Genomic DNA, 57,671 nt, shown 5'->3' with positions numbered 1-57,671 from the left:
AAGCAGATGACGGGAATCACGAACCAGGCCTGGCCCAGCAGCTTTTTCAGGAAACTGAGCTTGATCAGCAGGAACAATTGTCCGCCCAGCCACAGCACCAGCCACAGGCCCAGCACGAACAGCAGGGAAAACAGCAACTGGATGCCCAGCTTCCAGGCGATTTCAAAATAGGTGGGATAGCGGGCGATGCGCCGGCCATCCTGGGCGCTGGCCAGCACCAGGGCGTGGGCGATATACAAGCCCACCACGCAAAAACCGAACAGCTGGGCGGAAATCACGCGCAGCGGCGCGCCCGGCTTGTAATTGCCCCAGATCACATGCTCGGCGCCGCGCGCCACGTCATGCCAGGCCAGTACACCCAGCACGACGGCCGCACCGGCCATCCACAGGGCGATGCGCCGGAGCGACATATGGCCCAGGCTGGAGACCAGCAGGATGGGCAGCAGCAAGCTGATCAGCATCAACGGGCCAAGCAGGTAAGCTTCCGTGGCGGGCCACACCTTGTCTTGCGCCGTGCTGTACAGCCAATACAGCAGCAAGCCTTGCAGCAGGCCCGTCACCAGGCGCGTCACCGCGATGCGCGGCGCCACCACCGGATCGAGCAACGCCATGTTTTTTCCTGCGGCATCCTGCTGCATAGTCATTCCCTTAAAGTCGTTTATTGCTGTAAAGCACGGCCATTATTGCATTTCGTTATCGTCATCTCAACAGCGATTCGCGCGGCTGCCCTGCCGGCGCGCCTTCGTCGGAGCGCAGCGGCAGGCTTTGTGCCAGGCCCCAGGCCAGTTCCGGCACGAGAAACAGCCACAGCAGGGGCTGGCCCGTCACCAGCAGCGCCCACGCCATCCAGGTGGAAAACAGGTAGCGGGCCGCCGCATCATAGCGACCGAAGCGCGGCTGCGGATCGAGCATGCGCAGCACGGACCAGACCATCACCACGCTGCCCAGCAAGCTGCTGATGAGCAGATGAAACGGTCCGAAGTCGGGCAGCGGCACGCCGCCCAGGCCCACATTGAGGGCGCTCAAGTGCTCGCGCATGAGCAAGAACGTCCACGGCGTGGTAAACGGGGCAATCATGAACACATCATAAATGGCGCTGGCGCGCACCACGCGGCGGAAAGCAGAAACGGACAACATGGCAACTCCTGTCTATGGAAAGCGTCCATGATCTAGGTTGGAGTACACTCCATGGTCAAGCATTTTATGAAAGAAAATCCATGCAAATCGGCGAGATGGCGCAGGCGACGGGCTTGAGCCGCGATACCCTGCGCTTCTATGAAAAACGGGGCTTGCTGCGCGCGCGGCGCGGCGCGAACGGCTACCGCGACTACCCGCCCGAGGCAGCCGACTGGCTGCGCTACCTGCGCACGGCGCAGCAGCTGGGTTTTACGCTGGCGGAAATCGAGGCCGACATGCCGCTGCTGGCCAGCGCCGGCGACCCCGCCACGGCGGAATTGCTGCGCGCGGCGCTGGCACGCAAGCTGGGTGACATCGATGCGCGCATCGCGGGGCTAACACAATTGCGCGGTGAACTGGTGAGGCGGCTGGAACCGCAGGCGGCGGCCTGCCCATTGCGCGGGGATGCCGACGCAGCGCGCTAACTTACCGCCGTGGCTGCTGTTGCCGGGCGCGGGCGGCGCGCAAGCCCCCCTGAAAAACAAAAACCGCCTGTGCTGAGCAGCAGGCGGTTTGATCTCGGACAAAACCAGGCTTAATTGGCGGCCTTGCGGCGGCGCAGGAAACCCATCAGGCCCAGGCCAGCCAGCAGCATGGCGTAGGTTTCCGGTTCCGGCACGGCGGCCATCACGGACACGTTGTCGATCACGGCGCCCGAGAAATTGTCGAATGGCGTGCCGGCCTTGGCAGCGCTGGCAAACGACAGGGTCGCCAGGCCAGAGCTGGCAGCCGTGAAACTCAGGGTATTGCTGTACAAGGTGTTCGAAGCGTCGGCCGTCGAGTAGAAATCGCCTGTCACGCCGCCGAAATTGACGCTCACGCCCTGGCCTGCCGGGCCGCCGGAATTGCGCGCCATATCGAAGCTCAGGTTATACGTCTGACCTGCAACCACGCTGAAATTTTGCGACAGGAAACCCGGACCTGGCGTACCCAGCAAATCAATGCTGTAGCCATTGATGGCATTGTAGGCATTGCGGATCAGGTCGACGGAACTGGCGCCCACGGTCCAGCCAGTGATGGCCGACGAACCGCTGCCGACAACTTTGAAACCGCTGTCGATGGTGTAGCCGGAAGCGACCGTTTCAAAATCGCCATTCGTGATCAGGTTGACGGGGCTGGCGCTGGCGGTGCCTGCAGCAAACAGAGCGACAATTGCTGCGATGGTGGCGATTTTCATGAGCTGATTTCCTTGCCTTGTTGATATTAAAGTTACCTTAAGTGAAATCATATCTCAGCCATGATGAAAATCAAAGAACTTTGCAAAAATATATTTAATGTAGACAATTTGCAACGTCATGAGGTGCATTGGCTGTGCCTTTAATCAAGCTCCTGCCGCGCCACCAGGATGCCGTCCGCATCGGCGTAGATCCAGTCGCCCGGATGCACGGTCACGCCACTGAGCTGCACGCGCACGTTGCGCTGGCCCGTGCCCGCCTTGTTGCTCTTGCGCGGATGCGTGGCTAGGGCGCGCACGCCGATCTGGCAGACATTGATTTCCTCGCTGTCGCGGATGCAGCCGTCGACGACGATGCCGGCCCAGCCGTTGCTTTCAGCCAGCACGCCCAGCTGGCCGCCCACCAGCGCGCGGCGCAGACTGCCACCCCCATCGATCACCAGCACATGACCCTGGCCCGGCGTTTCCAGGGTGCTGCGCACCAGGGCATTGTCCTCGAACACTTGCAGGGTGGTGGCGGGGCCGCTGAAGCGCACGTGCTGGCCAAAGGCGCGGTACACGGGCGGCAGCACGGCCAGGGTGCCATCGTCCAGCATGGCTGCATAGTCGTCGCACAAATCGGTGGTGGCAAAGGTCATGGCAACTCCTTTAGTGACAGATAGCAACGATTCTATGCCTTTTGCAGCGCCGCAGCGCGCGTTTTACCGCCCACGCCGACGGCCGTGGCAATGGCTAGCGCCTGGAACACGCCTATGAAGACGAACAGCAGGGCCGGATGGTCGCCATCCATCAGCGCACCAAAGAACAGGGGCCCCACGGCCAGGCCGCTGTCGAGACCCGAATACACGACGCCATACACGCGCCCCGTGGCATTCTTGGGCGCCGCCGCGCGTATCATCAGGTCGCGCGACGGCCCCGCCACGCCGGATGTCAGGCCGATGGCGCCCATCAGCACTACCGCGCCCCAGGCCGGCACGACGGCCATGGACAGCAGCACGGCCAGCAGCGCGGCGGCAGAAAAGGCGATCGCCACGTTGCGGTCCGGCTGCTTGCTGCGCGCGCCCACCACGCCGCCAGCCAGCATGCCCACGGCCGAGGCCAGCATATAGGCCGTGTAGGCGCTGGTGGCCAGCGCCAGGCTCATGCCGTACAGCTTGACCAGTGCCACGCTGGCAAAGCTCTGGATGCCGCCCAGGGCGATGGCGGTAATAAAGAAGAAGGCAAAACACATCCACACGGCCGGCAGGCGCAGGAAATCCAGCGTGCCTTCGCTGGCAGCCTGGCCCGGCGCCGCCTGCTTGACAGGCTCGGGACGAATCGCGTGGCGGTTCAAGAACAGGATCAGCAGCACGCCAAACGGCAGCACGGCCGCGCATTGCAGCGCCACTCGCCAGTCATACTGGGTGGCGACATACGTCATGAACAGGGGCGCCAGCGCCCAGCCGATATTGCCGCTGATGCCATGCACGGAAAAACCGTAAGCCACGCGGGCCGCCGAGACGCGCTGGTTGAGTATGGTGTAGTCGGCCGGATGGAACACGCTGTTGCCCATGCCGGCCAGCATGGCACCCAGCATCAGCGCCGCATAGCTGTGGGCCGTGGACAGCGCCAGCGCCGACACGCCCAGCAGGAAAATGCCGGAAAACAGCACGGCGCGGGCGCCGAAGCGGTCGACGACAAAGCCGGCCAGCGCCTGCCCCACGCCCGAAATGATGAAGAACACCGTCATCAGCAGGCCCAGTTCCGCATACGACAGGTTGAACGCAGGTTTCAGCCAGACGAACAGGGCCGCGAGGATCAGATGGTAGAAGTGCGACACGCCATGCGCCAGACCCACCAGGCCAATGACGCGCGCGTCGCTGCGCAAAGTTGGCGCTGACTGCGGTGGCAAGTCTGTTGCCGAGTTAGTTGTTATCATGTCATACCCTGTCTTATACTGGTGAAGCTCAAGTGTATGCAAAATATCATCGTCTGTTTTCCGACGGAATGACATAATTTATCGAATTAAGGCCAAGCTGATGGGTGTACCTATCCTCCACCATACCCGCATGTGTCCGCCACGGGAAGCGCCCAGCGCGACTATCCCCGTGACGATGATCGCGCGCGACCTGCAATCCGATGAATTCTTGTTACCGCACAGCCATCCTTGGGGCCAGGTGACGATGGCGCTTGAAGGCGTGCTGCGCATCACCGCCAACAACAGCAGCTGGGTGCTGCCGCCCATGCGCGCCATCTGGATCGCGCCCAACGTGGAACATGCCGTCACGATACTGGAAAAAACCCGCTTGCGCCCCCTGTGCGTCCATGCCGCGCGCGCGCCGTTCGCGGGCCGCGACTGCAAGGTACTGGAGGTATCGAACCTGCTGCGCCAGCTGATCATGGCGCTGGAACAGCTGGACCCGGGCCAGGAACCGGCGCGCGAGGCATTGCTGGCCGAACTGATACTCGATGAATTGAAACGCTCGGCCACGCGGCCCATCCGCGTCCCCTTGCCTGGCGACAAGCGCCTGAAAACGCTGTGCGACAGCCTGATCGAAAAACCGGGCTCGAATCAGACCCTGGAACACTGGGCGCAGCAGGTCGGCGCCTCGGAGCGTACCCTGGCGCGGCTGTTCGAACGGGAGTTGGGCATGAGTTTTGGCCAGTGGCGCCAGCAGGTGCGCCTGGCGCATGCGGCGCCCCTGATCGCGCGCGGCGTGCCACTGTCGCAAGTGGCCGAAGAACTGGGCTACGCCAGTCAGTCGGCTTTTTCCGCCATGTTCAAGAAGACCTTCGGCAGTTCGCCATCGGCCTTCTTTGCGCAGGGCGGACGTCCTTAGGCCATGAAGTCGAACAAGGAGTTCTTGCCCGTATAACCGGGAAGGGCCGAGTTCGTTCCCATCTGTTCCTGGGCGGAATAGGCCTTCACCAGCGCCTGCGCCTGGGCCGTCAGCGCCTTGGCCAGCACGGCTTTCTTGTTGGTGAGGGTGGTGATGTCCTTGCCCACCGATTGCACTTCCTTGCGGATGATGCTCGTTTCGCCCGTCAGTTCACCGATCTTGCTGGAAAACTGGTCCGCCACACCCTTGCCATTATTCGTAAACAGCTTGCTCACGGCGTCAGGATCGGCGGCGATGGCGGCCTTCAGTTTTTTATCGTCGAGCACCAGCTCGCCGCTCTTGCCCAGGGTCACGCCAGCGCTGCCCAGTATGGAAGCGGGCACGCCCGTGCTCGCCGTGCGCAGCACTTGCTCCATCTGCGAACGCACCTGGCCCAGGGCTGTGTCAGACTTCAAATCGCCCTGCTGCAGGCTTTGCAGCTTGCTGTTGAGTTCGTTGTAGGCAGTCACGAAGCTGGCCACGTTGCTGGCGATCTGGCTGCTATCCTTGGCGATGACGAGGTCGGTCGTGCCCTTTTTCTTCAATTCGATGGTGGCGCCCTCGACGGCCGTGGTCAAGGTATTCGTGGCGCTCTTGATGTCCTTGCCGTCGACGGTGAGCAGCGCGTCCTGCGCCGCGGCCGTCTGCTGCAAGCCCTTGCTGGACCCTGGAGCGTAGGCCAGCAGGTTGCTGACGGCCGCGTCGCCCGACACGCTGATGCGCATGCTGCTGTCGGCGCCGCTCTTGCCGTTCAGGGCCAGCGAATAGCCATCGGCACCCTTCACCACGCTGGCGTCGATGCCCTGCTGCTTCAGCGCGGCGGCGATGCCGTCGAGGCTATTGTTGCTGCTGTCGATGGTCAACGAAATGATCTTGCCGCTGCCGGGGGTAAATTGCTTGCCGTCGGTCGCGCCCACTTCGATCTTCACCAGAGCCGGCGCGCCTGTACCGATCGCCGCGCTCGATGATTTCTGCGCTCCGCTGAGCAGGGTCTGCCCCTGCGCCAACTGCTTGACGTTCAATTCATGGCTGCCGCTGACAGCCTTGTCGGTGGTGGTGGCGCTCAGCACATCCTTGGTGCTGGACGTGGCCGCTGTGGCCAAACCGCTGCCGGCCATGTTCTTGGCCACGGTCTGGAATTTCGCCAGCGCCGATTGCAACTGGCCCAGGCCAGAGAACTTGGCCTGGTCGCGCGCCAGGCTGGCATTGAGCTTGACGACGCCCGTGTTCTGCGACTGCATCTGGCGCTCCACCTTCGCATACACATCGGCCGAGATATTGCCCTGCGTCGTCTGCTGCGTGTTGTTGGTGTAAGCCCTGCTATTGATGGTCGAATTAAACATGGTCGGCGTTCCCGTCAGGTGTTAGGTCATGGCACACGGTTCAGGTCTTGACCGCGCGCTGGGCTGGAAACGGACATCAAGCGCGCGTGACGCGGCAAGGTCCCTCTTCTGGTTGATAATTATGCAGTATTACCGGAATATCAAAACAGCGAACAGAACAAGTTTTTCCTGACTGCAAACCCTTATGCACCATTTTAGCGCAATTATCTGGCGCCCATCTCCGGGCATGCCTCAGCGCATGAATTTCGAGATTGCACTGCTGACAGCCATGTCCAGCTGCAGGAAAGTGAGTCCCACCTTGAAACCCGCACTGCTGAAAATGCAGTGCGAGACGGACACGCGCGCCTCGATAATGTGTACAGAGCCATCGTAAAACAACTCGAACAGCACCTTGCCCTGTTTGCCTGTCGGCACCGGTTCCGCGATGACGGCCGACATGCCGCCCGGCCCCACATCGAGGGTGCGTGCCGCCACAGGGCCCGCACCATCCATTACCAACATTGCCTTGGCACGCAATATCTTGCGTGCGCCCTGCCTTTGCTCAACTGACACTGTATTCCGCTTCTCTAGCTATGCATTGCCGATGCGAACTCGCTGCGCGAATCCATCGGACAAATATTATAGTTCTAAACGGAAATTCTGTTTGACTTGTCTCAAGCTTGGCATTTAAACCATACCAACTTTTACTCCAGATCGCGCAACTTGTTGAATGCCTCGTCGATACGCTCGACGCCGATGACCTTGAGGCCCTCGATGGCTTGCTTGGGCAAGTTGGACTTGGGCACCACGGCCAGGGTAAAGCCCAGCTTGGCCGCTTCGCGCAAGCGTTCCTGGCCCCGTGGCGCGGGGCGGATTTCGCCGGCCAGCCCCACTTCGCCAAACACCACGAGTCCCCGCGGCAAGGGCTTGTTGCGCATCGACGAGTTAATCGCCAGCAACACGGCCAGGTCGGCCGCCGGCTCCGTGATCTTCACGCCGCCCACTGCGTTAATGAAAACGTCCTGGTCGAAGGCGGCGATGCCCGCGTGGCGGTGCGCCACGGCCAGCAGCATGGCCAGGCGGTTTTGCTCCAGGCCGACGGACAGGCGGCGCGCATTCGGCAGATGGCTGGTATCGACCAGGGCCTGGATTTCCACCAGCAGCGGGCGCGTGCCTTCCTGCGTCACCATCACGCAGGAACCGGGCACCTGGTTGTCGTGCTGCGACAGGAACAGGGCGGACGGGTTCGACACCCCCTTCAGCCCCTTTTCCGTCATGGCGAACACGCCCAGTTCATTCACAGCGCCAAAACGGTTCTTGATGGCGCGCACCAGGCGGAAGCTGGAATGGGCATCTCCCTCGAAATACAGCACCGTATCGACGATGTGTTCAAGCACGCGGGGACCGGCCAGTGCGCCCTCTTTCGTCACATGGCCCACCAAGATGATGGTCACGCCCGTCTGCTTGGCCGCCCGCGTCAGTTGGGCCGCGCACTCGCGCACTTGCGCCACGGAACCGGGCGCCGAGCTGAGCGCGTCCGAATACACGGTCTGGATCGAGTCGATCACCACCACTTCCGGCTTCAGGTCGTTCAAGGTGGACAGGATCTTTTCCAGCTGGATCTCCGCCTGCAATTTCAATTCCTTGGCGTCGATGACGAGGCGCTTGGCGCGCAGGGCGATCTGCGCACCAGATTCCTCGCCACTGACGTACAGCACGCGCTTGTGATGCGACATATTGGCCAGCGCCTGCAGCAGCAAGGTCGACTTGCCGATGCCGGGGTCGCCGCCGATCAGCACGACGCCGCCCGCCACCATGCCGCCGCCCAGCACGCGGTCGAATTCCTCGATGCCGGTGCCGAAGCGGGGCACGTCGATGGCGTCGATATCGTCGAGCGACAGCACGGGCGCCGTCTGCGCCAGCGACATGTGCTGCGGGTTCGAATAGCGGTTGTTGCCGCCCGTTTCGGGCAGGGTTTCCACCATGGTATTCCACTGGTTGCACGAGGTGCACTGCCCCATCCATTTATTGCTGATGGCGCCGCAATCGCTGCAGGTGTAGATGGTCTTGACTTTTGCCATGGTGTACTTTGCCCGGGTAATGTGAAACTGCTGTTTATATATACAGTATATACAAACGGCGGGCCGCCGTCACTGTGTCGCTACGATCACGGGCACGCGCGGCGCCAGTGCGCACATCAGCTCATAGCCGATAGTGCCGGCGGCCAGGGCCACCTCGTCAATCGGCATGCCCTGGCCCCACAGGGTGACGGAACTGCCGACCCGCGCACCGGGCACGCGCGTCAAATCAACCATCAGCATGTCCATCGAGACCCGGCCAATGAGCCCCGTGCGCACGCCGTCGACCAGCACGGGCGTGCCATCGGGCGCATGGCGCGGATAGCCATCCGCATAGCCGCAAGCCACCACGCCCACCTTGATATTGCCAGCCGCTTCGTAGCGGCTGCCATAGCCCACCACCTCGCCGGCGGCGATCTCCTGGATGCCGATGATGCTGCTGCGCAAGGTCATGGTGGGCAGCAAGCCGAACGCTTGCGCCGACGTGCCGCTGGGCGTGCCGCCATACAGCATGATGCCGGGGCGCACCCAGTCGCTGTCCAGATGGTGCAGCAGCAATCCGGCCGAATTGCACAGGCTGCGCGGCAAGGCCGTGCCGATGCTGGCCACCCCGGCCTCGAAGCGCAGCATCTGCTGGGCCAGCGGCAAGCGCGTGGGCGCCGCCGCGTCCGCATTGGCGAAATGCGTCATCAGGGTGATCGTGCCAACGTGCGGCATGGCGCGCAGGCGCGCATACGCGGCGGCGATGGCTTGCGGCGTAAAGCCCAGGCGGTTCATGCCCGTATTCATCTTCAGGTGCACATCGATGGCGCGCGGCAAGCGCGCCGCTGCCAGCATGGCGATCTGCTCTTCGCAATGCACGCTGCCATTCAAGCCATATTGCGCCATGACCGGCAAATCGCTGGCGTCGAAAAAGCCTTCCAGCAGCAAGATGGGCTTGGTCCAGCCCAGTTCGCGCAAGCGCACGGCGTAATCGACCTCGACCAGCGCCAGGCCATCGGCGTCGGCAAAGCCCCGCATAGCTTGCTCCAGGCCATGGCCATAGGCATTCGCCTTGACGACGGCCCACACTTTGGCACCGCGGGCGCAGGCACGCGCGCGCGCCAGATTCTGTTGCATGGCATCGAGATGGATGGTGGCGATGAGGGGCCTGGGCATATGCGTCGTTCACGGCGGGTGGGAAAGCCGTATTTTAACGGATGGACCAGATGCGGGGCGGCAAGCCTGCCAGGCGGACGGGGGCGATGGCCGCCCACGACAGCATGTATAAAATGTTCACATGTGATGTATTTTTCTACGGCAGAAAAATTAAGCTTCCCTTAGGCAAGACTATGCGAGGCAGCCCCGGCCAAACTTGGGGTTTGCCGTTTTTTCGTGGTATAAAGCAAGCCAGATATGATTTCAGGCAATCCAGAATGAATCGTGGTTTTTATACCATCATGGCGGCGCAGTTCTTTTCCTCGCTGGCAGATAACGCCCTCTTTTTTGTCGCCGTCGATTTATTGGTGTCCATGAAATCCCCGGCCTGGATCACGCCGCTACTCAAATTGTCGTTCGTACTGTTTTACGTGCTGTTGGCCGCTTTTGTTGGCGCTTTCGCGGATGCATTGCCGAAAGGCAAGGTCATGTTCATCGCCAACATGGTCAAGATCTTCGGCTGCGCCCTCGTCTTCTTCCACGTGCACCCGCTGCTGGCCTACGCCGTCGTCGGTTTCGGCGCGGCCGTGTATTCGCCCGCCAAGTACGGCATCCTGACGGAACTGCTGCCGCCGGAAAAGCTGGTGGCGGCGAATGGCTGGATCGAAGGCTTGACCGTCACCTCCATCATCCTGGGCACCGTCATGGGCGGCGCGCTCGTCAGCGGCCACGTGTCCGACATGCTGCTTTCCATCGACATCCCCCTGATCGATACGGGCATCAGCAACAAGACGGAAGCGGCCTTGTGCGTGGTAGTCGGCATCTACGTCATGGCGACCCTGGCCAACCTGAAGATTCCCGACACGGGCTGCGTGTATCCGCATCAGGAACGCAATCCTATCAAACTGATCACCGATTTTGCCAATTGCTATTCCATCCTGTGGAAAGACAAGCTGGGCCAGATTACCCTGGCCGTGACGACCCTGTTCTGGGGCGCTGGCGCCACCTTGCAACTGATCGTGCTGGAATGGGCCAAGCAGTCGCTGAACATGCCGTTCGACAAGGCGACCAGCCTGGTGGGCGTGGTCGCCATCGGCGTGGCCGCTGGTGCCGTGCTGTCGGCGCGCTTCATTCCGCTGCGCAAATCGCTGACCGTCATTCCGCTGGGCATCGCCATGGGCGTGATCGTCATGATGATGACGCAAGTGCACTCAGTGTGGATTGCCTACCCGCTGCTGATACTGATCGGCGCCCTGTCCGGCTTTTTCGTCGTGCCCATGAATGCCCTGCTGCAACACCGCGGCCACGTCCTGATGAGCGCAGGCCATTCCATCGCGGTGCAGAACTTCAATGAAAACCTGTCGATTCTCACCATGCTGGCCGTCTATTCGATCATGATCCGTTTGCACCTGCCGCTCAATATCATCATCACCCTGTTCGGCCTGTTCGTCGCCGGCACCATGTACATGATCATGCGCAGGCACAAGCTGAACCAGCTGGAACACGACAATCTGTCCTTGATTGGCGAGCAGAAACATTAATTCGGGGTCAGACGGAGACGCCGAGTCCCGTCGGGGGAATGCATCCCAATGGGATGCATTCTGATCGCGAAGCGACTGACCCCAACATTAGGCTGGCAGCATACCCGCCAGCCGCCGCGCAGCAGCCTGCTCCGTCCAAGTATCGGGCACGACAAAACCACGCGTGCGCTCCACTTCCCAGCCGTCGACATGGTCCACCGTGGCTACCATCACCGCTTGCACCAACCCAAACAACTGCGCGCGCAAGGCATCGACGTCGAGCACTTCCACCTCGCGTCCCTTGAACGGCGCCAGCCATTGCAAGCGCGGCAGCACGATATAGCGCTGCTGCGGCAATTCTGTTGGCGTGCACCAGAAGCCGTGTCCATGTTCCTGGGAAATACCCTCCATGCCGGGCGTGGCGCCTGCCGCATAAAACAGCCAGCCCTTGACCAGCGCCTGCGCCGCCCGCACGGGCTGCGCCAGCAGGCTTTGCGCGGCCGGATGGCGTGACAAGGCCAGTTGCTTGTCGAGGATCTTGCGCATTTTCAATCCCAAGGTGTCGGCCAGGTTGGGACCGATCAAGTGGTTGAAGACACCGGCATCAGGCGCGCCTTCGAGCAGGTAGAACTTGGTGGCGAATTCCCAGTGCAACAACGCCTCACTATCCGCGCCATCACGCAACAGGAAATCGAACTCGCCCACTGTGTCATTGCGGTTCACTTGCACTTGCAAGCCATGTGCTTGCAATACACCATGTTGCTCAAAATAAAAGGCCAGCAGCTTTTCAGCGTACAGGCCCAGGCGGGAATAGAATCGGGGACCGAGCGCCGCATCGAGCGGCGACGGGTCATCCTGCAGCGCCCCCAGCCAGGCGGTCACGGCAGGCGTGACCGGGTCCAGGCTGGCGATGCGCCCGCCCCAGTGGGGGCTGGCCGGGTCCAGCAAGTCGGGCGAATCGAGCAGCCAGGCCAGCGCACGCACACGGGGGTGCGTCAGATGCCCCCAGCGACGTTCGAAGCGGGCCTGAAAAGTGCCGATGGCCGGGTCAGCCGCCTGCATGCGTGCTTTTCGCCAGGCACAGGTCGGCCCAGGCACGCGCCTTGGCCTTGCCCGTCTCGTCCTGCAACAGCATTTCCGGGTGGAAGGTGGCAACAACGGAAGCATTTCCTAGCTGGCGCACCTTGCCACGCACGGGTTTTTCACCGGGATTGATACCGGCTGCGGCCATCGAACCCAGGGTGACGATGGTGCGCGGCTGCAGCAGGGCCAGTTCACGCTCGAAATACGGGCGGCAGGCGGCGGACTCCGATTCGGTGGGCAAGCGCTCCTGGCCCGCCTCGTCAAGCGGACGGCATTTCAGCAAATGGGTGATATACACATCACTGCCCGCATCGACTTCGATGGCTTTCAACATATTGTCGAGCAATTTACCCTGCTCGCCCGGCAAGGCGCGCCCTTCGCGTTCTTCCGCGCGCGACGGGCTGCTGGCCAGCATCAGCCAAGCGCCCTGACGGTCGCCACGCCCCATGACGACGCCCTTGCGCGTCTTGCACAAGTCGCAGCGCGCGCACTTGGCGACGGCGGCCGTCAAGCCATCCCAGTCGAGGGCGGCGATATCGGCATCATTCAGCTGTTTGGCGGGCGGCGGCGGGGGAGCATCGTCGAACCAGGCCGTGTCGTCGGGCATGGCGGCAGGTTCCGGTGTCACGGCAACGGCAACGGGCGCCTCGACCTTCACCTCGGCGACTACCTCGGCGACCACCTCAACCACTGCTTCCGCTTCTGCAGCTGCGGCCACAGGCTCCGCCACGCTGGCTTCCCTAGGCACAGGGGCCTCGACAACGGCCTCAGCGGGCTCGGGCGCGCTCCCCTGGCGCAAGCGCCACAGGGGACCAACGCCCATTTCATCGAGGAAAACGGCGCTGCGGCTCATAAGGTATAACGCATCACGATGGCGTCCTCACGTTGCGAGTTGCTGGCCGGATAGTATCCCTTGCGCCGGCCTATCTGTTCAAATCCATAGCGCTGGTAAATATCGAGCGCGCGCACGTTCGACGGACGCACTTCCAGCAGCATCGATTCCATGCCCAGCTGGCGCGCGCAGGCGCAGGACTGGTTCAGCAGAAAACGGCCCAGGCCCTGGCCCTGTATGGCGCCTTCGACGGCCACATTGAGCAAGTGCGCCTCATCGACGACCAGCATCAATAAAAAGTAGCCGAGCAAGGTGCCGTCCACGTCGCGCAACACCCAGGCCGGATAGCCGCTCTTGAGCGAATCGACGAAGTTACCGTGCGTCCAGGGATGCGGATACACGCGCTGTTCCAGCGCCAGCACTTCGGCCAAGTCCGTCTCGGCCATCGGTTGATAGTCGAGACGCAGCAAGTCCCAGCCTGCCGCGCTGTCCAGAACCTTGCCCGCCACGCTCATTGCACGGACTCCGCAGCGGCCTTGGCGGCCTGCATGTCCAGGCGCTCTGCGCTCGTGTAGGCGATCTTGTTGCGCAAATACAAAGGCTGCGCCTCGGCCGCCGTCACGAACTGACCGGCCGCAAAGGCGATGCGCGCCAGCTGGCCCACCTGCACGGCGTGCGGCATGATGGCGGCATCGGCCGTGGCGGCACATGGCAGCGCGGCCAAGGCGTCGGCATACGCGCCAAAACCGTTGCCACAGCCAACCACATCGCCTTGCGGCGCCACGCCGGCCGGCGCGCTCAGGGCCGGCGGCGACACGGCTTGCAAGCCATCCTGGTAATCGTATTGCGCCCAGTACACTTCGCCCATGCGGGCGTCGAGCACGGTCACGATGCGCTGCGCGCCATGCTGCTGGTGGCAGGCCAGCGCCATGGCGTCGAGTGTCACGACGGGCACGACGGGCAGACTGGCGCCGTAGGCCAGCCCTTGGGCGATGCCGCAGGCCGTGCGCACGCCCGTAAACGAGCCGGGGCCGGAGCCGTAGGCGATGGCATCGACGTCGGCCAGGGTCACGCCCGCTTCGGCCAGCAATTCCTGCACCATCGGCAAGATCGATTGGGAATGCGTGCGCACGCCCGACGAGGCACGGGACAGCACGACATCGCCGCGCAGCAGGGCGCATGAGGCGAGTTCGGACGAAGTTTCAATAGCAAGTAAGGTAGGAAGTAAGATAGGCATGGCGTATTTTACCTTGCCGCGCCATGGCGCGGCACTCCCCGCTACGCCATGCCTGGACCAGCCGGACAGCGATCAGGGCGATGCGGCTTGCACAGCAGGCCCGCGAGGACGGCTATAATGAAAGACGCAGCTTATTAATTGACCGTGACCGGCATCAAGTGTGCCGCGCCAAGCAATCGTTCAGCCATTACTAAGCAACATCGCTAAGCAACATCGTCTTTCCACTCTTGCCCTGGTCCGTTCCGTGAATCCACATCTTGCTAAACTGCAACCATATCCATTTGAAAAGCTGCGCCAGCTGTTTGCCGGCGTGACGGTCAACCCCGAGTATGCGCCCATCAGCCTGGGCATGGGCGAACCCAAGCACCCGACGCCAGCCTTCATCGAGCAGGCATTGGTCGACAATATCCACGGCCTGGCCAGCTATCCGACCACCATCGGTTCGGAAGCCTTGCGTACCGCCATCGCCGGCTGGCTGGAACGCCGCTATGGCATCCCCAAGCTCAATCCTGCCACGCAAATCCTGCCCGTGAACGGTTCGCGCGAAGCGCTGTTTGCGCTGGCGCAAACGGTGATCGATCCGTCGGCCGGTTCGCTGGTGATCAGCCCGAATCCGTTTTACCAGATCTATGAAGGCGCGGCTTACCTGGCCGGCGCCGAACCGTATTTCGTCAATTCCGATCCCACGCGCAATTTCGGCTGCGACTACGACGCTGTGCCGGCATCCGTGTGGGAAAAGGTCAAGCTGCTGTTCCTTTGTTCGCCAGGCAACCCGACGGGCGCCGTGCTCACCCTGACGGACTGGGAACACCTGTTTGCCCTGTCCGAGCGCTACGATTTCGTCATCGCCGCCGACGAGTGCTATTCCGAGATTTACCACGGCGACACGGCCCCGCTGGGGGCGCTGCAGGCGGCGCACATGCTGGGCCTGTCCACGATCGAACGCCCGTATGCTCGCCTGGTGGTGTTTTCCAGCCTGTCGAAGCGTTCGAACGTGCCGGGCATGCGCTCGGGCTTTGTCGCCGGCGACGCGGAAGTGCTGAAAAAATTCCTGCTCTACCGAACCTACCACGGCGGCGCCATGAGCCCCGCCGTGCAGGCGGCCTCCGTCGCGGCCTGGAACGACGAAACCCATGTCGAGGAAAATCGCGCCAAGTATCGTGCCAAGTTCGATGCCATCACGCCGCTGCTGCAATCGGTGATGGACGTGCAATTGCCGGACGCCGGCTTTTACCTGTGGGCCGACGTCAGCCGCACGGGACTGTCCGACACCGAATTCGCGCAACGCCTGTACGCCGAATATAATGTCACGGTACTGCCTGGCAGCTACCTGGCGCGCGACGCGCACGGCATCAATCCGGGCCGCAACCGCATCCGCATGGCCCTGGTGGCCGAAACGGCTGAAGGGCTGGAAGCGGCATTGCGCATAGTAAAATTCTGCCAGCAGCTTTCCGCATCCGCATCAACTCCGCATTAACCAATACATAAGACATCATCATGAGCCAACAACTGCAAAACATCATCGACCAGGCCTGGGAAAACCGTGCCGAGATCAATCCGGGCAACGGCACGGCCGAACTACGCGACGCCGTATCCCACGTCATCAATGGCCTGGACAACGGCAGCATCCGCGTAGCGGAAAAAACCACGGGCGACTGGGTTGTCAACCAGTGGGTCAAGAAAGCCGTGCTGCTGTCGTTCCGCCTGGAAAACAACGTCGTCATGCCATCCGATGGCACGATGCAGTTCTACGACAAGGTGCCGACCAAGTTCGCCAACTACACGCCGGAAGACTTCGCCAAGGGCGGTTTCCGCGTGGTGCCGCCAGCCGTCGCCCGCCGCGGCAGCTTCATCGCCAAGAACGTCGTGCTGATGCCGTCCTACGTCAACATCGGCGCCTACGTCGATGAAGGCGCCATGGTCGACACCTGGGCCACCGTCGGTTCCTGCGCCCAGATCGGCAAGAACGTCCACCTGTCCGGCGGCGTCGGCATCGGCGGCGTGCTGGAACCGATGCAAGCGAACCCGACCATCATCGAAGACAACTGCTTCATCGGCGCCCGCTCGGAAATCGTCGAAGGCGTGATCGTCGAAGAAAACTCGGTCATCTCGATGGGCGTCTACATCGGCCAGTCGACCAAGATCTACGACCGCGCCACGGGCGAAGTGACCTATGGCCGCGTGCCAGCCGGCTCCGTCGTGGTGTCGGGCAACCTGCCATCGGAAGACGGCAAGTACTCGCTGTACTGCGCCGTCATCGTCAAGCGCGTGGATGCAAAAACCCGCGCCAAGACCGGCATCAACGAACTCTTGCGTGGCATTTGATCGTTGCGCTGTGAAGCATAAGTAATACCTGAATGTCCCGCCCCGGCGGGACATTTTCATTTCCGACTAGCAACTTCAATCGTCCCGCAGCCTTACGCCATCCTGTCCTATACTGGATGGCATGAATACTCCTCCCGTATTGATCGTCGGCGCCGGTCCTACCGGCCTCATGCTTGCCCTGCGCCTGGCGCGCCATGGCGTCGATTGCCGCATCATCGATAAAAACAGCGGCCCCGGGCAAGCGTCGCGGGCCATGGCCGTGCATGCGCGCACGCTGGAGTTTTACCAGCAGCTGGGCTTTGCCGACGAGCTGGTCAGCCTGGGCATCAAGATCAATGCCATGCACATCCACGAAGGGGGAGAAGAACTGGTGAAACTGGCGCTGGGCGAGATCGGCGAAGGCCTGAGTCCCTACCCTTTCGTGCTGAGCCTGCCCCAGGACGAGCATGAGCGCTTTCTCATCAGCAAGCTGGCGGCGGCCGGCGTGCATGTGGAATGGAATGTGGCGCTGGACCTGTGGACGCAGGACGATAGCGAAGTGCAAGCCATCCTGCTCAAGGATGGCGAACGCCAATATTGCACGTTTGACTATATTTGCGGCTGCGATGGCGCCCGCAGCGCCGTGCGCGAGATCGCCGGCTTCGACTTTTCCGGCGGTACTTACGACCACCTGTATTACGTGGCCGATGCGCAAGTGGCCGGCAGCAATACGGATTTGCACGCCCACCTGGGCGCGAATTCTTTTGCGCTGATGTTGCCCGTGCGCACGAGCGGCATGCAGCGCCTGATCGGCATCCTGCCTGACCGCCCGGACGGCGCGCCGCCCCCCGTGTTTGACGATGTGCGCGAACAGGTGCAAGCCTTGCTGGGCATCCAAGTCGAACACGTGAACTGGTTTTCCACGTACAAGGTGCATCACCGGGTGGCGGCACAGTTTCGCGAACGGCGCTGCTTCATTCTCGGCGACGCGGCCCATTTGCACAGCCCCGTAGGCGGCCAGGGCATGAACACGGGCCTGGGCGACGCCGTCAACCTGGCCTGGAAACTGGCGCAGAAACTGCACGGACAAAGCAACGACGCCCTGCTCGACACCTATGAAAGCGAACGCATCGTGTTTGCCCGCAAGCTCGTCGCCACCACGGACCGCGCCTTCCAGGCCATCGTCGCGCAAGGCATGGCCGGGCAATTCCTGCGCCGCTGGCTGGTGCCCCATGCGCTGCCCTTCCTCTCGGGCTTCGGGCGGGCGCGCCGCTTGCTGTTCCAGACCGTGTCGCAAATCCAGATCAGCTATGAAGACAGCGCCCTCTCGGCGGGCCACGCGGAATACCTGCGCGGTGGCGACCGCCTGCCATGGTTCTCGGACGGCACGCAAGACAATTTCACGGCCTTGCGCAGCATGGATTGGCAATTGCACATCTATGGCGAAGCGGCGCCCGAATTGCTGGCCGAGGCGCGCGTGCTGAAACTGCCTGTGCATTGCTACACCTATAACGTGGCCGCCAAGCTGGCCGGCCTGGGCCGCGACACCGCTTACCTCGTGCGCCCGGACGGCCACATCGCGCTGGCGCTGCACCAGCAGGAAAGCGGCGGCCTGCGCGCGCTGGCCTTGAGACTGGGCCTGCATTTCGGTCCGGTAGAATCAGGGAAGACGGCGCCACGGCCCGTGTAGGGGAAATCACTGGGGCGTGTTGCACTGCCGCATCGACTGCGCATCGACTGTATAATGGCGGCTACCATCGCATTTTTCCCTGGCGCAAGCGCCGCGATCAAGCGAACCGCATTCATTCCCCTTAGCCCTACCCATGACGACCATTACACTCTACGGTATCCCCAATTGCGATACCGTCAAAAAAGCCCGCACCTGGCTGGCCGCGCAGCAACTCGACTCCACCTTCCACGACTTCAAGAAGCAGGGGCTGGAACGCGCCACCGTGGAAGCATGGCTGCAGCAATTACCCTGGGATGTGCTGGTCAACAAAAAAGGCACGACCTGGCGCGCCCTGTCCGACGAGCGCAAGGCCGCCACCGTCGACGCGGCCAGCGCGTTGACCCTGATGCTGGAAAACCCGTCCATTATCAAGCGCCCCGTACTGGACAAGGATGGCCAGTTCAGCGTGGCGTTTTCCGATGCACAGTACAAAGCCATTTTTTCAGTTTAAACCCGACACCTGCAAGGCTGGGGTCGTACGGGGACGCCGAGTCCCTAGGGTACGACCCCGCTCTACACCATGACCACCTCCAAAACCCTCGCCCTGACCGAAAAACTGATCGCCCTGTCCTCGGTCACGCCCGATGACAAGGGCTGCCAGCAGCACCTGATCGACCTTCTCACGCCGCTGGGCTTTGTCTGCGAAACGATACAGTCGAACGACGTCACCAACCTGTGGGCCCGCCGTGGCACGACCTCCCCCGTGTTCGTGTTTGCCGGCCATACGGACGTGGTGCCCACAGGGCCCGTCGAGCAATGGCGCTCGCAGCCCTTCATCCCCACCCGTCGCGACGGCAAGCTGTACGGCCGTGGGGCGGCCGACATGAAGACCTCGATCGCCGCCATGGTGGTGGCCTGCGAGGAATTCATCGCCGCCACGCCCGGGCATACGGGTTCCATCGCTTTCCTGATCACCAGCGACGAGGAAGGCCCGGCCACGGACGGCACCGTCATCGTCTGCGACAAATTGAAGGAACGGGGCGAGCAGATCGACTATTGCCTGGTGGGCGAGCCAACGTCGAGCGCGCAGCTGGGCGACATGATCAAAAATGGCCGCCGCGGTTCCCTGTCGGGCCGCCTGACGATCAAGGGCGTGCAAGGCCATATCGCCTACCCGCACCTGGCGAAAAACCCGATTCATGAAGCGGCGCAGGCGCTGGCCGACCTGGTCGAAGAGAAATGGGACGCGGGCAACGAGTATTACCTGCCGACGTCGTGGCAAATGTCCAACATCAACGCGGGTACGGGCGCCAATAACGTGATTCCGGGCGACATGGTGATCGATTTCAATTTCCGCTTTTCTACGGCCAGCACGGCGGAAAACCTGCAGGAACGGGTGCACGCCATCCTCGACCAGCATGACTTGCAATACGATTTGCAGTGGACCCTGAGCGGCCTGCCCTTCCTCACGCCGCGCGGCACCTTGAGCGATGCGCTGTCCGCCGCCATCCTGGAAGAAACGGGCATCACGACGGAGCTGTCGACCACGGGCGGCACCTCGGATGGCCGGTTTATCGCGCAAATCTGCCCCCAAGTGATAGAATTCGGGCCGCCCAATGCCAGTATTCACAAGATCGACGAGCACATCGAACTGCGCCACATCGATCCCCTGAAGAATATTTACCGGCGCACGCTGGAGCATTTGCTGCCCGTCTGAACCAGAATACCGAGGCCCGTCACGGCGGGCCAGAACACCGTCTTTTCGAGAATGCCATGACCCCGAACCCGTTTTCCACGCCACGCGACCTGCTGCGCTACGCCGTTACCCGTTTTAATACCGCCAAGCTGTTTTTCGGCCACGGCAGCGCCGAAGCGTTCGACGAAGCGGCCTATCTGATCCTGCACACCTTGAAGTTGCCGCTCGACAAGCTTGAACCGTTCCTGGACGCGAAGCTGCTGCCGTCGGAAATCGCCAGCGTGATGACGGTCATCGACCGCCGCAGCATCGATCGCGTGCCAGCCGCCTACATCACCAAGGAAGGCTGGCTGGGCACGTATAACTTCTACGTGGACGAGCGCGTGATCGTGCCACGCTCCTTCATCGCCGAGCTGATCCCCGAATACTTTTCGCCATGGGTGGCGGAACCGGAAGCGGTGGAAAACATCCTGGAACTGTGCACCGGCTCGGGCTGCCTGTCCATCATGATGGCCGACGCCTTCCCGAACGCCAGCGTGGACGCCGTGGACATTTCCGCCGACGCGCTGGCCGTGGCCAAGCGCAACGTCGACACGTATAAACTGCAAGACCGCGTCAAGCTGATCGAATCGGACCTGTATACCAACGTGCCGGCCAAGAAATACGACTTGATCATCAGCAACCCGCCGTACGTGAATTCCGCGTCGATGGGCGCCCTGCCCCAGGAATACCTGGCCGAACCGCAAATCGCCCTCGACGGCGGCAGCGACGGCATGGACCTGGTGCGCAAGATCATCGCCGGTGCGGCTGAACGCCTGACGGACGATGGCATCCTGATGATTGAAATTGGCAACGAACGCGCCTACGCGGAAGCGGCCTTCGGCGAGCTGGGCCTGACCTGGCTGACGACGAGCGCTGGTGACGACATGGTATTCCTGCTGACGGCCGAGCAGCTGAAGCTGGCCTAATTGACTACCGGGGTCAGACCCGCCGGGTCTGACCCCAGCCTCTACAAAGAAAAAAATGATACGTTTCCTACAAGTAAGCCTGATGCGCGGCATCAAACCGTTGCTCGAACAAGTCGATGTCACGCTCAACCCGGGCGACAAGATCGGCCTGATCGGCGCCAATGGCGCGGGCAAATCGAGCCTGTTCGCCATGATGCGTGGCGAATTGCACCCTGACCAGGGAGAGATCGATTTCCCGGCCAAATGGCGCGTGGCTTACGTGGCGCAGGAAACGCCGCCGCTGGATCGTGCCGCGCTCGACTATGCGATCGATGGCGACATCACCCTGCGCAAACTGGAAGCGGAACTGGCGCGCCTGGAATCGGAGCCGGCCACGTCGGAAAACGGCATCGCCATCGGTGAAATCTACAGCGCCATGGCCGATGCCGACGCCTACACCGTGCAGTCGCGCGGCGAGCAATTGCTGCTGGGCCTGGGCTTTACCCTGGACCAGATGCAGCAACCTGTCGCCAGCTTCTCCGGCGGCTGGCGCATGCGCTTGAACCTGGCGCAAGCGCTGATGTGCCCGTCCGACCTGCTGCTGCTCGATGAACCGACCAATCACTTGGACCTGGACGCCATCATCTGGCTGGAAGACTGGCTGAAACGCTACGCCGGCACCTTGCTGATCATTTCCCATGACCGCGACTTCCTCGACGAAGTGGTCAACGTGGTCGTGCATATCGACGAGCGCAAGCTGAAGCGCTATTCGGGCAACTACTCGAGCTTCGAGCGTCAACGCGCGGCGCAGATGATCCTGGCCGCCGGCGCGCTGGAAAAGCAGCAGCGCAAGCGTGCCCACCTGGAATCGTTCGTCAACCGCTTCAAGGCGCAAGCCTCGAAGGCGCGCCAGGCGCAAAGCCGCATGAAGGCGCTGGCAAAGATGGAAGAGCTGGCGCCATTGCGCGCCGCCGCCGAATTCTCGTTCGAATTCCGCGAGCCGCTGTCGGCCCCGAACCCGCTGCTGGTCATGGAAGACGTCGATGCGGGCTACAAGATCGAAAACGAAGCGACGGGCGAAATCACGCATAAAACCATCGTCAATGGCATCAAGTTTTCGCTGCAGATCGGCCAGCGCATCGGCCTCCTGGGCCAGAACGGCGCCGGCAAGTCGACCCTGATCAAGACCATCGCCGGCGAACTGATGCCGCTGACGGGCGACGCCACCATGGGCAAGGGCTTGAACATCGGCTACTTCGCCCAGCACCAGGTGGAAATGCTGCGCCACGACGAATCGCCGCTGTGGCATCTGGCCAAGATCGCCCCGACCGTGCGCGAGCAGGAACTGCGCAACTTCCTGGGCGGCTTCAACTTCCCCGGCAATATGGTGACCGCGTCGATCGCACCGTTCTCGGGCGGCGAAAAAGCCCGCCTGGCGCTGGCCCTGATCGTCTGGCAGCGTCCGAACTTGCTGCTGCTCGATGAACCGACCAACCATCTGGATCTGGAAACGCGCGAAGCGCTGACGGAAGCCTTGGCCCAGTTCGAAGGCACGCTGGTCGTCGTTTCCCATGATCGCCATTTGCTGCGCGCGACCACCGACGAATTCATCATCGTTGCCGACGGCAAGCTGCAACCGTTCGACGGCGATCTGGACGACTACAAGGACTGGCTGTTCAAGACCAAGCTGGGCAAAGGCACGGATGTGCTGCCGGCCGCCGGCAAGGCCAACAAGACAGACTTCCCTGTGACCTCTTCCGTCCCTTCGCCGGTAGCGGCCGCCCCTGCCGCGCCCGTGCGCGACAAGCGCCAGGAAGCGGAAGACCGCCAGAAGGCTGCTGCCCTGCGCAAGCCGATCGAAAACAAGATCAAGCGCCAGGAAGAGCAAATTGCCAAGCGCAACGCGCAAAAGGCGGAAACGGAAGCCAAGCTGGGCGAGCCGACCATCTATGACGCGGCCAACAAGGCCAAGCTGAAGCAGTTGCTGGCTGACCAGACCTTCTTCACCAAAGACCTGGCGCAACTGGAAGCGGAATGGCTCGATCTGCAGGATCAGCTGGAAAAGCTCGGTTAATCAAGTGACGACAAAAGGCGACCCTCGGGTCGTCTTTTTTTTCAGGCTGCTTGCATGGGGCTGGGGCTGCGGATGGCCATCAGGCGGTCGATATCGACGAGGATCAGCCGGCGTCCCGCCACCATGCCCAGGCCCATCAGGTAATCGGCTCCCACCTCGCCCAGGCCGGGTACGGTGGCGATGTCGGCGGGCGCCAGGCTGACGATATCGGTAACGCCATCGACCACCATGCCCATCACGCCATTGCTCAGCTGCAGGATGATCACGTCGGTGGACGGGTCGGGCGCGCCCCGGGTGCTGCCGAACGCGGCGCGCATGTCGACGATGGGGATGATCACGCCGCGCGAGACGGCCACGCTGTGCAGCACCTCCCCTTCCGAGGAAAAGCGATCGAGTTCCTTCAGCGGGCGCCATTCCCGCACGCAGCGATAATCAAGGCCGTATTCCAGGCCGCCCAGCCGGAAGCTCAAGTACTGCGTCAGGTATTGCTCCGTTGCGGCGCCAGGCGTAGTTGTGGGCTGCATGGTGATCCTTTCATCCGGTAAGCGCTGCCAGAATGCGCAGTGGCGCAACGTTGGCCCCATGCTAACCAGCATCGCCGCTCCCGGCGTTGAGAAACATCAACTTTCCCGGGAGCCATGCTTAGCCTCCGCCCCCAGCCTTGCGCCGCCGCAGCCATCTTCCCTTACAATAGCCACATCGTTTTCCCACAGGCAGGCCATGCAACACCTCGTCAATCCCGCTGAAGTTGAATTCTCCGCCATCCGCGCCCAAGGGCCGGGCGGGCAGAACGTCAACAAGGTTTCCAGCGCCATCCATTTGCGCTTCCCCATCGCCGCCTCGTCGCTGCCGGAAGCGTACAAGGAAAGGCTGCTGGCCCTGCGCGACAGCCGCATCAGCAAGGATGGCGTGCTGGTGCTCAAGGCGCAGCAGTCGCGCAGCCAGGAACAGAACAAGGAAGAAGCCTTGCGGCGCCTGCAGGAAATCATCGACAGCGTGACCTTTCTGCCTGCCGTGCGCCGCGCCACCAAGCCCACGCGCAGCTCGCAACGGCGCCGCCTCGACAGCAAGAGCACGCACAGCGTGCTCAAGCAGTCGCGCGGCAAGGTCACAGACTGATTACGGCGCTGGCTGGTACGTCCAGTCCAGGCTGCCGCTGCTGTCCGCAAACACGGGCTGCGTGGCTGGCGTGGCGCTGCGCAACAGCGCCTTGATCTCCTTCGGCGGCCGGTCGTAGACCTTGGCCGGCCCGGGCGGCACGACCATGGCGCGCACGGCCGTTTCACCGTCCACCAGTCCCAGGGTGCAACGCGACTGGCCCGCCGTCGCTTGCCGCTGCTGGCGCAGCTGCTCCACCAGCGCCAGCATTTGCGCGTGCAGGATTTCCGACTGTTTTACTTCCACGCGCAGGCGCGCCACTTCTTTCAAGACGGGGGCGATGCGCGCCGCCAGCTTGTCGTACTGCGTTTGCTGCGCCGGCTGCAGCTGCAGCTCGCCGCGCCGCAGCTGGCCCGCCAGGGTCAGGTAGTTGCGCACCTCGGGCAATTGCGCGATGGCATCAATTTCCTGCTGGCGCTTGTGCTGCGCCTGCTGATATTGCGCGGCCCGGGCCAGGCTTTCCGCGATCTTTTGCTCCAGGCCACTCAAATCGGGCACCAGCGGGAACAGCAGCATCTCCACCTGCTTGCGGGGACCGGCGCTGCCGATGCGGATGGTGCGTGCCGCCACGGCACAGCCTTCGGCCAGCTCGATGACGACCTCGTCGGCGATGATCTCGCAATTGCTGGCATGGTCGATCACCACGCGCGTGCCGGCGATGACGCAGCTTTCGGCACGCTTCAAATGCACTTCGCCACTGAGCGCCTGCAGCACGGAACCGGAAGCGACGCCCTCGACGCGCACGTCGCCGTGTTCATTAAAAGCCGTGCCGCCCACCAGGTTGCGCTGTAACCATATCAGCCCGCCATGCGAATGCAGATGGCCGTACACGTCGCCATGGATGGTGATGTCGCTGCCGTCGACCTGGCGCTGCTCCTGCACTTCGCCATACTCCTCGTACGCGGCGCGCAGCTTCAAATTGCCCGTGGTGCGGCTGCTGACGCCTTCGCGGCTGACGATCTTGTTTTCGATGGAGAGCTTGCCGTGCGCATCGACATTCACATAGCCATCCTGGGTGGCCACGACGTAATCGCCATCGCTGAAGCGCTCGACCGCCGTGCCCACACCTGCCACCGCCGCCGGGTCCAGCTCCAGCGGCGCGGGCGGCGGCAGCAGCGTGCCGTCCAGGTCGTAGCCGGGCAAGCCGGGCGCACCGGGCAACAGCCGCAGCAGGCGCGCGTGTTTTTTCACTTGCGGAAAGCGGTTCTTGAAACTCAGCAAATCCAGGCGGCCGTCGGAGCGTTCGCGTGGCGCATCGTCGCGGTGGATGCCTTGCGACACTTCGACAAACCGGGCGTCGCGCCCCGGCTGGGGCGGCAGTGCGCGCGCCACCGTGATGCGCTCGGCTTTGCCGCTGCCGAGAATGGCGCGCACGGCAGCGCCATCGATGCCATAGTGCACGCCCTTGCACCACAGGTCGGCCACCAGTTCGTCAAACTCGCGGCGGGCAGGCACCTGGCCCTGCGCGTCAGGCGCCAGCGCTTCAAAGTAAAACTCGGCGCTGTCGCCGCGGATCTTGATTTGCTTGTACAGCGCGCGACGCTGGGGCGGGAATGGCGCCACGCGGGAGGCGATGCGCAGCAAGGCGTCGCTCTTGGGCGCGGCGTGGGGCGCGGGGGCATGGAACAGGGTCAGCAGGAACAAACCGTAGTCGAGACCCGCCAGCAGCTGCCCCGACTGGAACAGCTGGTCGACGGCGGCGCGCAACTGCGCGGGCGACATGGACAAGTCCAGGCACACGCCCTCGTCGCGCTGGACCAGGCCATGCGGCAGGCCGCCTGCGGGGGCCGCATCAGGAACAGGTGCGTCGTCGTCGCTCACCACTTGCCTCCCCCAGCAACACAGTCATAGAATTGCCTCAATGCACTAGAACAATATCACGGGGCGTGGCCGTGTGCATGACTCGGCAAAAATGTGCCGCCAGATGCAAACAGGGCCATGTCTTGCGAGATGGCCCTGTCGGATGGGGTGGGGGATGCCTAAGTAACCCCCAATAAATTATTCTGTTTTCTGACTTCCATAACCGGCGCTGTGCGGTGTTGCCCGCAGCTAGCAGTGCTCGCACTGCGTCGCTGCGGGCGCCTTGCACAGCATCCGGTTCTGTTCGTCATAAATTCACAATAATTTCCCGAGGATTACTTAGCGGCGCGGGGGATTGGAGTAAATATCCTGGCCCACTTCGTTGATCTGGCGGCGCAGGTCGCGGCGCTCGTCGGGCGTCATGCGACCCGTGCGGCGCGAAGCCTCGGCGCCTTCGCTGGCGCGGCGCTGCTCTTCGGCGCGCGTGTCGAAACTGCGTGCATCACGCTGTTCGCGCAGTCGCGTATCATTGCTATTGCTGCGCTGTACCTGTTCATAGCGCTGGGCCTGCACTTGCGGCTGGTCTTCACGGCGTGGTGGCGGCTGGTTTTGTGCCAGCGCCAGGCTAGTGACGAGCACGGAGCAAACGGCAAATGCGGAAAGCACAGTCGTACGTGCGGCAATAGCTGCGCTGGGAGCGGCGTGAATTTTTTTAGTAAAGATATTCATTGAGTTCCTCTTCCGCGATGCCGTATAAACTTAAAGCTGATTTCCACTGTGGCCCCAGTGTATGATGCTTTACACGGTGCAGTAAGAGCAAATGGGTAAAGTTTGTAACACTTTGTAATGGGTCGGCATACCCCCTTGCCGACACCGCGCGAGGCGTTACTATAGCAACTAATATACGATAACACGACACCTTAAATGACCACAACCTCCACTTCCGGCAGCAATACGCCTACGCAATCGATCCACGGCCACCAGGCAAAAATCATGGTGGTCGATGACGATGTGCGCCTGCGCGACCTGCTGCGCCGCTACCTGACTGAACAGGGTTTCAATGTCTTCACGGCAGAGAGCGCGACGGCCATGAACAAATTGTGGCTGCGCGAACGCTACGACTTGCTGGTGCTCGATTTGATGCTGCCCGGCGAAGACGGCCTGTCGATCTGCCGCCGCCTGCGCGGCGCAGGTGACCAGACACCGATCATCATGCTGACGGCCAAGGGCGAAGACGTGGACCGCATCGTGGGTCTGGAAATGGGTGCCGACGACTACCTGCCGAAACCGTTCAACCCGCGCGAACTGGTGGCCCGCATCGGCGCCGTGCTGCGCCGCAAGGGTCCTGATGAAATCCCGGGCGCGCCGTCGGAAACACCGCAAACCTTCGAATTCGGCGACTTCGTGCTGGACCTGGGAACGCGCACATTGAAAAAGAATGGCGAAACGGTGCCACTGACGACGGGCGAGTTTTCCGTGCTGAAAGTGTTTGCCCGCCATGCGCGCCAGCCGCTGTCGCGCGAGAAACTGATGGAACTGGCGCGCGGCCGCGAATACGAAGTGTTCGACCGCAGCCTGGACGTGCAAATCTCCCGCCTGCGCAAACTCATCGAACCAGACCCGTCGAGTCCGCTGTTCATCCAGACCGTGTGGGGTCTGGGCTACGTCTTCATCCCGGACGGACAGCCGCGCTAATCGCAGGCGAGGCATGATGAAGCTTGTTCCCGATATCAGCCTGGCGCGGCTGAAAAGCGGCCTGTTCTGGCGCACCTTTTTGCTGCTCGGCACCTTGACCACGGTCAGCATGATCACCTGGATAGGCATGATTTCCGTCATCCAGCGCGAGCCGCAGGCGCAGCAGATTTCCGCCCAGATCATTTCCGTCGTCACCATCACGCATGCGGCACTGACGCACTCGGCGCCCGAGCTGCGCCGCGAGCTGCTGTTCGACCTCGTCAGCAACGAAGGCATCCGCATCTTCTCGCTGGAAGAGGACGACCGCATCGAGCCGCCGCCCGACAATTACCTGATGCCCGAGATCGAGGCGCAGGTGAAAGCCAAACTGGGCAAGGACACGCGCTTTTCCGCGCGCGTCAACGGCGTGGCCGGCTTCTGGGTCAGCTTCAAGATCGACGACGATGAATACTGGCTGATGCTGGACCGCGAGCGCCTGCGCGGCTTGACGGGCTTCCAGTGGCTGGGCTGGGCCAGCCTGGTGTCTTTGCTGTCCCTGCTGGGCGCGGCCATCATTTCCAGCCTGATCAACTTACCGCTGTCGCGTTTGACAGCGGCAGCGCGCGACATCGCCAAGGGCAAGCAGCCGGCGCCGCTGCCGGAAAAAGGCCCGATCGAAATCATCGAGGCGAACCGCAGCTTCAACCAGATGGTTGATGATTTAAAACAAGTGGAATCGGACCGGGCCGTGATTTTGGCGGGCATTTCGCACGATTTGCGCACGCCGCTGGCGCGCATGCAGCTGGAAGTGGAAATGGCGAATCTGTCGGACGAGGCGCGTATAGGCATACAGTCCGATATCGGGCAAATGGACGCCATCATCGGCCAGTTCCTCGACTACGCCAAGCCGACGGAAGCGTCGAGCTTTACGGACGTGGACCTGAGCGGCTTGCTGGGCGACATGACACGCGAAGCCATGCGCCTGCAGGACGTGACGATCAATGCCACCATCGCCGAAGGCGCACATGCGATGGGCAACCCCACCGACCTGCGCCGCGTAATGAACAACCTGATCGAGAATGCGCGCCGCTATGGCAAGACGCCGGGCAGCGAGATGACGGAAATCGACATCGCATGCCATGTGCGCACCAGCCACGGCGCGAAAAAGGTGATCATCGAGGTGCAAGACCACGGCACGGGCGTGCCGGCGGAAAAGATCGAGCAACTGATGAAACCCTTCACCCGCCTCGACACAGCGCGCGGCCAAGCCAATGGCGCCGGGCTGGGCCTGGCCATCGTCGACCGCGTGCTGCTGCGCCATGGCGCCGAATTGCAGGTGCGCAACCGCGAAGGCGGCGGACTGGCGTTTCAGATCAGCTTGCCAGCGGCGTAACAAATAATCGGGCCTGCTCACTCCGGTGTTTGCGCCAGCGGTGCAGGCGATGCAGGTCGGATTAGCGGGAACCGCGTAATCCGACAAGAACAGCCAACAATGTTGTCGGATTACGGCCTTACGGCCTCATCCGACCTACGCTGCCGACGCCGCTTCTTGCACCAGCAATTTATTCATCAGCAATTCTGTCGCCCCGTAGCCGTACAGGGAATCACTTTCCATGCCCGGCGTATCGAAGGGTATCGATTCCTCGCGGTTCAGCTTGGCAGGGTCGGCGTCCGCATAGCTGGCGCGCCAGGCGCGCTGCAGCGATTCATTGCGGCGGATAAAGGCCGGCATGGGCCAGGCATCGCGCTCCCAGTGCAAGCTGTCGCCCAGCAGGGGCCAGCGCTCGTTGAGCAGGGCCATGTCGCCCGTGCGCAGGCGGCGCACGGCCTGTTCCGGGCGCAAGCCTTCCAGCTCTTCCAGCGCAGGCAGGCTGTCGCGTTTCGGCCCGAACATATACGCCAGCATGATACGCCCGGCTGGCGCCCGGCGCGCCACCACGCCGACGGCATAACCGCCGCCCGGCAAGGGCACGGCAAACCAGCTGCCTTCTCGGTATGGTAATGATCTCATCGTTGCAAACTCTCCCAAAATCGTGTTCGGGGCACAGTCTACGCGAAGAAAGGCGAAAGTGGCGCATGGTACACCACAGCAACAAACCAATAGTTACAATATTTTCTCGTCATAGTGATATTGGGCAACAATCGGTCCCGCCTTGAACAGCGCTTCCTTCATGGCCGTGTCCAGGCGCGCATCGCGGCGGCGCATCCATTCGAGCAGCATGGCCGCTTCCTTGCGGCTGGTATCTCCCGCATGCGCCAGCACGCGGCGCAGTTCCGGGTCCGTGCACGCCTCGAAACGCTGGCTGTTCAAGTCCAGCGCCTGCAGCGCGGCGATGGTGGCGCCGATGGCGCGGTGCATGTCGAGTGCCGTGGCCGGCAAGCCGGATTCTTCCAGTGGGACGGTGGTCATGCGCATTCCTTTTCGCGTGGTGGTGACATCGGCTGCATTCTCCACCGCGCGAGCGAAAAGCTCAAGCGTCCACGACACGTTTCCCCCCGTTCGGCCATAATCATGATTCAGCAATAGCCTAAACCTCAGCGGCAGGAGCCCCATGTTCAATTTCGACTTTTACAATCCGACGCAAATCCTCTTCGGCCAGGGCCAGATCGCCGCCATCGCCAGCCTGATCCCGCCACAGGCACGGGTCCTGATGACCTACGGCGGCGGCAGCATCAAGCAGAACGGCGTCTACGATGAAGTCAGGGCGGCGCTGGCCGGCCACACAGTGCTCGAATTTGCCGGCATCGAACCCAATCCCAGCTATGAAACCCTGATGCAGGCCGTGGCCATGGTAAAAAGCGAGCGCATCGATTTCCTGCTGGCCGTCGGCGGCGGCTCCGTGGTCGATGGCACGAAGTTCATCGCCGCCGCCGCCCTGCATGAAGGCGAGGCCTGGGATATCCTGGCGAAAGGCGGCAAGGTCGTCGAGGCCGCCCTTCCCTTCGGCACGGTCTTGACCTTGCCGGCCACGGGTTCCGAAATGAATGGCTCGGCCGTGATCACGCGCAAGGCCACGCAGGAAAAGCGCTCGTTCATGAGCCGCAAGGTGTATCCTAAATTTTCCGTGCTGGACCCCTCGAAGACGTTTACCTTGCCGCTGCGCCAGGTGGGCAATGGCGTCGTCGATGCGTTTGCGCATGTCATGGAACAGTACCTGACTTACCCTGTGAACGCGTCCGTGCAGGACCGCTTTGCCGAAGGCATCCTGTTGACCCTGATCGAGGAAGGCCCGAAAGCCCTGTCGCACCCGGACGACTACGATGTGCGCGCCAACGTGATGTGGAGCGCCACCCTGGCCTTGAACGGCCTGATCGGCGTGGGCGTGCCGCAGGACTGGTCCACGCACGCCATCGGCCACGAATTGACGGCCCTGTATGAGCTCGACCATGCGCAAACTCTGGCCATCATCCTGCCCAGCATGCTGCGCGTGCGCAAGCAGGCCAAGCGCGCCAAGCTGCTGCAATACGCGGCCCGCGTCTGGGGTCTCGATGGTGGCGACGAGGATGGCCGCATCGAGGCAGCCATTGCGCGCACGGAATTTTTCTTCCGCCACATGGGTGTCAAGACGCGCCTGGCCGACTACGGCCTGAACCACGCCAGCGTCGACGCCGTCGTGTCCGCCCTGGAAGCGCACGGCATGACGGCACTGGGGGAACAGCGCGACATCACGCCTTCCGTCAGTCGCAAGGTGCTGGAATTGAGTCTGTAAAGGCCTGGCCGGCCTACAGTTTGCGCAGGATGTCGATGCCCTTGTTGAGGGTGAGCGCACACAGCAGGCCGGCAAACACCCCGCACACGGGCGGGCGTTCAGCGGTCAGCAAGGCGAGCAGCAGCAGCGGCCCGACGAACACATGGTACTTCTCATTCAGACGCAAGTTGATCCTGCGCATGTAATCTGCCATCGCCGTTTCCACATCGCAATTAGTAAAAACACATTTTTCCAGAAATGTTCGTCCGCGCTTCCCGTTCAGCCCATGTGTTGTAAAACGGTCAGCCAGTGGGACAGCTGGCCGTGCTTCATGCTAAGCTCTCGGTTCGCTAGGGGTCCTGGAGCAGTCATCCGGGTGAGAGATACCCTTCGTACCTGATCTGGATAATGCCAGCGAAGGAAAGCGCAAAGTACCTCCCTCCTTTGATAGCTCCTGCGTTGGCGCCAGCCGAACAAGCAGCCTGCCGTACTTTTTCCAAGAGACGGCTTGAACCACGAGCAATCTATGTCCACACCGAATTTATCCGTTTCTGTTCTGACCCTGGCGATCCTGCACGCGTTTACCGCGCCCGCCCTGGCCGCAAATGACACCGCCGAAGTGCAGGCCGACACGCAAAGCATGGCCGAAGTCGTCGTCACGGCCAGCAAGGCGCCGGCCGCCAAGCGCGCCTCCGTGGGCGGCTTTTCCGACGCGCCCCTGCTGCAGACGCCGGCGTCCGTCACCGTCATTTCGCAAAAAGACATGCAGGACTTGCAAATCCGTAATCTCAGCGATGCCGTCAAGCTCGACACCAGCATCAACGACGCCTACAACGCCGTCGGCTATGCGGAGCAATTTTCCATCCGCGGCTTCAAGCTCGACAACAATTCCAGCTACCGCAAGGATGGCGTGGCGATTCCTGGCGACACGCAAATTCCGCTGGAAAACAAGGAACGCATCGAAGTGCTGAAGGGCCTGGCCGGCTTGCAGGCCGGCGTGGCCGCGCCGGGCGGGGTGATCGACTTCATCGTCAAGCGCCCCACCGCCGCGCCATTACGCACGGTTACCGTGGAAACGCGCGAACGGGGCACCCTGTACGGTGCCGTCGACCTGGGCGGACGACTGGAAGACACGCGCTTCGGCTACCGCGTCAACGTGGCGGCCGAGCGCCTGCGCTCCTACATCAAGGGTGCGGATGGCAACCGCAAGTTCATTTCCGGCGCCTTTGACTGGCAAATCTCGCCGCAAGCGCTGCTGCAAATCGATGCCGACTACCAGGACAAGGCGCAGGCGACGGCGCCCGGCTTCCAGCTGCTGAACAACACCACCTTGCCGACCGGCATCAGCGCCGACGCCATGCTCAACCGCCAGCCGTGGACGCGCCCCGTGGAAACCGTCACCAGCAATATCGGGCTGCGCTTCCAATACGCATTCAGCGACGACTGGCATGCCACCTTGTCGGCCAACCAGCACTCGTTCAAGCGCGATGACTACACGGCCTTCCCGTATGGCTGCAGCGGGCAAGACCTGTACCCTGGCTTCTGCGGCAATGGCGACTTCGATGTGTATGACTACCGCAGCCTGGGCGAAACGAAAAAGCCCCTGAGCGCGCAAGCCATGATTCAGGGCAAGTTCGCCACCGGTGCCCTGCGCCACGAATTCACGGCCGGCGTATCGACCTTCCGCCGCAAGGACCGCGCCGGCCTGTACGTATACGACTGGGTGGGCGTGAGCAATATCTATCAGCCACAAATCGTCGGCACGTCGCCCGGCGTCACGGGTCCTGTGCGCCTGGTACGCAAGGATACGGAAAACTCCGTCTTCGTGCAGGATATCGTCAGCCTGGCGCCCAACTGGAAGCTGCACGGTGGCTTGCGTCATATCAATGTCGATGGCTACCAGTATGTGCTGAAGGCAGCCACGGAAATCCGCGCCAAGCATGACTTCCTGCTGCCCAACGTATCGCTCGTCTACACCCCGCTCGACAATGTCTCCGTGTATGCAGCCTACTCACAGGGCATGGAACATGGCGGCACGGCCGACCGCAAGGCGATGAATGCCAACGAAGAGCTGACGCCCAGCCGCTCGAAGCAGATCGAATTCGGCGTGAAGATGGATGTGACGCCCGACTTCATGGTGGCGGCCAGCCTGTTCCAGATCCGCAAGGGCCTGGAATTCCAGAACGCCGCCGGCTACTTCGTGCGTGAAGGCCAGGCGCAGCACCGTGGCCTGGAATTTTCCGCCCAAGGCAAGCCGACCCGCGACCTGAACCTGGGCGTCTCGCTCACGGCCCTGAACAGCCAGCAATCGAACACGGGCGAAGCGTCGCTCGACGGCAAGCGCGTGCCCAACGTGCCCGCCTTCAAGACCGCCGTGCATGCAGACTACGCCGTGCAACAGGTGGCGGGCTTGAGCGTCAATGGCAGCTGGGAATATGCGGGCAAGAAAGCGTTTGAGTACAACAACACCACTTTCGTGCCGTCGTACCACGTGTTCAACCTGGGCGCCGCCTACGCCACGCGCATCGCCGGCAAGACAGCCGTACTGCGCGCCGCCGTCAACAACGTGGCCGACAAGTTCTACTGGCGCGACGTGACGCCGGAATCGGACGGCTACCTGTACCCGGGCGCCAGCCGCACGTTCAAGCTCTCGGCGCAGTTCGACTTTTAATTGAGGGAAATGGCAGGCGCTGCAGCGAGCGCCTGTTGCAACAGGGGCGCCGCCTGTTCCAGGCGCGCCTCCAGGCTGTCGTGCAATACGTGATAGACGATACCACGCGCGTCGAGCGCGTCGAGCAGGTAGCGGTAGATCAGCTGGCGCACGGCTTCCGACTCGCGCTGCAAACCGTCGGCCACCCACGGGCTGTCGGGCGCCGTCACCAAGGTCACATCGTACTGCGTGGCATCGGCCAGCGCCGCCAGGGGCGCGTCCGCGCCATTAAAATAATGGCGGCTGTAGACCAGCGTCATCAAGGGCGTCGTGTCGCAAAACAGGAAGTGACGGGCTTGCGCGGCGGCTGCCGCTTCGCGTTCGACTTGTGTCAACGCAATGCCATACTGGTCGGCCGCGACGGGCACCCTGCCCTGGGTTTCGACGAATTCGCGCAGGTATTCAGGCACCCAGACGGTGCCGTAGCGCTCGGCCAGGGCGGCCGCCAGGGTCGACTTGCCCGACGATTCCGCGCCCAGGATCGCGACGCGCACGCAACGCTCCATCACTTGAGGACCATCGCATCAGGCGCGGCCGGCGCCGACTTTCTCCACGCCAGCAAGCCGATGATGGCCATCACCACGAAGAAGGCATACAGCACGGCCGTCAGGGTCAGGCCCTTGTGCAGATACAGCCAGACATACAGCACGTCGACGACGATCCAGGCGATCCAGTTTTCCAGCTTCTTGCGCGACAGCAGGAATTGCCCCACCAGGCTGCCTGCGGTGAGGAAACCGTCCGCATGGGGCACGTCCGTATCCGTCGTCGTCAGCAGCCAGGCAATGAGCAGGAAACCGATCAGCCAGCCCACGGCGCAGGCCAGCCAGCCGCGTCCATTCAGACGCGTGACGGGCAGGGTCTTGCCGCCGCTGGCCGGATGCAGCCACTGGTACCAGCCCCAGAACGAGACGCTGATGAACAGCAGTTGCAAGGCCATGTCGCCATACAGGCGCGACTCGAAAAACACGAAACCGTAGGCTGCCGAGGAAATGATGGCGAACAGCCACGCCCAGTGATTCTGGCGGATGTTCAGCGCAACGGTTGTCAGTGCCAGGACAAAGGAAATCAGTTCAAGCGGCGTGGTGGCAAAACCCAGCAGGAGAAGCGTATCGTTCATGGGAATCGTGATGAGGCTGGTGGCGCAGTATGCAATACCGGCCATGAATAAGCAAGATTGCCCGCGCCGTCACGCCCCCTCCCCCCTCAGGCAAAGCCCCCTTTGACGGCGCGCGCCAGCGAGCGCTGCACAATCAGCTTGTGAAAAGGCCGGATCAGCAGGATGTAGGCACGGCCCACCCTGTTGTGGCAATGCACGACGCTGGACACGGTGACGCTGCCATGCCGGCCCGCGCCACGGTTGCGCAGCACCGACAGGCGGAAATCGAGGTGACTGTCATCCTCGCCCAGGATGATTTCATCGTCGCTGACGGCAAAGATGCGGAAGATGCCAATGCGCTTGCCTGGCCTGGCTTCCATCTGCTTTGCCGTCCGGATGCCGAAGCGCGCCACGATGGCGTCGCGCAGCACCATCAACTTGCGCGCCCAGCCCGGCTGATTGCCCAGCAGCTGGCGCGCCAGGCTTTCCATGTCCAGTTCGCGCGCGCCCGCGTTCGGCAGGTCGACGGCATACGCATCGGCCAGGTTGCTGCCCGGGTACAAGGGGGCGATGCTGGCGCCGGGCGGCAAGGCCACGGCGCGGACGGCGATGTTCATCTCTTGCATGTGTGCTCTCCATGTGTTCAGTGATAACATGACCATCATACACGACAATGTGAACAGCGATAACATAGAATGACGACAACGAGTACCTATCATCACGGCAACTTGCGCGACACCCTGGTCGCCACCGCCATCGCGCAACTGGCGCAGCAGCACGACGCGGCCCTCTCGCTGCGCGAACTGGCGCGCACGGTGGGCGTATCGATCGCCGCCGTGTACCGCCACTTCCCCAGCAAGGAAGCCTTGCTGGCCGATGTGGCGGCGGCCGGTTTCGCCAGCCTGATCGCCAAATGGGAGGCAGAACTGCCACCGCCGGGCAGCCTGCCCGCGGAGCAGCGTTTTCAGCTGCTGGGCCAGCAATACATCGAATTCGCCCTGGCCGCGCCTGCCCATTACCGGCTGATGTTCGAACACCAGGACGTGCGCCAGTTCCCCGCCCTGCAGGAAGCGGCGCAGGCGTGCTTCCAGTACGTGCTGCAGACGGCCGGCGCGGCCGTGCGCGAAGCGGGCCTGGATCCCCGCTGGGACAAGGCCGCCGCCAGCGCCGGCTGGTCGCTGGGCCACGGCTACGTGATGCTGCTGCTGAGCGGGCGCCTGGCCATGGCGGACGGTGGCGACGATTTGTCGCCGGCCATGGTGCCGAGGTTTTTTCAATTGCCGGTGGAGGCGCTGCGGCTGGCCAGGGATACAGCGGGACAACCGCAATAAGATCAAATTGGCGCAGTGTTATCGGCAGGCGCCGACTTCAGGAGCTGATGATTCATGAATAACATATCGATAGATACGCTTTCCGTGATCGCCAGGCAATGCATTGCGGTCACGTGCCTGCAACGCTTTTGCCAGCGGCATGCCCTTCACCATCGGGCGCTGTCCGCGTTCGCCGGCCACGTGTGGGAGGTGGCGCAGGTCGAGCCCGGGGATTTTGCGGCCTGGGTGCGGGGCTTTGCGTCCTTGCCTGTGACGGGCATGGGAGACCCCTGGCCGGACGATCTCCGCATGGCCATGCCCGGGTACCTGCTCGGTGCGCTGGAGCAACTTGTCGGGCATGTGCTGGAAACGAGCGCCTGTACCTGGTATGGCGATGACCTGCCGGCAAGCCGGCGGCAGCTGGAAGCCGTCCTTGACATCTGTGTCCGGCATGAGGTGGCTGTACCGCAGCTTGAACACTATGTGCAGCACGATGCGGCGCTGCGTGGCGGCTGGGGGCCATTGCTGACGGACGGGGAAGTCCGGGCATGGCAAGCCCTGATATAGCATTCAGCCCGCAGTTGCCCCGTCTTGCATGGCTTTGCCCCCGGCCAGCCGCAACTGGTCGAGCAGACGTTCCTCTTCATCGGTATCGGCATCGACTTGCGTGACCACGGTCCAGAATCGCGCGCACGTCTTGATCTGGTCGAAAGCATGGCTCGTTTCAAGCCGCACCATCGTTTTCCTGAGACTGTGCAGATAGCCTTCTTCAATGGCGCCCAGCTGCTCGTCATCGGCGGCCTCGATCAGCTCGCGCAGCGCACCTTCGATCCTTCCGTGGCCGTCCTCCCACAGTTGGCCAATTTCCGGTACATCGTCTTCCATGCACTCGTTCGACCAGTCCGGAGGATAGTCATCGCGCTCCCGGTTATCGGGATCGGTGTCAAAGCTCAAGGAAATGGATGGAAACGATACGGCATTGAAGGCAAAGGCTGAAAATGCCTGATCCTTGAAAGCGGACGCGCCAAGCAGCGCCAGCGAGGCGCTGGCCAGCCTGAACCAGGTTGCTTCAACGTCATAGGCCGTTTCAAACGCGTGCCAATCCGGCGGCAAATCGGGAGTCTGGGGCATGGGGGCCTGTCAAAAAAGAATAGCGGTGGGTAGTGGAGGAATTATACGTGGCACAGCCAATGCTGCAGACGGTGGCGCGTGAACAGTGCGGGCGATGCCGGGACCGCAATCCGGCCGATTGCCAGTATGCGGAAAATGGCGCGGCCGGCGCGTCGCTGTGCAAGCCGGTGGGACGCAGCGCATAGTCGGCGGCCAGCAAATATGGTTCTTGTAACAGCGAGGCGGTGCTTGGCTGCGGGATGGCGGGCGGCGGGCGGACGCCCATGGCGGCGTCGAGCAAGCTCTTTCGTTGACCATCCCACGGCGGCAGATCGGCCGGTGGCAATGGCAGGATTTTATCGAGGTTGGGAAAGCGGCGATTGGGGTTGAAACCGAGGGCGTTACTAAGCATACGATATCGCTCTCCACGAGCCTTGTCCACATATGGCGCCAGCATATCGGCAAGATCAAAAGGCGAACCAAATTCAATTGCCAATGCATTTGCACAATCCTCACAACCAAACTTAACACCTTCATGCAATACCGTTAATGCACGACTTTTTGTTTCAGCGTTACGCGAGCCATTTATTTTTCCACTGGCGGCCCGTGGCGACACATACAAATAATGCAAATCAAATGCTGCGGGACCATGTCCTTGCCCAAATGCGCATTCCAGCATTTTTGTCGCTACCGGAATATTGGACCAGTAACCCGCCCCTTCACTGGCGGGTCCAACATTTAATTTATCCGCCAAAAATGCCATTGCCTGAGGATTTCCCATGACAGCAGCCTTTTGCCAGAATGCATAGGCGCGAGTGATGTCGCCGTCAACGCCGGTGCTATTCGCATAATACGTCCCCATTCGGTCATAAGCCGCCGGTATGCCCAGCCGCATCGCCTTTTCCACCAGTTGCACCGCTTCTTCCTCACCATGCAAGGGATCGCGTCCTTCCACATACAGGCTGGCCAGATTGAGCATCGCCTTCCAGTGCAATCGCTCTGCCGCTTGACGCGTCAGATCGACGATTTTTTTGTAATCGCGGTCTTCCACGAAAATTTCAGGATCTTCCATGGCGCGTGCTTCGAGGAACCAATCCTCGGCTTGCGCATCGATGGGCGGCACCTTGCTCGCCTCGATTTCGCAAATAAAATCCGCGACATGAGGATTGAAGAGCGGCAGACTTTGGTTGCGTGGCCAAACTTTGTCGTCTGGTACTTTGCAGGCAAGCAGGCAGCACAAGAAGACAAGCGATGCGAAGCGTCCTCTCGTGCCCGCCATGCTGGATTGATTGCTATCCATTGCATCCTCCATCGCTGCGGCATTGTGTTATCCAAGATCAGGAATGGACGCATCCATCAAATGCCACGTCACCTCGCCGTCAGGCAAGTCCAGCAGCCAGTCGCGGCGCGGTTGCGGGAACGGCGCGCCATGGGTCAGCCACGCCTGGCGCCAGTATTGGTTGACGGTGGCCTGCAGCGGATGGTCGGCTGCTACCCACGGTTGCCAGACGCCGCTGACCGGACAGGCTTGCCCGCAAGCGCAGCTCAATAAAGGCTCGGGGCGCGCCACCTCGCGCAGCAAGCCGTGCGCCGCGCGCGGTTCCACTGCCCCATGGTTGTGCCGTATCGTCAGGCACTGCTCCCACGTCACGGGGCCATAGCGACTCTTGCCATCGGCATCGAGCACGCTGAAATGGCGGAACTCTTCGCCTTTGCGAAATAGCCGGGCCGGCTCCGTCAAGCCCTGTCCAGCGGCCGGTTGCCAGTATGCGGAAAATGGCGCGGTCGGCGCGTCGCTGTGCAAGCCGGTGGGACGCAGCGTATAGTCGGCTGCCAGGAAATATGGTTCTTGTAACAGCGAGGCGGCGCTTGGCTGCGGGATGGCTGGCGGTGGACGGACGCCCTTGGCTGCATGCAGCAATGTATCCCTGTCGCCATTCCAGGGCGGCAGATCGGCGGGCGGGAGCGGCAAGACCTTGTCCAGATTAGGAAAGCGCGCATTGGGATTGAATCCCAGTTCACGATTAAGTACGCCGTAACGTTCCGCTCTCGCTTTATCAATGTAAGGAGCCAACATGGTTGCAAGATTAAATGGATCTCCGAACTCAATCTCCAGTTTGTTTGCGCACTTTTCGCAGCCGAATGCTACTCCCTCATGTAGAACTTTAAGAGCAAGTGCTTTAGTTTCTAGCGTACGCGGCCCGCTAACTCTCCCTGAGGCCATTCTCGGGGAGGCATACATGTAAGATAAATTATATGCAACTGGTCCGTACCCTTGGGAAAATGAACATTCCATCATTTTTATTGCAACAGGAATATTAGCCCAATACCCTGCGCCCTCATTTGCAGGGCCCACATTTAGTTTATCTGACAAAAAATCCATCGCTTGAGGATTACCCATCTGTGCTGCTTTTTGCCAAAAGGCATAGGCACGCGTAATGTCGCCGTTGACACCCGTGCTATTCGCGTAATACGTCCCCATCCGGTCATATGCTGCCGGAATCCCGAGCCGCATCGCCTTTTCCACCAATTGCACCGCCTCTTCCTCACCATATAAAGGATCGCGCCCTTCCACATACAGGCTGGCCAGATTGAGCATCGCCTTCCAGTGCAACCGCTCTGCCGCTTGACGCGTCAGAGCGACGATTTTTTTGTAATCGCGGTCTTCCACGGCAATTTCGGGATCTTCCATGGCGCGTGCTTCGAGAAACCAGTCCTCCGCTTGCGCATCGACGGGCGGCACCTTGTTCGCCTCGATTTCACAAGTAAAATCAGGAACATGCGGATTGAAAAGCGGCAGGCTTTGGTTGCGTGGCAAGACTTCTTTCGTGTCGTTTGACATTTTGCAGGCACCTAAAGAAAAACTCAGGATAACTGCCGTGATAAAAAATGGCAGGGGAAGGGGAAGGGGAAAGTTTTTATACTTTTTCATGCTCAACCCAAACGTAACGTTGAACTACGGTTATCTTCCAAGGGAAGCAAAAATCCGGTCATTTTCTTGTGGTCCGCACTTGTAGAATCAGATTTTTTCTTGCCACGGTTTTCTCCCATTAACTCCACCCATTTCCCGAACGCCGACACAATCTCCGCCTTCGTCCCTCCCCCGCCATCGACCAATCCGCCGCTATGCATGCGCCACACCCGCTTGCGCAAATCGCAGGCCACGCGGCGGTCGATGGTGGCGATATTGATTTCGCTGTCGACGGCCATGCTGCGCTGGTTCAGGTTGGCGCTGCCGAGCGTCATGAACACGTCGTCGACCAGCATCAATTTGGAATGGATGTAGATTTCACGGTAGCGCCAGCGGTCCTTGTCAAACGCGCTGACATTGAGCATGGCCACCGATACTCTCAGCCCGAATTCGCTCTCGAGCGTCATCACGCCGGGTTTGTTGATGCCGTTGGAATGCTGCACCACGTCGGGCAACTTGACTTCAGCCTCGGTGGAAATGCCGAATCCTGCCCTGACACGCCGGGTTTTCGGTCGCTTGTTATAGTCGTCGATCATGGTGTTTTGCCCCGTCATGCCAGCGTGTTGCCCCAGCGCCGCCAGCGTGTCATGGGTGCGCGGCACCATCTGCGCGCGCTCCGGCACCGGGATGACGATGAATACGTGCATGATCGGCATATCACGCATGGTCTTGCCAGCTTTCAGGCTTCCAGCCTTCCAGGCGGCGACCACCTTCTTGCGCTCGGCCAGCAAGTGCCGGGCCCAATCTTCATACTGGAAATACTGGTTTTCCACGTACAGGTAACCGGCCGCCAGGCTGGCCTGGGTCACCGCGCGAAAGTAGGTTTCCTTGATGGTCTTGTCTTGCTCCTCGGGCTGAGTCAGGACGATCTGCACGGTGGAGTCGTCCGGCCCGGCCTCGCGCAACAGCTGGGCCGGCGGGTTTTTACATGACGAATACCAACTCACGCATTCCCCGGCGGCCTGATGCGTGCGGTCGTCGATCGCGCGGTCCCATGCCTTCACGAAATTGTTGTACAGCGCGATCAATGCCTTGCCACCGTCGATGCGGCAGGCATAATCCTGGTACGGTTTCAGCGTGGAGAACCCGCCGTCCGCGGCCATTCCCTGCAAACACTCGCGCCGCTCGTTGACGCCGCCCTGTTCGCGGCGCGTGTCGTCGAGCAGATGGGCCGTCGTGTCCCAATAATCGGTCACCGAGTTCAGGCCCATTACATAGCCGACGGCCTTGGATCCCTTTTCGTGGGAGAAATCGATCAGGACCGGCTTCTGGTGATGCGTGCCCAGGTATTGCATGCCGGGCTTTTCAATTTCCCCCATCGTCAAGCCGTGCGGCTGGTTTATTTCGGTCGCGGTACTCTTGCTGATCGCGGCGCTGTCGCCGTGCCGCAAGCGAATCTCCAGGCCCTCCAACAAGCCATGGAACGCGGCCGCATACCAGCTGTGGCAATATTCTTCACGCGCCAGCATCGGGATATCCTCGGGCCGGACGATATCGCCCCTGAAAGCACTGCTTAAAACAAGTTTTTTCCTGACTGCCTCCTGCAACATCGCCAGGCTGGCTCTGGCGCTGATGTCGTCGGCGCGCTGTCCACCGGTTTTCCACGGCGAGGTGCCGTGCGAATAGCCCGGCATAGTACGCGCTATCGGCGAACCGATCCGGTCATACCAGACCAGCAGGCGCACCCTGACGTGACGCCGTGCGGCGGCGATCAGCAAGTCGCCAAACGTTTCGCCACGCGGCCAGGTGGCGCTGTTGCCGCGCACCAGTTCCATGCCCGGGTCGAAACCCCAGCAGCACAGGTCGATGGAATCTTTAGCCCTGGCGATCTCGGCGGCGATGTCGGCGAACCCTTCCTGTCCGCAAATGAACAGTGTCAGCTTGTTGTTATGTGTAATCGGATGAGTGGCCTTGCCCTTCAGGTTGCGGTTTTCCAGCAGCCACTGGAGCGAACTCGTCGCAGTGCGTCCGACCTCGTCGATGTGGGTGGTTTCGATGCGGCCGCTCGATTCCGGCATGGCGCTCTCCAGTCAGTGTCGTGCATCATTGAACAGCGCGGCCGTCGCTGGTGTCGTCGAACGCGCGCAAGCCGCGGTTCGACAGCTTGTGTTCGCCGTCCGGCGCCGCGTTCGGGTCGAAGCGCGCGCTCGCCTGCAATGAAAACTCTTCGCCATTGCCAAGGACGACACGGTAGCGCGGCGTGCCGTCCTGATGCGCGATCAGGATGCGGCCGAATTCGTCGGTCAGACCTTGCTCGACTTCGGCTTCCCCCTTGTACAGCGTGTACGGTACATTGGCGTACTGGCCGCCATCCGCATGGGCCTGTATCGTATGCTGCAACTGCCCCGCTACCGGCGCGATGGGGGGCTCCAGCTCCGGTTGCGGCCGGTTCTTGGGCGCCAGCGTTTCCAGGTTTCCATGGAACAGCGTCGGCGACGCGGTAAAAAACTGTACCTTGTCGCTGATTTCAAGCATGCAATCGGCGCCATGCAGGCGCACGCCTTTGCGGCCGCGAATATTCACCCAGTCGGCCTGGCTGATCAGCTCCAGCACCTTGTTGGCGACGATTTCGACCGCATCGGTTTGCGCCGCGATCTGCACGGGGCCAGCTGCGGCGATCAGTTTCATGCCAGCCTTGTGGACGAACAGGCGCAGCGCAGCGCCGATGCTGGCGAACAGGCCGCCGCCGGCCGCCAGCGACAGGTCGCACCCGGTCGTCAGCGCGGTGTGCTCGGCGCTGGCGATGTGCGTCGATTGCGCGGTCGTCGTTTCGATACCGGCCGGACTGGCCAGCACCAGATGCGGCTTTGATAATTCGGGAAATGCGTTTTCGCCATTGCCGGCACCACCCTTGATCCCGGCATGCTGGGCTTTCAGCACATCGGCGGCGGCGCCCTGCTGGGCGGCACTTTCTTGCGCGCCATAATGCTGCGCCAAGGCGGCAAGCGCCTTGTGCCGCTCAGCAGCCTCGGCCAACCGGCGCAAGGTTTCATCCATGCTCTTGATATGCGAGGCGGCGCCAGGGCGCGCTTCGGTGGTCAGCAACATGCCGCGGCCGGCGCGCGCCACGCCCCAGGCGTCTGACGCCAGTTCCCAGCCCTCGCCACGCGCATCCTTGCGCCCGCTGGCGTCTTCGATGCGGCTGATACAGCCGAGCGACAATTGGCTGTGCTGATGATCGCTTTTCAGCTGCGCCTGGATGTGCTGGTGCGTATCGTCGAACACCAACTGGTTGCCGCGCACGCCGTAGCCGCCGCCAGGCATCAGCTCAGCGCTGCGCCAGCCGCCCAGCATGCGTTGGCCCGGCAAATTCCACGGTGGCGCATGCTTGCCGTTGTACACCGCGCCAACAATGACGGGACGGTCGATATTGCCGTCGAGAAACTGGATCAGCACTTCCTGGCCGATGCGCGGCAACGCGATCTGGCCGAAGGCCTGGCCCGCCCATGGCGTCATGACCCTGATCCATGGCGAACTGCCCGCGTCGAACTTGCCCAGCCGGTCCCAGTGGAATTGCACCTTCACCCGGCCCAGCGCGTCGGTATGGATGGTTTCGCCTGCCGGCCCGGTGACAATCGCCGTCTGCACGCCGGGCAAGGCACAAGGCATGCTGTTGAACTGCCGCCCCGGATACCAGCGGATGCTCTTGCGGATGCAGCGAAAACGGTTTTCATAATGCGACTTCGCGCCCGTCCCTGCCTGGTAATTGTTGCTGGCGATATGATCGACCGACAGGATCAGGTATTCGCGCGAGCCGATGTCAGCGCGCGCCGCTTCACCTCTGGCCGGCATGGCTTGCTTGCCACTGAAGTGTCCACCCAGCGTGAAACTGCGCCCGGCCTGGGCGCAGCGGTGATTGCCGCCAGCTTCGAAGGTTTGCGCCTGGCAGTTATGCTCCTCCAGGCGGCGTTGCGCCAGCGCTTCGCCGCCACCCATGTCGGCATAGCCATAGCCGGCATTTTGATACAGTTCATGGGCAAACACGTCGCCCTGCTGGTGCAGCGCATAGCCACTGGCGCGACTGGCAAACGGATGCTTGTAGTTGAAGCTGGCCAGCGTGAGCGAGCCTGAAGCGATCTTCCGTATTGCCTGCCAATCGCGTATGCCGTCGCACTCCAGCGAGCCCGCGTCGCTGCGAAACACCATCTCGTCGGCTTCGCTGGCATCGCGGTCGCTTGGGTCGATGCTGTCGCTCAGCCAGGTATTGTCGCCCAAACAGAGCGTATGACCGTCGGTGCGATGTTCATACCAGTAATGGATACCCTGGTCTTCCCAGCGCCGGTGCAGATGGTTGTAATCGGTTTCATTATGCTGGTTGGCGCAGCTTAATATCGCTTTTTCCTCATGCAGCCGGTTTTGCCAGTCGCGCTGCAAATAATGATTGAAGGTCGTTTCGGTGATGTCGATGACCGTGCGTTCGTGGAACGAGACGTTGTCCATGCGCAGCTTGGAAAACGCCAGCCAGGGTTGCAGCACCATCTGGTAGAACGCGAAACCTCCATCGCTGCGCAACAAGCGAAATTGGCCGACATAACCATTAAAATAGCGCAAACTGCCGTCATCGCGCACCATCGAAATCGTGACCATGCGTCCCATCATCGCTGTCAGGGGAAGGTGGAGATTGTCGGACAGCAGTTCGACGTCGAAGCGGAAGTCGCGTGACATTTCCTCGTGTGCCCGCAAACTGTTGACCAGCAGCGCGGTATTGGGCGGACCATCGTCGCGCGGAAAATCCATACGCAGCAAGCGGCTGTCCTGGGTTCGCCAGCCCGCTCCGAAAAGGCGCGCCAGATCGGCTGCCAGCTCGCCATCATCCATATCGCCTCCTTCGGATAGTTACACTAGCCCATGCTAACCATGGTGAACGCTGGCATATTGATGGAACGCAAACTAGTTACCCATACGTAAAAAAGCCGCATCAGCCCTGCGGCGGATGCGGCTTTGCGCTAGCGCAAATTAACGCTTACTTCTTGGCAGTCTTCACTGGCTTCGGATACTTGATCGTCATTTCCTTGAGCAAGTTATCGGCATGGTCCACTTCCTTCATCACCCACAGCATGTAGCGGATGTCGAGGTGGATGGCGCGCGTGATGGCCGTGTCGAAGTACCAGTCCTTGGTGATCGATTCATACGTCGAATCGAAGTTCAGGCCAATCAGCTCGCCACGCTTGTTCATCACGGCTGAGCCGGAATTGCCGCCCGTGGTGTCGGCGCTGGTGAGGAAGTTGACGGGCACCGTGCCCAGTGCCGGGTCGCGGAACTGGCCGTAGCGTTTTTCCTTGACGGCGTCAATCAAGCCTTGCGGCGCTTCGAACGGGGCCTTGCCCGTGACTTTCTCGACGATGCCTTCCACCGTCGTGAACGGGCCCTTGGTCAGCCCATCGCGCGGCGAGTACGGCGAGACCGTGCCATACGTGACGCGCAGGGTCGAGTTGGCGTCAGGATACACCGGCTTGCCTTGCGATTTTTTCCAGGCGATCACGGCTTGCATGTATTGCGGAATCACGCGTTCCAGGTTGCCGTCGATTTCCTTGCGGCGCTCTTCCAGCGACAACTCCACCGGCTGCAGCTTGACGGCCAGTTGCATGAAGGCGTCGTCGGACTGGGCAACAGCAGCCTGGTCCTTTTCCAGCCAGGCCAGGCGCTTGGCCGTGTCAGCCAGTTGCGTCTGCTGGTACAGGGCCGCCACGGCCACTGGCGCCGGCAGCAGCGCGTCCAGGCCTTGCGGATGGCTCTTCGCGGCCAGCTGCGCGTAACGCTTCAGGCCCGCCTCAAAACGCGCCTGGTCGACCTTATTGACATACGACTGCTCCAGGCGGGCCAGGCGGGCCTTGATGAAGGCCAGGTCGCGCTGCTGGAAGCCCGATTCGCGCTCGGCGTCCGCTTTCTGGCGCTCCAGCGACAAACGGTAAATGGTGCGCGCACTTTTCAGCAAGTCGCTGTTGGTGGCCACCGACCAGGCGAACTCTTCTTCGCTCAAGGCCATGTCGCTGGCGATTGCCGCGTCCAGTTCGGCCAGCAAGGTGGGCGAGACGTCCGGCTGCTTCGCGTACCAGGCGCGGAACTCGGCATCTTGCACGTCCTTGATGGCGGCAATGTCCTTGCGGGCAAAACCGTCGAGCAAGCCCTGGGTTTTCTTCAGCACGTTGTTGATGCTTTTGACCACGCTCGCATAGCGCACGGCAGCGGCCGCGTCGCCCTTCGTCGCATCAGCCATCACGGCCAGGTCGGCTTGCAGTTCCGATACTTTCAGGGGGAAGGCCGTATCGCGCGCGAAGCGGATTTCCGCCGGCAGCTTGTAGCGGCTGGTGCGGCCGGGATAGCCCGCCAGCAAGATGCCGTCGCCGGCTTTCAAGCCTTCGGCCGAGACCACCAGGAAGTCCTTCGATTTGTACGGCACGTTGTCGGGCGACGGGTCGGCCGGACGGCCATCCTTGCCCACGTAGGCACGCAGGAACGAATAATCGCCCGTATGGCGCGGCCATTCGTAGTTGTCGATGTCACCGCCGAAGTTGCCGATCTTGTCCGATGGCGCGTACACCAGGCGCACGTCGCGTATCATCATCTGGCGGATGCGGTAGTACTCGAGGCCGCGGTGGAAGGCGGGCACGGAGCAGCGGTACATCTTGTCCGTTTCGCATTCGGCGATCAGGTCCTTGACGCGCTTCTCCACGGCTTCGTGGCGCGCGCGGCCGCTCATGTCGGCTGTCAAGCCTTTCAGCACGCGCTCGCTGACGTTCTCCACCTTGTCCGTCACGTACACCAGGCTGTTCGGACCGCCCGGCAGCTCGCTCGCGCGCGTCTTGGCCAGGAAACCGTCGGTGATGTAATTGTGTTCCGGCGTGGAATTGCGCTGCACGGCGCCATACGCGCAATGGTGGTTCGTCACCACCAGGCCCGCGTCGGAGACGAAGGCGGCCGAGCAGCCGCCCAGCGACACGATGGCGCTCATCGGGTGCTTGCTCAGGTCGGCCAGCTTTTCTGCAGGAATGTCGATGCCGACCCGTTTGAGTTCGGCTTTCAGCTGTGGCAGTTGGTGTGGTTGCCACTGCCCTTCGTCAGCGTGTGCGCCGGCGAACGCGCCCAATAAGGCGACTGGTAAAACGATTGTTTTGAACAAGATATGCCCCTCCATAAATAGCAGGCGAAAGTATAGCCTGTCCAGGGGGCCTGAGTCGGCAAAAAATTAACCCATTGCAATTGCTATATCAGGCAGCAGGCCGCCCCGTCCCCGTCAGGGGAATATGCAGGAACAGGCGGCAACCGGTACCCGACGCCGGCGTGCCTACCTCGAAATGCCCGCCAAGCGCCGTCACCCGCTCGGCAATGCCGATCAGGCCAAAGCACTGCTTTTTGCGCTGCTGCTGCGGCGTGATGCCGATGCCGTTGTCGCTGATAGCCGCATACACGGCGCAGGCATCCGAACTGAGCTCGATCTCGACCTGGCTGGCCTGGGCATGGCGCATGACGTTGCTGAGCGCTTCCTGCACGATGCGGAACAGTACGATCTCGACCTGGCTGCCGATGGCGGCAAACAGGGCCTCGTCGCGTATCAGCAGGCGGCAAGCGACGCCGCTGCGCTTGCGGAAGTCGCCCACCTGCCATTCGATGGCGGCCTGCAAGCCCAGGTCCAGCGCCATCGGGCGCAGTTCGTTCATGATGCCGCGCACGCTCTTGATGGTGGTGTCGACATTGCTGAGCACGGCGCCGACCCGGCGGTGCAGGCGCGGATGGGAACCCTCGGTGCGCGCGCTGAGCATGGAAATATCGATGCGCAGCGCCAGCAGGTTTTGCCCCAGTTCATCGTGGATATCGCGCGAGATGCGCTTGCGCTCGTCTTCCTTGGCCGTTTCCATGTGCAGCGCCAGCTGGCGCAGCTGCGCATGCGACTGACGCAGGGCGCCATCCATCAGCTTGCGTTCAGTAATGTCCGTGTGCGCCACCACCACGCGCAGCGGACCTTCGCCCAGAAAACGGCTGACCCGGGCCTGTGACCAGCGCGCCCCGGCCTCCGTGGCGAATTCATATTCCAGCGCATAGGCATCGGCGCTGCCGGCGATCACGGCGCGGATGCCCGCGGCCAGCTCGCGCCCGGCGCTGCGCTTCCAGCGCGGGTCCCTTTCGCAGAAATCCAGATAATGCAGCTGTCCCGGTGCATGGCTGGCAAAGGCCATGCAAGCCTGATTGGCATGCACCAGGCAGCCGGCCTGGTCCAATACCAGCACGCGGTCGGACAGGGAATCGATGGTGGCGTGAAAAAAACGCTCGGCGTCGCGCAAGGCTTCCTGCGCCCGCTCGCGTTGCTGGACTTCCAGCTGCAAATGCAGGTTGGCCCGCAACAGCTCGGCCGTGCGGTCGATGACGCGCTGGTCCAGCTCCCGGTGCAATTCACGCAGCGTGGCATCGGCCAGCTTGCGCTCGGTAATATCGGAAAACACCCCGACAAAATGGCTGGTGTCGCCGTTCGGCATGCGCATGGGCGTGATCGACAACGACTCGACGAAGCGCTCGCCATTCTTGCGCCGGTTCACCAGCTCGCCATACCAGCTGCCATCCTGCCTCAGGCTGCGCCACATGGCGGCATAGAATTGCGGCTCGTGCGTGCCGCCGCCCAGGAAGGAGGGATCGCGCCCGATGGCCTCTTCCGCCTGGTAGCCAGTGATGGTGGTAAACGCCCGATTCACAGAAATGATGCGGTTATCGCTGTCGGTCACCAGCACGCCTTCGCGGATGGTGTCGAGAATCAGGAAGGCGCGCCGCAAGGCTGACTCGCGCACATACTCGTCGCCCAGGTCCGTCACCAGCATACGCACGCTGGCGCTGTCCACATCAAGATTGGCTTCGATGCGCACGACGCCGCCGCCCAGCACATCGTCGAATAGCCGCGCTTCCAGCACTTGCGGCATGCCACTGCTAAAAATGGCATCGAGGAAGCGGCGGAATGCGCCCTGCGCCTGCGGCGCGATGAATTGCTCGAAACGTCGACCCAGCAATTGATCCTTGTCGCGTTGCAGCAAACCGCTGGCGGCCACGTTGACGCGCGTGATAACGCCTTCGCGCGCCAGTGAGAAGTAGCTGACAGGCGCATGTTCATACAGCTGCGCATAACGGTCGCGGCTGCTTTTAAATTCATTCTTGAGTTTTTCCAGCTCCGCCAATCCGGCGTTCTGCACTTCCAGCTCGATCTGCCTCACCCGCAACTCATGCAGGTGGCGCATCATCTCTTCGTTCGACAGCGATCCTGCCGCCAGCAGCGCCTGCTGCGCAGGCTCGCACAAGTTCTCGTCAGCGGGTCCGCTGTCGAACGGTTCATTCATGGCGCGCTCTCACGTGCCCCTCTGTTCGCCACTGCGCCCGACTGTATCAGGCGCAGCTCGGCTTCCAGCAACTTGGACTCGGTAATGTTAATGAAGGTCACCACCACGCCATCGATCACGTTTTCCACCGTGCGGTACGGCATGATGCGCACCGTGTACCAGCGCCCGTTCTTGGTCTGCACCTGGCGTTCGCAAAACACCAGGCTGCGGATGACTTCCTGCGCATCCGTTTCCAGGTCTGGATAATCGAGGTCGTTGACGATGTCACTGAGCGGACGGCGCAAGTCCGTCTGGATCAGCTTGTAGATTTGCGTGGCCGGTGCCGTGAAGCGGCGGATACGCAGCTCGCTGTCCAGGAAAATGGTGGCGATATCGGTACTATTGAGCAGATTTTTCATGTCGCTGTTGACCAGTGACAAGTCGTCTACCTTCGATTGCAGCTCGGCATTGACCGTGTACAACTCTTCATTGAGCGACTGCATCTCTTCCTTCGATGTGGTCAGCTCTTCGTTCGCCGATTGCAGTTCTTCATTGGTCGACTGCAATTCCTCATTGGCCGATTTGAGTTCTTCGCGCGAGGTCTGCATTTCGTCGCGCACGGCCTGGATTTCATTGCGCGCCTGGATCAGCTCCTGCTCCAGTTCCAGCACCTTGGGATTCGGCGAGCGGCCCCGGCGCGGGGTGGCCGCCAGCGGCACGCTGGCAAACGTGACGAAGACCATGCCGCGCAGCGCGTCGGGCTGGCGCAAGGCTTCTGCCGTCAAATCCACGCCCTGTGCCTTCCCTGCCTGCTCCTTGAGCACCAGGCCTTTCAGGCATACCTGGGTGTCGCTTTGCAGCGCCAGCTTGATCAAGCCCGCCAGCTCGTAGCGCAAGCCGTCGCGCGCCATCGCGTGGATATTCCAGTTGGCCTTGCCTGCAGCTGGTTCCAGGAAGGCGCCGGTGCGCCCGTTGATATACAAAATGTCTCCATCCTGGTTCAGCAACACGGCTGCAGGCGAGTATTTCTGGAGCAATAATTGCTCGACATGGGATTGGATTCTTCCGGGCATGCTGACTTCTCTCATGTCGCTGGGGGTAGGAGGAGTGGCCGACGATACTTTCGTGGGAAAGTAGGTCAGCAAGCGCTGGCGCGCCAGGTTGTCGAGACGACGGTACAGCCTGGTGGATGTCGTCAGCGGCGCGAACAGCTCGGAAAAGTGACCGGGCGTGTCGGCGCTGCCCAGTAGCAAGATCCCATCGCGATTCAAGGCGTAATGAAACAGGGGAATCAAACGCTGCTGCAGCTTGGCATTGAGATAAATCAACAGGTTGCGGCAGCACAGGATATCGAGCTTGGTGAAGGGCGGATCCGAAATGATGTTTTGCTGGGCAAAGATGATCATGTTGCGGACCTCTTTCCTGACCAGGTAATCACTCTTGTCCTGCAAGAAAAACCGCTCCAGGCGCTCGGCCGACACATCGCTCACTATCGTTGGCGGAAACCGGCCCTGGCGCGCGCGGTCGATGGCGTCGGCCGACAGGTCAGTGGCAAAAATCTGCAGGCTGTACTTCGACGGCGGCTTGCTGCTGGCCACCACTTCATGGAAGACCATGGCCAGCGTATAGGCTTCCTCTCCCGTGGAGCAGGCCGGTATCCAGGCCTTGAAGGCGCGTCCTTCCGGGTGAGCCGCCAGCATTTGCGGCAAGACCACCATCTTCAGATATTCCCACACTTTCGCGTCGCGGAAAAAATTCGTCACGCCGATCAGCAACTCCTTGAAAAGCAGGTCGATTTCCGAGGGATTATTGCGCAGATAGGGAATGTACTCTTCCATCGACGTCATCTGGTACAAGCTCATGCGGCGCTCGATGCGACGCAGTACCGTGTTGATCTTGTAGTCCGTGAAGCTGTTGCCCGTATGTTCGGACAGCAAGGCGACAATTTCCTGCAAGGCATTGCGCCCGCCAGGCTCCTTGCCCGGCAACTCCAGGAAGCTGCTGCGAAACAGGTAACTGGCGATCTTTTCCGGCATCTTGTCGGGAAAATCGACAAGGTCCACGGCATCGGCGGCGATGGCGCTTTGCGGCATCATGTCGAACTTGGCCGTGTCGGGATGCTGGGCCAGGGTCAGGCCGCCCGCCTGCTTGATGGCTTGCAGGCCGCGCGTACCGTCGCTGCCCATGCCGGACAGAATCACGCCCACGGCCAGTTCGCCCAGCTCGGCCGCCAGGCTTTCGAAGAAAGCATTGATGGGCAAACGATGTCCGCGCAGCTGCAGCGGCTCGCTGAGCACAAAGTGCCCCTTGGACAGGCCCAGGTCCGCATTCGAGGGAATCACATAGATATGGTTCGGATGCAGTGCGGCGCGCTGCGTGATTTCCGTGACGGGAATGCTGGTGGCACGTTGCAGCAGTTCCGGCAACATGGCTTTTTGCGTGGGATCAAGGTGCTGGATCACCACATAGGCGATGCCGCTATCGGGCGGCACGTTCGTCAGGAAAGCGATAATCGGGTCGAGACCGCCAGCCGACGCGCCGATGGCCACCACGGGAAAATCGATGGCGGCCACCTCCGGCGCTGGAGCTTTGCTGTGTTTGCTGCGTGTCATCGTCGGCAAGAATGCAGCCGCGGCACGTGCGCCAGGCTGGCGGATGGATAATCTTGCATTTTAGCACCCAAGCCGCGCGTAAAAACGCGAATTTGGCCCGGGGCGCTAACCGGCGCCCGCCTGCCGCCTACTGCGTCTGCGGCACATGCCAGCCGCCGCCCAGCGACTGGATCAAGGCCACGGCCGTCGTCTGCCGGTCAGCCTGGGCCTGCACCAGCGAACGGCGCGCCGACAGGGCCGTCACTTGCGCCGTCACCACGTCCGTATAGCCGACCTGGCCCGCGTTGTAGCGGTTCAGCATTTGCTGCTCCACCTGGTCGGCGGCCGACGACGCCTGCTGGCGCAAGGCCAGCTGCTCGGCCAGCGCGCGCGTGGCCGACAACTGGTCTTCCACGGCGCCAAAGGCTGCCAGTACCGTCTGGCGGTAGCGTGCCACGGCGGCCTCATGCCCCGCCTTGGCCGCATCCACGCTGGCCGTGGTGGCGCCCGCGTTGAACAGGGTTTGCGCGGCCGACACGCCCAGCGACCACAGGCTCGACGAAGCATTGAACAGGTCGCCCACACGGCTGGCGCCGGAACCGTAGGAACCCGTCAGGTTCAGGCTCGGATAGTAGGCGGAGCGGGCAATGCCGATCTGCTCGTTGGCCACGGCCACCCTGCGCTCGGCGGCGGCGATGTCAGGACGGCGCTGCAGCAGGGTCGACGGCACGCCCAGCGGCACCTCGGGCACGGTCAGGGTCCACGGCGCAACGGCCAGGCTGAAGTCGGACGGCGCTTTCCCCAGCAGGATGGCGATCGCATGTTCGAGCTGTGCGCGCGCGCGCACCTGGCTGGACAGATCGATCTGCGCATTGGCCAGCTGCGTCTGCGCCTGCAGCAGGTCGGACTTGGCGGCGATGCCGGAGTTGAAACGGTTGCTGGTGATGTCGAGCACGCGCTTGTAGCCGGCGATGGTGGCGTTCAGCAGCGCGATCTGCGCATCGCTCTGGCGCAGCGAAAAATAATTGATGGCCAGCTCGCCCTGCGCCGACAGGCGCGCGGCGGCCAGGTCGGCCGCGCTGGCCGATGCGCTGGCGTCCGCCCCCGTCACGCCGGCGCGCAGGCGGCCCCAGATATCCGGTTCCCACGAGGCGCCAATGGCCGCCTTGAAATTATTGTTCGTCTGCTGCTCGCCCCCGCCGCCGGAACGGGCGCCGCTGCCCGTCAGGCTCACGGTAGGAAACAGCGAGGCGCGCTGTTCGCGCACCAGAGCGCGCGCCTGCTCATACGAGGCAACGGCTTCGGCCACGTTCTGGTTCGATACTTCAATGCCTTCGGCCAGCTGGTTCAATTGCGCGTCGCCGAACAGGGTCCACCAGGGACCCCGTTCCAGGGTATCGGCCGGCACGGCCGCTTGCCAGCCGGCCGCCTCCTTGAACGTTTGCGGCGCGGCGGCCGTGGGTACTTCATACGCGGGGCTGACGGCGCAGCCGGCCAGCAGGGCAGCGGCGGCCACTGCCAGAAAATGGCGGGCAGGAACGGTGGATACGATAGGTTTTACTTGCTTCATGATTGTGTGCTCGGGTTATCTGGCCCAGAAATGCGGCTCAATTGCTGCTCGTCGGCACTGCGCGTGCGCAGCTTGTCGAGCAGGATGTAGACCACCGGGGTGGTCAGCAATGTGAGTAACTGGCTGGCAATCAGGCCGCCAATGATGGCGACCCCCAAGGGCTGGCGTAGCTCTGACCCCTCGCCGAAACCGATCGCCAGCGGCAAGGCGCCAAGCGCCGCCGCCAGAGTGGTCATCAGAATGGGGCGGAAACGCAGCAAACATGCCTCGCGCACCGCCTCCACAGCTGTCAGCCCGCGCGAACGCTCGGCCTCCAGCGCGAAGTCGATGATCAATATAGCATTTTTCTTGACGATGCCGATCAACAGGAACACGCCGATCAGGGCGATGATGGAAAACTCCATGCGGAACAGCAGCAAGGCCAGCACGGCGCCCACCCCCGCCGACGGCAAAGTCGATAGCACGGTAATCGGATGTATCAGGCTTTCGTACAGGATGCCCAGCACGATGTAAATCACCACGATGGCCGCCAGGATCAGCAGCGGCTGCTCCTTGTTGCTGTCCTGCGCACTCTTCGCCGAACCCTGGAAGCTGCCGCGCACATTCACCGGCATGCCGATCTCCGACTCTGCCTGGGCCACGGCGGCCTGCCCGTCGCTGAGCGGATAGCCGTCGCTGAGATTGAACGACACGGTGGTGGCCAGCTCCCCGCCCTGGTGATTGATGGAGGTCGCCGTCGAGCTTTCGGCAAAGCTGCTGAACGACGACAGCGGCACCATCGTCGCCAGGGTGGTGCTCAATGCCGAGCCGCTGGACGGATCGCGCGCCGCCGTCGTGTTGGACGTCGTCGCGGCCACGCTGGTGGTGGCCGTAGCGGCGCTGGTGGCCGTGGCCGTGGCGGCGACGGCAGCCGCATTCGACGCCGGCACATACACGGAGCGCAGCGCTTCCGGGCTTTGCGCGTAGCGGGGCGCCACTTCCATAATCACGTGGTACTGGTTCAGCTCATCGTAGATGGTCGCCACCTGGCGCTGGCCGAAGCTGTTGTACAGCGCATTGTCGATATCCTTGACTTGCACGCCCAGCTGCGTGGCCCGGTCCTTGTCGATGCTGACAAAGGTTTCCACTCCGTTTTCCGCCTGGTCCGTATCGACGTCGATCAGGGCCGGCTGCAGCTTCATCTGGTCGGCCAGTTTCGCCGCCCATTTCTTCAAATCGGCCTGGTTGTCGCTGATCAGGGTGTACTGGTAGGTCGAATTGCTGGAACGCCCGCCCATGCGCAAGTCCTGCACGGGATTGAGGAACAGCGAAATGCCCGTCACCTTGGCCAGCTGCGGGCGCAGGCGCGCAATCACGGCCTGCCCCTTGTCCGTGCGCTGCGAGGCCGGTTTCAGATCGATGAACATGAAACCGCCCCCTGCCCTGCCCCCGCCCGTAAAGCCGACGACGGTGGCGACGGCAGGATCGTCCTTGATGATGTTGACCAGCTGGCGCAGCTTGCCCTGCATGGCCTGGAACGAGATGCTCTGGTCGGCGCGCATGCCGCCGTTGATCTGCCCCGTATCCTGCTGCGGGAAGAAGCCCTTGGGCGCGGCCGCGAACAGATACACGTTCAGGCCGACGACGAACACCAGGATGGTCATCACCAGCGCGGCGCTGGACAAGGCCCAGTCCAGGCAATGCTCATACACTTTCAGCATGCGCTCGAAGCCACGTTCGAACCAGCGCGCCACCGCGCCCGGCGCCTTGTGCTGCTCGCCGCTTTTCAGCAGCCAGGCGCACATCATCGGCGTGGTGGTCAGCGAAATGACCAGCGAAATCATGACGGCGGCCGACAAGGTCACGGCAAACTCGCGGAACAAACGCCCCACCTGGCCGCCCATGAACAGCAGCGGGATGAAGACGGCCACCAGCGACAGGCTGATCGACAGCACCGTGAAACCCACTTCGCGCGCGCCCAGCAGGGCCGCCTTGAAGCGGTCCATGCCTGCCTCGATATGGCGCTGCGTATTTTCCAGCACCACGATGGCATCGTCGACGACAAAGCCCGTGGCCACCGTGAGTGCCATCAGGGACAGGTTATTCAGGCTGAAGCCCAGAATGTACATCACACCGAAAGTACCCAGCAAGGAAACGATGGTGGCCACGGCCGGGATGATGGTGGCGCGCACGCTGCGCAGGAAGGCGCTGACCACCAGCACCACCAGCACGATGGACAGGATCAGGGTGAATTCGATCTCGTGCAGGGACGAGCGGATGGAGTTGGTGCTGTCGGATGCCACTTGCAGCTTGATGTCGCCGGGCAGCTGCGCCTGCAGTTGCGGCAGCAGCGCGCGCACGCCGTCCACCGTGGCGATGACGTTGGCGCCCGGCTGGCGCGTGATCAGTACGATGACGGCCGGGTCGCCGTTGAACAGGCCCAGGGTATTCGTGTTTTCCACGCCGTCGACCACTTCGGCCACGTCGTCGAGGCGGATGGCGGCGCCATCGCGCCAGGCCACCACCAGGCTGCGGTAGTCGGCTGCGCTGCGCCCGCCCGAGGCCGTGCTGGCGCCCGAATAAATCTGCAGGCTGCGCTCGTCGCCGGAAATCGCCCCCTTGGGCCGGTTGGCGTTCGTGGCCTGGATGGCCGCGCGCACATCTTCCATCGACACGGCATAGTGATTGAGCTGGTACGGCAGCAGTTCCACGCGCACGGCCGGCAGCGAACCGCCGCCCAGTTCCACGTCGCCTACGCCTTTGACTTGCGCCACCTTTTGCTGCACCAGGTTTGACACGGCGTCGTAGATCTGGCCCGGCGTGCGCGTTTTTGACGTCAGCGCCAGGATGATCACGGGCGCGTCGGACGGATTGGCCTTGCGGTAGGTGGGATTGCTGCGCAGAGTGGCCGGCAAGTCCACGCGCGCGGCGGCAATGGCCGCCTGCACTTCGCGCGCGGCCGAATCGATCTTCCGGTTCAGGTCGAACTGCAAATTGATGCGCGCCGAACCCGTGCCCGACGACGACGTCATTTCGTTCACGCCGGAGATCACGCCCAGGCGCCGCTCCAGCGGCGTGGCCACCGAGGTGGCCATGGTCGCGGGGCTGGCGCCGGGCAGGCTGGCGCTGACGGAAATGGTCGGATAATCGACCTGCGGCAGCGGCGAGACAGGCAGCACGAAGAAGGCGCCGACACCCGCCAGCGCGATGCCGATGGTCAGCAGCACGGTGGCGATGGGACGCTTGACGAACGGTTCGGACAGGTTCACGCGGCGCTCCCCGCATTATCGGCTGGCTTGTCCAGGTTGACGCCCCGCGTTTTGGATGCAAAGCGCTGGCCCAGGCGGTCGAAGCCCAGGTAGATGACGGGCGTGGTAAACAGCGTCAGCACCTGGCTGACAATCAGGCCGCCAAAGATGGCCAGGCCCAGCGGACGGCGCAACTCTGCGCCCTCGCCCCAGCCCAGCATCAGCGGCACGGCCGCGAACAGGGCTGCCAGGGTGGTCATCAGGATTGGGCGGAAACGCAGCAGCGCCGCCTGGTGGATGGCTTCCTGCGGGCTCTTGCCTTCATCGCGTTCGGCCTCGATGGCGAAGTCGATCATCATGAT

The 57,671-nt window shown here is 62.1% G+C and carries 50 protein-coding genes and 1 riboswitch (2 of these 51 running past the window's edge); of the genes, 17 read left to right on the top strand and 33 right to left on the bottom strand.

Annotation, left to right across the window (positions count from 1 at the left end; translation table 11 throughout):
• Both C8C89_RS12975 and C8C89_RS12970 read right to left on the bottom strand, forming a co-directional pair.
• Positions 1–611, bottom strand: the start of a protein-coding gene (locus C8C89_RS12975; RefSeq protein ID WP_133990236.1) for a DUF4153 domain-containing protein. Its footprint begins 1,207 nt before the window's first position; the window shows 611 of its 1,818 coding nt (coding positions 1–611); its start codon is at positions 609–611; the stop codon falls past the left edge of the window.
• Between the two features lie 88 nt (positions 612–699).
• A complete protein-coding gene (locus tag C8C89_RS12970) occupies positions 700–1,137 on the bottom strand; it encodes a hypothetical protein (RefSeq protein ID WP_133990234.1) in 438 nt (145 codons plus the stop codon).
• An 80-nt stretch (positions 1,138–1,217) separates the two neighbouring features.
• Here C8C89_RS12970 and C8C89_RS12965 point away from each other — a divergent pair, with 80 nt between their 5' ends.
• On the top strand, positions 1,218–1,601 hold the full coding sequence (locus C8C89_RS12965) for a MerR family transcriptional regulator (RefSeq protein WP_133990232.1): 384 nt from the start codon (positions 1,218–1,220) through the stop codon (positions 1,599–1,601).
• A gap of 110 nt (positions 1,602–1,711) precedes the next feature.
• Here the strand turns inward: C8C89_RS12965 and C8C89_RS12960 are convergent, their stop codons facing one another.
• The 3 genes from C8C89_RS12960 to C8C89_RS12950 all read right to left on the bottom strand — a co-directional run bounded on the left by C8C89_RS12960 (position 1,712) and on the right by C8C89_RS12950 (position 4,268).
• On the bottom strand, positions 1,712–2,353 hold the full coding sequence (locus tag C8C89_RS12960) for a choice-of-anchor C family protein (RefSeq protein ID WP_243857998.1): 642 nt from the start codon (positions 2,351–2,353) through the stop codon (positions 1,712–1,714).
• 140 nt (positions 2,354–2,493) lie between these two features.
• The gene (rraA, locus tag C8C89_RS12955; protein ID WP_133990228.1) at positions 2,494–2,988 is read right to left on the bottom strand and encodes a ribonuclease E activity regulator RraA; all 495 of its coding nucleotides are present in this window, start codon (positions 2,986–2,988) and stop codon (positions 2,494–2,496) included.
• Positions 2,989–3,020: 32 nt separating this feature from the next.
• Positions 3,021–4,268 (bottom strand): MFS transporter, encoded by a 1,248-nt coding sequence (locus C8C89_RS12950; RefSeq protein ID WP_133990226.1) that lies wholly within the window; start codon positions 4,266–4,268, stop codon positions 3,021–3,023.
• Between the two features lie 100 nt (positions 4,269–4,368).
• Between C8C89_RS12950 and C8C89_RS12945 the strand changes: the two genes are divergently transcribed.
• On the top strand, positions 4,369–5,169 hold the full coding sequence (locus tag C8C89_RS12945; RefSeq protein WP_166674724.1) for a helix-turn-helix transcriptional regulator: 801 nt from the start codon (positions 4,369–4,371) through the stop codon (positions 5,167–5,169).
• Here the strand turns inward: C8C89_RS12945 and fliD are convergent.
• The 4 genes from fliD to alr all read right to left on the bottom strand — a co-directional run bounded on the left by fliD (position 5,166) and on the right by alr (position 9,766).
• Positions 5,166–6,551: a flagellar filament capping protein FliD gene (gene fliD, locus C8C89_RS12940; RefSeq protein ID WP_133990224.1), complete on the bottom strand. Its 1,386-nt coding sequence runs from the start codon at positions 6,549–6,551 to the stop codon at positions 5,166–5,168. The genes C8C89_RS12945 and fliD overlap by 4 nt on opposite strands.
• A 231-nt stretch (positions 6,552–6,782) precedes the next feature.
• Complete coding sequence (locus C8C89_RS12935) at positions 6,783–7,103, bottom strand: PilZ domain-containing protein (RefSeq protein ID WP_257561064.1); 321 nt, start codon at positions 7,101–7,103, stop codon at positions 6,783–6,785.
• 131 nt (positions 7,104–7,234) lie between these two features.
• A complete protein-coding gene (radA, locus tag C8C89_RS12930; protein ID WP_101482026.1) occupies positions 7,235–8,611 on the bottom strand; it encodes a DNA repair protein RadA in 1,377 nt (458 codons plus the stop codon).
• A gap of 69 nt (positions 8,612–8,680) precedes the next feature.
• Positions 8,681–9,766 carry an alanine racemase gene (gene alr, locus C8C89_RS12925; RefSeq protein WP_101482027.1) on the bottom strand — a complete coding sequence of 362 codons (1,086 nt, stop codon included), beginning with the start codon at positions 9,764–9,766 and terminating at the stop codon, positions 8,681–8,683.
• Between the two features lie 257 nt (positions 9,767–10,023).
• Between alr and lplT the strand changes: the two genes are divergently transcribed.
• A complete protein-coding gene (lplT, locus tag C8C89_RS12920; protein ID WP_101482028.1) occupies positions 10,024–11,286 on the top strand; it encodes a lysophospholipid transporter LplT in 1,263 nt (420 codons plus the stop codon).
• Between the two features lie 87 nt (positions 11,287–11,373).
• Here lplT and C8C89_RS12915 read toward each other — a convergent pair whose 3' ends face one another.
• The 4 genes from C8C89_RS12915 to tsaB are packed head-to-tail and all read right to left on the bottom strand — an operon-like array spanning position 11,374 to position 14,417.
• Positions 11,374–12,327 carry a DUF1853 family protein gene (locus tag C8C89_RS12915; protein WP_133990222.1) on the bottom strand — a complete coding sequence of 318 codons (954 nt, stop codon included), beginning with the start codon at positions 12,325–12,327 and terminating at the stop codon, positions 11,374–11,376.
• Positions 12,314–13,201, bottom strand: a complete 888-nt coding sequence (locus C8C89_RS12910; protein ID WP_133990220.1) for a uracil-DNA glycosylase — start codon at positions 13,199–13,201, stop codon at positions 12,314–12,316. Before C8C89_RS12910 ends, C8C89_RS12915 begins: the two co-directional genes overlap by 14 nt.
• Positions 13,198–13,695, bottom strand: coding sequence for a ribosomal protein S18-alanine N-acetyltransferase (gene rimI, locus C8C89_RS12905; protein ID WP_133990218.1), 498 nt, complete (start codon positions 13,693–13,695; stop codon positions 13,198–13,200). The genes C8C89_RS12910 and rimI overlap by 4 nt, the downstream gene beginning before the upstream one ends.
• Positions 13,692–14,417, bottom strand: a complete 726-nt coding sequence (tsaB, locus tag C8C89_RS12900) for a tRNA (adenosine(37)-N6)-threonylcarbamoyltransferase complex dimerization subunit type 1 TsaB (RefSeq protein WP_133990216.1) — start codon at positions 14,415–14,417, stop codon at positions 13,692–13,694. The genes rimI and tsaB overlap by 4 nt, the downstream gene beginning before the upstream one ends.
• A gap of 244 nt (positions 14,418–14,661) precedes the next feature.
• On the opposite strand from tsaB, the gene dapC reads away from it, so the two are divergent.
• From dapC to C8C89_RS12865, 7 genes are all read left to right on the top strand, one after another.
• Positions 14,662–15,894 (top strand): succinyldiaminopimelate transaminase, encoded by a 1,233-nt coding sequence (gene dapC / locus C8C89_RS12895; RefSeq protein WP_101482032.1) that lies wholly within the window; start codon positions 14,662–14,664, stop codon positions 15,892–15,894.
• Positions 15,895–15,914: 20 nt separating this feature from the next.
• Positions 15,915–16,742, top strand: a complete 828-nt coding sequence (gene dapD, locus C8C89_RS12890; RefSeq protein WP_101482033.1) for a 2,3,4,5-tetrahydropyridine-2,6-dicarboxylate N-succinyltransferase — start codon at positions 15,915–15,917, stop codon at positions 16,740–16,742.
• A 121-nt stretch (positions 16,743–16,863) separates the two neighbouring features.
• Positions 16,864–18,411 carry an FAD-dependent oxidoreductase gene (locus tag C8C89_RS12885; protein WP_133990214.1) on the top strand — a complete coding sequence of 516 codons (1,548 nt, stop codon included), beginning with the start codon at positions 16,864–16,866 and terminating at the stop codon, positions 18,409–18,411.
• Between the two features lie 133 nt (positions 18,412–18,544).
• Positions 18,545–18,901: an ArsC family reductase gene (locus tag C8C89_RS12880; protein WP_133990212.1), complete on the top strand. Its 357-nt coding sequence runs from the start codon at positions 18,545–18,547 to the stop codon at positions 18,899–18,901.
• Positions 18,902–18,970: 69 nt separating this feature from the next.
• On the top strand, positions 18,971–20,107 hold the full coding sequence (dapE, locus tag C8C89_RS12875) for a succinyl-diaminopimelate desuccinylase (RefSeq protein WP_133990210.1): 1,137 nt from the start codon (positions 18,971–18,973) through the stop codon (positions 20,105–20,107).
• Between the two features lie 56 nt (positions 20,108–20,163).
• Complete coding sequence (prmB, locus tag C8C89_RS12870; RefSeq protein ID WP_133990208.1) at positions 20,164–21,054, top strand: 50S ribosomal protein L3 N(5)-glutamine methyltransferase; 891 nt, start codon at positions 20,164–20,166, stop codon at positions 21,052–21,054.
• A 55-nt stretch (positions 21,055–21,109) separates the two neighbouring features.
• Positions 21,110–23,107 (top strand): ATP-binding cassette domain-containing protein, encoded by a 1,998-nt coding sequence (locus C8C89_RS12865; RefSeq protein WP_166674723.1) that lies wholly within the window; start codon positions 21,110–21,112, stop codon positions 23,105–23,107.
• Between the two features lie 41 nt (positions 23,108–23,148).
• Here C8C89_RS12865 and C8C89_RS12860 read toward each other — a convergent pair whose 3' ends face one another.
• Entirely contained in the window at positions 23,149–23,631 is a 483-nt protein-coding gene (locus C8C89_RS12860; RefSeq protein WP_133990206.1) for a chemotaxis protein CheW, read from the bottom strand.
• Between the two features lie 196 nt (positions 23,632–23,827).
• Here C8C89_RS12860 and arfB point away from each other — a divergent pair, with 196 nt between their 5' ends.
• A complete protein-coding gene (arfB, locus tag C8C89_RS12855) occupies positions 23,828–24,226 on the top strand; it encodes an alternative ribosome rescue aminoacyl-tRNA hydrolase ArfB (RefSeq protein WP_034749850.1) in 399 nt (132 codons plus the stop codon).
• On the opposite strand, the gene C8C89_RS12850 is transcribed toward arfB, so the two are convergent.
• Together C8C89_RS12850 and C8C89_RS12845 are read right to left on the bottom strand one after the other, a co-directional pair.
• Positions 24,227–26,086 (bottom strand): flagellar assembly protein A, encoded by a 1,860-nt coding sequence (locus C8C89_RS12850; protein ID WP_243857996.1) that lies wholly within the window; start codon positions 26,084–26,086, stop codon positions 24,227–24,229.
• Between the two features lie 318 nt (positions 26,087–26,404).
• Entirely contained in the window at positions 26,405–26,794 is a 390-nt protein-coding gene (locus C8C89_RS12845) for a hypothetical protein (protein WP_133990204.1), read from the bottom strand.
• Positions 26,795–27,058: 264 nt separating this feature from the next.
• Between C8C89_RS12845 and ompR the strand changes: the two genes are divergently transcribed.
• Both ompR and C8C89_RS12835 read left to right on the top strand, forming a co-directional pair.
• On the top strand, positions 27,059–27,760 hold the full coding sequence (gene ompR, locus C8C89_RS12840; protein WP_223278807.1) for a two-component system response regulator OmpR: 702 nt from the start codon (positions 27,059–27,061) through the stop codon (positions 27,758–27,760).
• Between the two features lie 13 nt (positions 27,761–27,773).
• Complete coding sequence (locus tag C8C89_RS12835; protein WP_101482041.1) at positions 27,774–29,132, top strand: sensor histidine kinase; 1,359 nt, start codon at positions 27,774–27,776, stop codon at positions 29,130–29,132.
• A 135-nt stretch (positions 29,133–29,267) separates the two neighbouring features.
• Here the strand turns inward: C8C89_RS12835 and C8C89_RS12830 are convergent, their stop codons facing one another.
• Together C8C89_RS12830 and C8C89_RS12825 are read right to left on the bottom strand one after the other, a co-directional pair.
• A complete protein-coding gene (locus tag C8C89_RS12830) occupies positions 29,268–29,750 on the bottom strand; it encodes an Imm26 family immunity protein (protein ID WP_101482042.1) in 483 nt (160 codons plus the stop codon).
• A gap of 93 nt (positions 29,751–29,843) precedes the next feature.
• Positions 29,844–30,149 (bottom strand): hypothetical protein, encoded by a 306-nt coding sequence (locus C8C89_RS12825; protein ID WP_034750230.1) that lies wholly within the window; start codon positions 30,147–30,149, stop codon positions 29,844–29,846.
• A gap of 142 nt (positions 30,150–30,291) precedes the next feature.
• On the opposite strand from C8C89_RS12825, the gene C8C89_RS12820 reads away from it, so the two are divergent.
• A complete protein-coding gene (locus C8C89_RS12820) occupies positions 30,292–31,449 on the top strand; it encodes an iron-containing alcohol dehydrogenase (RefSeq protein ID WP_101482043.1) in 1,158 nt (385 codons plus the stop codon).
• A gap of 13 nt (positions 31,450–31,462) precedes the next feature.
• On the opposite strand, the gene C8C89_RS12815 is transcribed toward C8C89_RS12820, so the two are convergent.
• A complete protein-coding gene (locus C8C89_RS12815) occupies positions 31,463–31,642 on the bottom strand; it encodes a hypothetical protein (protein ID WP_133990202.1) in 180 nt (59 codons plus the stop codon).
• A 128-nt stretch (positions 31,643–31,770) separates the two neighbouring features.
• Positions 31,771–31,868: riboswitch (TPP riboswitch) on the top strand.
• Between the two features lie 86 nt (positions 31,869–31,954).
• Here C8C89_RS12815 and C8C89_RS12810 point away from each other — a divergent pair.
• On the top strand, positions 31,955–34,099 hold the full coding sequence (locus C8C89_RS12810; RefSeq protein ID WP_133990200.1) for a TonB-dependent siderophore receptor: 2,145 nt from the start codon (positions 31,955–31,957) through the stop codon (positions 34,097–34,099).
• Here the strand turns inward: C8C89_RS12810 and C8C89_RS12805 are convergent.
• The 3 genes from C8C89_RS12805 to C8C89_RS12795 all read right to left on the bottom strand — a co-directional run bounded on the left by C8C89_RS12805 (position 34,096) and on the right by C8C89_RS12795 (position 35,860).
• Complete coding sequence (locus C8C89_RS12805; RefSeq protein ID WP_101482046.1) at positions 34,096–34,644, bottom strand: ATP-binding protein; 549 nt, start codon at positions 34,642–34,644, stop codon at positions 34,096–34,098. The genes C8C89_RS12810 and C8C89_RS12805 overlap by 4 nt on opposite strands.
• Positions 34,644–35,255, bottom strand: coding sequence for a nicotinamide riboside transporter PnuC (gene pnuC / locus C8C89_RS12800; RefSeq protein WP_133990198.1), 612 nt, complete (start codon positions 35,253–35,255; stop codon positions 34,644–34,646). Before pnuC ends, C8C89_RS12805 begins: the two co-directional genes overlap by 1 nt.
• An 86-nt stretch (positions 35,256–35,341) precedes the next feature.
• Complete coding sequence (locus C8C89_RS12795) at positions 35,342–35,860, bottom strand: DUF2867 domain-containing protein (protein ID WP_243857995.1); 519 nt, start codon at positions 35,858–35,860, stop codon at positions 35,342–35,344.
• Positions 35,861–35,929: 69 nt separating this feature from the next.
• On the opposite strand from C8C89_RS12795, the gene C8C89_RS12790 reads away from it, so the two are divergent.
• Together C8C89_RS12790 and C8C89_RS12785 are read left to right on the top strand one after the other, a co-directional pair.
• Positions 35,930–36,565 carry a TetR/AcrR family transcriptional regulator gene (locus tag C8C89_RS12790; RefSeq protein WP_101482047.1) on the top strand — a complete coding sequence of 212 codons (636 nt, stop codon included), beginning with the start codon at positions 35,930–35,932 and terminating at the stop codon, positions 36,563–36,565.
• Positions 36,566–36,619: 54 nt separating this feature from the next.
• Positions 36,620–37,111, top strand: a complete 492-nt coding sequence (locus C8C89_RS12785; protein WP_101482048.1) for a hypothetical protein — start codon at positions 36,620–36,622, stop codon at positions 37,109–37,111.
• A 3-nt stretch (positions 37,112–37,114) separates the two neighbouring features.
• On the opposite strand, the gene C8C89_RS12780 is transcribed toward C8C89_RS12785, so the two are convergent.
• The 11 genes from C8C89_RS12780 to C8C89_RS12730 all read right to left on the bottom strand — a co-directional run.
• Positions 37,115–37,675, bottom strand: a complete 561-nt coding sequence (locus C8C89_RS12780; protein WP_101482049.1) for a DUF4303 domain-containing protein — start codon at positions 37,673–37,675, stop codon at positions 37,115–37,117.
• Positions 37,632–38,954, bottom strand: coding sequence for a tetratricopeptide repeat protein (locus tag C8C89_RS12775; RefSeq protein WP_133990196.1), 1,323 nt, complete (start codon positions 38,952–38,954; stop codon positions 37,632–37,634). The genes C8C89_RS12780 and C8C89_RS12775 overlap by 44 nt, the downstream gene beginning before the upstream one ends.
• A 27-nt stretch (positions 38,955–38,981) precedes the next feature.
• Positions 38,982–40,586 carry a tetratricopeptide repeat protein gene (locus tag C8C89_RS12770; RefSeq protein ID WP_133990194.1) on the bottom strand — a complete coding sequence of 535 codons (1,605 nt, stop codon included), beginning with the start codon at positions 40,584–40,586 and terminating at the stop codon, positions 38,982–38,984.
• A 2-nt stretch (positions 40,587–40,588) separates the two neighbouring features.
• Positions 40,589–42,643, bottom strand: coding sequence for a phospholipase D-like domain-containing protein (locus C8C89_RS12765; RefSeq protein WP_133990192.1), 2,055 nt, complete (start codon positions 42,641–42,643; stop codon positions 40,589–40,591).
• Positions 42,644–42,668: 25 nt separating this feature from the next.
• On the bottom strand, positions 42,669–45,443 hold the full coding sequence (tssI, locus tag C8C89_RS12760; protein WP_133990190.1) for a type VI secretion system Vgr family protein: 2,775 nt from the start codon (positions 45,441–45,443) through the stop codon (positions 42,669–42,671).
• Between the two features lie 145 nt (positions 45,444–45,588).
• Complete coding sequence (locus C8C89_RS12755) at positions 45,589–47,745, bottom strand: S46 family peptidase (RefSeq protein ID WP_347876590.1); 2,157 nt, start codon at positions 47,743–47,745, stop codon at positions 45,589–45,591.
• An 88-nt stretch (positions 47,746–47,833) separates the two neighbouring features.
• The gene (locus C8C89_RS12750) at positions 47,834–49,942 is read right to left on the bottom strand and encodes a PAS domain S-box protein (RefSeq protein ID WP_243857994.1); all 2,109 of its coding nucleotides are present in this window, start codon (positions 49,940–49,942) and stop codon (positions 47,834–47,836) included.
• Positions 49,939–52,533, bottom strand: coding sequence for a chemotaxis protein CheB (locus tag C8C89_RS12745; protein WP_133990186.1), 2,595 nt, complete (start codon positions 52,531–52,533; stop codon positions 49,939–49,941). The genes C8C89_RS12750 and C8C89_RS12745 overlap by 4 nt, the downstream gene beginning before the upstream one ends.
• A 127-nt stretch (positions 52,534–52,660) precedes the next feature.
• Positions 52,661–54,082, bottom strand: a complete 1,422-nt coding sequence (locus C8C89_RS12740; protein ID WP_166674722.1) for an efflux transporter outer membrane subunit — start codon at positions 54,080–54,082, stop codon at positions 52,661–52,663.
• Positions 54,079–57,330: an efflux RND transporter permease subunit gene (locus C8C89_RS12735; RefSeq protein WP_133990184.1), complete on the bottom strand. Its 3,252-nt coding sequence runs from the start codon at positions 57,328–57,330 to the stop codon at positions 54,079–54,081. Before C8C89_RS12735 ends, C8C89_RS12740 begins: the two co-directional genes overlap by 4 nt.
• A protein-coding gene (locus C8C89_RS12730) for an efflux RND transporter permease subunit (protein WP_133990182.1) crosses the window boundary here: on the bottom strand, positions 57,327–57,671 show its 3' portion. Its footprint extends 2,775 nt past the window's final position; 345 of the gene's 3,120 nt are visible here — the last part of the coding sequence; its start codon lies beyond the right edge, outside the window; it ends in the stop codon at positions 57,327–57,329. The genes C8C89_RS12735 and C8C89_RS12730 overlap by 4 nt, the downstream gene beginning before the upstream one ends.

The organism is Janthinobacterium sp. 75, from assembly GCF_004365495.1.
In the GTDB taxonomy this organism is placed as follows: Bacteria; Pseudomonadota; Gammaproteobacteria; order Burkholderiales; family Burkholderiaceae_D; genus Janthinobacterium.
This window is presented reverse-complemented; position numbering and strand designations above follow the sequence as displayed.

Excerpts from the sequence above, each read along its gene's own strand:
- C8C89_RS12970 (WP_133990234.1), bottom strand. The coding sequence starts at position 1,137 with ATGTTGTCCGTTTCTGCTTTCCGCCGCGTGGTGCGCGCCAGCGCCATT.
- C8C89_RS12965 (WP_133990232.1), top strand. The coding sequence starts at position 1,218 with ATGCAAATCGGCGAGATGGCGCAGGCGACGGGCTTGAGCCGCGATACC.
- C8C89_RS12960 (WP_243857998.1), bottom strand. The coding sequence starts at position 2,353 with ATGAAAATCGCCACCATCGCAGCAATTGTCGCTCTGTTTGCTGCAGGC.
- rraA (WP_133990228.1), bottom strand. The coding sequence starts at position 2,988 with ATGACCTTTGCCACCACCGATTTGTGCGACGACTATGCAGCCATGCTG.
- C8C89_RS12950 (WP_133990226.1), bottom strand. The coding sequence starts at position 4,268 with ATGATAACAACTAACTCGGCAACAGACTTGCCACCGCAGTCAGCGCCA.
- C8C89_RS12945 (WP_166674724.1), top strand. The coding sequence starts at position 4,369 with ATGGGTGTACCTATCCTCCACCATACCCGCATGTGTCCGCCACGGGAA.
- fliD (WP_133990224.1), bottom strand. The coding sequence starts at position 6,551 with ATGTTTAATTCGACCATCAATAGCAGGGCTTACACCAACAACACGCAG.
- radA (WP_101482026.1), bottom strand. The coding sequence starts at position 8,611 with ATGGCAAAAGTCAAGACCATCTACACCTGCAGCGATTGCGGCGCCATC.
- alr (WP_101482027.1), bottom strand. The coding sequence starts at position 9,766 with ATGCCCAGGCCCCTCATCGCCACCATCCATCTCGATGCCATGCAACAG.
- lplT (WP_101482028.1), top strand. The coding sequence starts at position 10,024 with ATGAATCGTGGTTTTTATACCATCATGGCGGCGCAGTTCTTTTCCTCG.
- C8C89_RS12915 (WP_133990222.1), bottom strand. The coding sequence starts at position 12,327 with ATGCAGGCGGCTGACCCGGCCATCGGCACTTTTCAGGCCCGCTTCGAA.
- C8C89_RS12910 (WP_133990220.1), bottom strand. The coding sequence starts at position 13,201 with ATGAGCCGCAGCGCCGTTTTCCTCGATGAAATGGGCGTTGGTCCCCTG.
- rimI (WP_133990218.1), bottom strand. The coding sequence starts at position 13,695 with ATGAGCGTGGCGGGCAAGGTTCTGGACAGCGCGGCAGGCTGGGACTTG.
- tsaB (WP_133990216.1), bottom strand. The coding sequence starts at position 14,417 with ATGCCTATCTTACTTCCTACCTTACTTGCTATTGAAACTTCGTCCGAA.
- dapD (WP_101482033.1), top strand. The coding sequence starts at position 15,915 with ATGAGCCAACAACTGCAAAACATCATCGACCAGGCCTGGGAAAACCGT.
- C8C89_RS12885 (WP_133990214.1), top strand. The coding sequence starts at position 16,864 with ATGAATACTCCTCCCGTATTGATCGTCGGCGCCGGTCCTACCGGCCTC.
- C8C89_RS12880 (WP_133990212.1), top strand. The coding sequence starts at position 18,545 with ATGACGACCATTACACTCTACGGTATCCCCAATTGCGATACCGTCAAA.
- dapE (WP_133990210.1), top strand. The coding sequence starts at position 18,971 with ATGACCACCTCCAAAACCCTCGCCCTGACCGAAAAACTGATCGCCCTG.
- prmB (WP_133990208.1), top strand. The coding sequence starts at position 20,164 with ATGACCCCGAACCCGTTTTCCACGCCACGCGACCTGCTGCGCTACGCC.
- C8C89_RS12865 (WP_166674723.1), top strand. The coding sequence starts at position 21,110 with ATGATACGTTTCCTACAAGTAAGCCTGATGCGCGGCATCAAACCGTTG.
- C8C89_RS12860 (WP_133990206.1), bottom strand. The coding sequence starts at position 23,631 with ATGCAGCCCACAACTACGCCTGGCGCCGCAACGGAGCAATACCTGACG.
- arfB (WP_034749850.1), top strand. The coding sequence starts at position 23,828 with ATGCAACACCTCGTCAATCCCGCTGAAGTTGAATTCTCCGCCATCCGC.
- C8C89_RS12845 (WP_133990204.1), bottom strand. The coding sequence starts at position 26,794 with ATGAATATCTTTACTAAAAAAATTCACGCCGCTCCCAGCGCAGCTATT.
- ompR (WP_223278807.1), top strand. The coding sequence starts at position 27,059 with ATGGTGGTCGATGACGATGTGCGCCTGCGCGACCTGCTGCGCCGCTAC.
- C8C89_RS12835 (WP_101482041.1), top strand. The coding sequence starts at position 27,774 with ATGATGAAGCTTGTTCCCGATATCAGCCTGGCGCGGCTGAAAAGCGGC.
- C8C89_RS12830 (WP_101482042.1), bottom strand. The coding sequence starts at position 29,750 with ATGAGATCATTACCATACCGAGAAGGCAGCTGGTTTGCCGTGCCCTTG.
- C8C89_RS12825 (WP_034750230.1), bottom strand. The coding sequence starts at position 30,149 with ATGACCACCGTCCCACTGGAAGAATCCGGCTTGCCGGCCACGGCACTC.
- C8C89_RS12820 (WP_101482043.1), top strand. The coding sequence starts at position 30,292 with ATGTTCAATTTCGACTTTTACAATCCGACGCAAATCCTCTTCGGCCAG.
- C8C89_RS12815 (WP_133990202.1), bottom strand. The coding sequence starts at position 31,642 with ATGGCAGATTACATGCGCAGGATCAACTTGCGTCTGAATGAGAAGTAC.
- C8C89_RS12810 (WP_133990200.1), top strand. The coding sequence starts at position 31,955 with ATGTCCACACCGAATTTATCCGTTTCTGTTCTGACCCTGGCGATCCTG.
- C8C89_RS12805 (WP_101482046.1), bottom strand. The coding sequence starts at position 34,644 with ATGGAGCGTTGCGTGCGCGTCGCGATCCTGGGCGCGGAATCGTCGGGC.
- pnuC (WP_133990198.1), bottom strand. The coding sequence starts at position 35,255 with ATGAACGATACGCTTCTCCTGCTGGGTTTTGCCACCACGCCGCTTGAA.
- C8C89_RS12795 (WP_243857995.1), bottom strand. The coding sequence starts at position 35,860 with ATGCAAGAGATGAACATCGCCGTCCGCGCCGTGGCCTTGCCGCCCGGC.
- C8C89_RS12790 (WP_101482047.1), top strand. The coding sequence starts at position 35,930 with ATGACGACAACGAGTACCTATCATCACGGCAACTTGCGCGACACCCTG.
- C8C89_RS12785 (WP_101482048.1), top strand. The coding sequence starts at position 36,620 with ATGAATAACATATCGATAGATACGCTTTCCGTGATCGCCAGGCAATGC.
- C8C89_RS12780 (WP_101482049.1), bottom strand. The coding sequence starts at position 37,675 with ATGCCCCAGACTCCCGATTTGCCGCCGGATTGGCACGCGTTTGAAACG.
- C8C89_RS12775 (WP_133990196.1), bottom strand. The coding sequence starts at position 38,954 with ATGGATAGCAATCAATCCAGCATGGCGGGCACGAGAGGACGCTTCGCA.
- C8C89_RS12770 (WP_133990194.1), bottom strand. The coding sequence starts at position 40,586 with ATGAAAAAGTATAAAAACTTTCCCCTTCCCCTTCCCCTGCCATTTTTT.
- C8C89_RS12765 (WP_133990192.1), bottom strand. The coding sequence starts at position 42,643 with ATGCCGGAATCGAGCGGCCGCATCGAAACCACCCACATCGACGAGGTC.
- tssI (WP_133990190.1), bottom strand. The coding sequence starts at position 45,443 with ATGGATGATGGCGAGCTGGCAGCCGATCTGGCGCGCCTTTTCGGAGCG.
- C8C89_RS12750 (WP_243857994.1), bottom strand. The coding sequence starts at position 49,942 with ATGAATGAACCGTTCGACAGCGGACCCGCTGACGAGAACTTGTGCGAG.
- C8C89_RS12745 (WP_133990186.1), bottom strand. The coding sequence starts at position 52,533 with ATGACACGCAGCAAACACAGCAAAGCTCCAGCGCCGGAGGTGGCCGCC.
- C8C89_RS12740 (WP_166674722.1), bottom strand. The coding sequence starts at position 54,082 with ATGAAGCAAGTAAAACCTATCGTATCCACCGTTCCTGCCCGCCATTTT.